Source organism: Thalassospira sp. CH_XMU1420-2 (genome assembly GCF_037029325.1).
Taxonomy (GTDB): Bacteria; Pseudomonadota; Alphaproteobacteria; order Rhodospirillales; family Thalassospiraceae; genus Thalassospira; species Thalassospira povalilytica.
The window spans coordinates 57,672-115,342 of sequence record NZ_JAYMEG010000007.1 but is presented as its reverse complement, the minus strand read 5'-3'; the positions used below and the strand labels follow the sequence as shown (position 1 = coordinate 115,342).

Below are 57,671 nucleotides of genomic sequence, written 5' to 3'. Positions count from 1 at the left end.
CGCGCAAGAACCTTGATGGTCTTCCGATCACCATTTACATGCAGGTGCCGATCAACAGTTTCATGGGCAACTATGACACCACCCGTCAGACCGCACTGATTGCATCGGGCGTGGTGATTGCCGTGACCCTGTTTCTGTTTTTGCAAATCCGCATTGACCGCAAAACCAAACGCCGCAATGAACGCAAGCGCCTTGAACTCGACAAGCGGCTGCAATTCGCCCTTGATAGCACCGGTCAGGGTCTTTGGGACTGGGATTTCGCCAAGCAGCAGGGATACTATTCCGATAACCTGTACCGGTTGATGGAAATCCATCACGGCGAAGTCTGCCTGACCTTTGACAGCTTCAAGGACCGCATTCACGCCGATGACCGCAAACAGTTCGATGCAGCCATCGCCGAACATATCAGCGGCAACAAACCGGCCTTTGAAATAGAAGTCCGCATGCATGTCGGATCGGAAGATCAGTGGAACTGGTTCCATCACAGCGGGTCGGTCATTGAATGGGACCGCAATCGCGAACCCAAACGGATGATCGGCCTGCTCAAGAACATCCACCATCAGAAACTCAAACGGATCGACCTTGAATTCAAGGCTCGCCATGATCCGCTAACCGGGCTTTTGAACCGCACCGCGTTCGAAGATTACGCCCGCCGTGTTCATGCCTTGTCCCTGCGCACGAACCGGCCTTATTGCATGGTGATGCTCGATATTGATCACTTCAAAAAGGTCAATGACACGTTCGGACATGATTGCGGGGATATTGTTCTGAAACGGATATGCGACATCACGTCACGCGCCCTGCGGTTTGAAGAGGAAAAGCTGTTCTTCCGGCTTGGCGGCGAAGAATTCGTGATCTTGCTGCCGCAAAATGATTGCGCTGCCGGGGCAGCTGTGGCCGAACGTATCCGGAAAAATGTCTGTGCAGAACCGATCCTGGCGGATGGCCATCACATTGACATCACCATCAGCGCCGGTGTTGCCGCCCATCGCGACAACGAACTTCCCGAAATCACGCTCAGACGTGCCGACTGGGCCCTTTATCAGGCCAAGAACACAGGCCGCAACCGGGTATATCGCGCGCCGGGTACCACCGATGTCAGCTTCCCGGATTCCGAGACCATGCGCAACACGGTGTTGTGACCTGTTGACCCGAGCAAACGGGATTTTTCCGCCTTTTCGCGAATGCCCCCTTGAACAGGTCCGTTACGCCCCACCCGACCAGATACTGCTTGCTAGCCCGGCATCACGCGCCGCGATTCATGTGCCTGTCTTGTCGCGAATATATGAAATTCCCCAACAGAAAAGGGCCCCGCAAATGCGGAGCCCTTCCTGTAGTGCAAGGTCGGTAGGTGTAAGGCTTAGAAGCCCATACCACCCATGCCGCCCATACCACCCATGCCACCCATGTCAGGTGCGCCGCCAGCCGACTTGTCTTCCGGCTTTTCAGCGATCATGCATTCGGTGGTGATCAGCAGACCCGCGACCGATGCTGCGTCCTGCAGGGCAGTACGAACAACTTTGGCCGGGTCGATGATGCCAGCTTTGATCAGGTTGGTGTATTCGCCTTTCTGGGCGTCATAACCGAACTCGACGTCGTCCTGCTCAAGCAGTTTGCCAGCAACAACCGCGCCGTCTACGCCAGCGTTGGTTGCGATCTGACGAACCGGTGCCTGCAGGGCACGGCGAACGATGTCAACACCGATGGTCTGGTCATGGTTTTCACCTTCGAGACCTTCGAGCGCCTTGACCGAGTACAGCAGAGCCGTACCACCACCAGCAACGATGCCTTCTTCGACAGCCGCGCGGGTTGCGTGCAGAGCATCGTCAACACGGTCTTTACGTTCTTTAACTTCGATTTCCGAAGCGCCGCCGATTTTGATCACTGCAACACCGCCAGCGAGTTTCGCGAGACGTTCCTGCAGTTTTTCACGATCGTAATCAGAGGTGGTTTCTTCGATCTGGGCGCGGATCTGACCAACACGTGCTTCGATCTGTGCTTTTTCACCGGCACCATCAACGATGGTGGTTTCTTCTTTGGTGATGGTGACAGATTTCGCGGTGCCGAGCATATCAAGCGAAACGTTTTCCAGCTTGATGCCAAGATCTTCGGAGACAACCTGACCACCGGTAAGGATGGCGATGTCTTCGAGCATTGCTTTACGACGGTCACCGAAGCCCGGAGCTTTGACAGCAGCGATTTTCAGGCCACCGCGCAGCTTGTTGACAACCAGGGTTGCCAGAGCTTCGCCTTCGATGTCTTCAGCAATGATCAGAAGCGGCTTGCCGGACTGAACGACCGACTCAAGCAGCGGAAGGATCGGCTGAAGCGAGGAGATTTTCTTGTCGAACAGCAGGATGTACGGAGCATCCATTTCTGCGACCATTTTCTCCGGGTTGGTCACGAAGTACGGCGACAGGTAACCACGGTCGAACTGCATGCCCTCGACAACGTCGAGTTCGGTGTGCAGGCCTTTGGCTTCCTCAACGGTGATAACACCTTCGTTGCCAACTTTTTCCATGGCTTCGGCGATCATTTCGCCAACTTCACGGTCACCGTTTGCAGAGATGTTACCAACCTGTGCGATTTCGTCGCGACCGGCAACTTTACGTGCACGGCTCTGGATGGATTCGATGACTTTTGCGGTTGCAAGGTCGATACCGCGTTTCAGGTCCATCGGGTTCATGCCGGCAGCAACGGACTTGTTGCCTTCACGAACGATTGCCTGTGCCAGAACGGTTGCGGTCGTGGTGCCGTCACCAGCCAGATCGGCGGTTTTCGACGCGACTTCGCGAACCATCTGTGCGCCCATGTTTTCGAACTTGTCGGTCAGTTCGATTTCTTTGGCGACCGAAACACCGTCCTTGGTTACGCGCGGCGCACCAAAGGATTTTTCGATAACAACGTTACGACCTTTCGGGCCGAGCGTCACTTTGACGGCATCAGCGAGAATGTCGACACCGCGCAGCATTTTGGAACGTGCGTCGGTGGAGAATTTTACTTCTTTAGCAGCCATAATATTCTTTCCTCTCTATGAGACGGATGAACGTGGACTTAAGTCACCCAAAGGGCTGACTTATTCCATGATGCCCATAATGTCGGACTCTTTCATGATCAGCAGCTCTTCGCCGTCGACCTTGACTTCGGTGCCCGACCATTTGCCAAACAGGACTTTGTCACCTGCTTTGACGTCGAGGGCTACGACCGAGCCATCATCTTTGCGAACGCCAGAACCAACAGCGACGATTTCGCCTTCCTGCGGTTTTTCTTTGGCGGTATCCGGAATAATGATGCCACCGGCAGTCTTGGTGTCGGACTCGACACGACGTACCAGTACTCGATCATGCAGCGGACGGAACTTCATTTTAGACAACTCCGTGTTAAAGCTAAGGCTCGTTTAAAACTACGACTAACCGGGATGAGCCCGTATTAGCACTCACCCCCGGCGAGTGCTAACAGCATTTATTGAAGTGCCTGTTCAAAGTCAATAGGAAGATGCAAAAAGACGCAGAACTGTCACGATTTTTGCGCAATTATGGCCGTTTGAGGCGCGCGAAAAACCGCCATGTGCGACGGGGTGGTGATCACAACATTTTCCGATCACCGACACAACCCCTCGCCGTAAAATAATGCGGGCCCATCCGATCACAATGGGCAACAGCAGAATCGCAGAAAAATATTTATGCCCCCCGGATCAGGGTTCCCGGCGGCCTGTCTATTCGGGTGTACCCGTCGCGCCGGGCACCGGGATCGGTCATTTCAGGTCGAAATAGCGTCCAAGCAATTCCGGCTCGTCAAAATGGCGGCGACCAACAAAGGCCGTTGCATGATGCCCCCACTGGCGCATGGCGCCGGGCTTATCAATCCCCAATGGCCACAAGATAAACCGTTCCAACCGTTCGGTGCCGGGCACAAAACCGTCTTCGTCATACAAGCTGGCAAAGCCTGTCCCATCGCCAAGTGCAAGACTGCCAAGCTGCTGCTCTGCCACAAGGGCGGAGGCAACAGTGTGATGTGCCTCATATTGATCACGGGCCGTAACCGCCATCAGATAGTGACTGACGGCATCGATCCACAGAATCGGCCGGGTGAGAACCGATGACGCCACTGCACCGGCCGGACTTTCCGCCGTTTCGCGGATGTCGCCATCTTCGGGGGCTTCAATCCGGTGCAAAGACGGGCTTGGGAAAAACAGGTGATAACAACCACAGCCATGAATGGTATCGGCAATTAATGGCGCCCCCTTCTCATCAAGGGTCACCCGCCAGATCAGGGCATCAAGATGCCCGGCAAGAATGTCAAACATGCCCTGTACCGGGCGCTCCTGGAACCAGACAGTATAGATGATTTGCGGATGCCATTGATCATTGAACCAGGTGTGACCAAGCCGATAGAAAATCGTTGGCCGATCAATATCGACATGCGCAACCGCCCCTTTGGCCGATAGTGAGGGATGGCCTATCCGGTCGCTGTCAGACTGTACCCGGACGCGAAATTCCGGCGCATAGGCCCGGGCGATATTTTCAAGCTCCACCGCGGTTGGAACCAGCCGGCCAAATGCGTCCTTTCTGATGTCCTCTATGGCAAGGGTCGCAGCCCCGCCATCGTTCTGGCCCGACAATTGATAGTTTTCCCATGCGCCAAGCCCAATCAACGCATCCGGCCCAAGGTCAAAACTGGCCAGATTGTCGCGCTTCCACCCCTCATAGCCAAAATGGGCTGCAAAAGCCGTCAACGGGTAAAACCCGGCGATCCGCTGAAAATCAAGATAGTCGTCCGGAACGAAAACCGACTTCGACAGAGCTTGATAATCAGTGGGAACCAGTTGTGCCGCCATCTGGTCTGCGCACTCTTCAGTACGCGCAAGTGATGACATTGACGCATCGCCAAGATTACGAAACTCCGATGCCCGCGCCGCACGATCAAGCCCACGCATTTGCGCCACCCAGTCGGCAAAAAGCACATCAGCCGCCTGCCCGCCTGCGATCGCAGCGCCAACCTGTTTGCCCATCAGCACCGAATTACGATTTGCGCGCAAGAACGGGAACGCTGCCACTTTGCTGGTGGACGCGTTTCTAATGCCGTGAGTGGCAACAGTGTGATCAAAATCGGAAAGTTGTTGTGCGCAAACCGGTACGGATGTTGCGACATCACCCTTTTGCTGGCTTGCACATGCGCAAAGCAAGCTCAGAAGCACAATGCTCATATAGTGCGAACGAAACTTCAATTGCTTCTCCGTCACTGTTGTTGCCCACCCTTTTTCGTGCATGACCATTGGTGCGCATGAACAGGCTTGCTTTAAGGATGTTACTTTTTCTCTTTTATACCTGATGGCAATATCAGCATGAAAACAGGCAATCCAAGAAACTTTATGTAGTAGCGCCACCAATTTCGCGATTTGGTGTATCTGGCCTTGGTCGATATGAAGCGAGGGTGCCACCAATAGGTTTTAAATGTCCTATAGCGGTATTCGTAGTGCTCTGGCACAGATGTCCCAAGATAACGGCTGACAAGATTATCAACCAGATAACGTGGATAAACCGGGTTCAAAACATCAAGCCAAGTGTTCAGCTTCGGCGCCATGGCCGGGTTGAGGCGGAACAATTTGACCTTGACCAAAGGGCATTTCTTTTTCTTCCACACGACAGGGAAGAAAGCACTGGAAATCATCACATCGTCATGGAACCAACCGCAATAGGTATCTGACCTGTACCCCTCTGCATGCAGAAGGTCAGAAATTCCGAACTCGTACTTATAGACAATGTCACTCTTGCATGTTTCTTGTTCAACCCGGTCCCAGAAATCTGCAAATTTCGGGTCTGATAGAACATTGCGCCGAAAGGCAACAAAGTAACTATTGAGGCTGTAATGTCGTTTTTTTCGAAGGTGGGTTCCTGTGAGTCCCCAAAAATCGACATCTCGTTGATCCATCGCCTCAAACACGTCTTTGAAATCGGCAATCGGCCCGAAACACGAGTCATTCATAATAATGACTTCGTCATAGTTCGGCAGATCATCTTTCACCGCGGCCAATGCAATTTTCCAACTGCCAAAATCGTACATGCCATGGCTTTTGGCATGCACGCATCCTGCCAAGTCGTTTATCTTTCTTACCTCGTTATCGGGCAGAGCACTGTCGGAGACAAAAATGATACGGTCCGCATATGGCGCAACCCCGTCGAGCAAGCGCAAAACATACTCGTCGATAACTGCATCTTTATCATAATGCGCAAATGCGATAAGCCGTTTCATCTATTACTCGTCACCCGATTTGTTGCTGAATTCTGTATAAGGCCCAATCCATGAAGTTTGAAGCCCTTGAAATTCCGGATGTAAAAGTTCTTTACCCAAAGCAGTTTGGCGACGAACGCGGGTTCTTTTCGGAAACTTATAGCCAAAATGCCTTCAGTGCTGCGGGAATCGAGGAAATTTTTGTCCAGGACAACCACTCTCTATCACGTGACACAGGAGTCCTGAGGGGCCTGCATTATCAGTGTCCGCCCTTCGCACAAGACAAACTGGTTCGTGTCGTGCGTGGTCGTATTCTTGATGTTGCCGTTGATATCCGCGCGCATTCAAAAACGTTCGGCAAATGGGTTGCGGCTGAAATCAGTGCGAAAAAGTGGAACCAGATTTTCGTGCCAAAAGGATTTGCCCATGGCTTCGTAACCTTGGAGCCAGATACGGAAGTTACCTATAAAGTATCCGCACCCTATGCACCCGAGACAGAACGTTCCATTAAATGGAACGATATCGACCTTGCGATCAAATGGCCATTTGATGCCAGCGAAGTGACACTCTCCGCCAAAGATGCAGAAGCAATGACATTTGCTGAATATCGAAATGATCCGGCCTTTTAGGGCCGGTCATATTTGATCGAGCGTCTTGAGAACCGTCTGCAAATAGGTTTTGTAAGAGCTGGCACCAAAAGATCCGATCAACTTCTCGAACTGATCGACCGATATCAGGCCGCTGCGTAGTGCTATTTCTTCCGGGCATGCAATCTTGAGGCTCTGACGGTTTTCTACCGTGCGGACAAAGTTTGCCGCATCAAGCATTGCACCATGCGTTCCCGTATCAAGCCAGGCATAGCCGCGCCCCATTTTCTCCACGCGAAGCTGACCACGTTCGAGATACGCCTTGTTCACATCTGTGATTTCAAGTTCACCGCGTGCAGAGGGCTTAACGGAACGTGCGATATCAACAACATCCTGGTCGTAGAAATATAGTCCGGTAACGGCATAGTTGGACTTTGGCTCCGCCGGTTTTTCCTCGATATCCAGGGCAACGCCATTCCGGTCAAACTCAACAACACCATAACGCTCGGGGTCCTGCACAAAATATGCAAAAACGGTTGCCCCTTCTTTCTGTGCCATCGCATTGGCGAGCAAATCCGTAAGCCCGTGACCAAAATAGATATTGTCGCCAAGAATAAGGCAACAATCATCATTTCCAATGAAGTCTGCGCCGACAATAAAGGCATCAGCCAAACCGCGCGGTTCAGTTTGTACCGCGTAATCCAGTTTCAATCCCCATTGGCTTCCGTCACCCAACAGTTCCTTAAATAGCGGCACATCACGAGGAGTACTGATGACAAGAATTTCTCTGATCCCGGCTAACATCAGGGTAGTCAGCGGATAATAAATCATCGGCTTGTCAAAAACCGGCTGCAGTTGCTTTGAAACCACAAGCGTTGAAGGATGCAACCGGGATCCCGTCCCACCAGCCAAAATTATTCCCTTACGCATGCGCATAGCCTTTCTTAAGCTCGGATATTACGGTCGCAAGACTTTCCGAAACCGGCGGCATTTGCATTCCGAAAGTCTTTTGGAATTTAGCGGTCGACAAGACGGAATAACCGGGGCGTTTTGCGGCAGTTGGATACATCTCGGATGTTATCGGCAATACTTCGCAACGACCACCAGACCAATCCGGACCAAACACCTCAAGCCCTGTTGACTGAACAAGTTTTGCAAATCCCCACCAGGTCATCGGATCATCGGAAACCAGGTGGTAAGTCCCGAACCCTTTGAAATCAGGGTCGACAATTTGCGGAACCATTCTCAGCAAAACTTTGGCGATATCATGTGCGCTTGTCGGGCATCCGGTTTGGTCATTCACCACCTTGATTTCTGCACGGCTGCCCATCAGGTTCAGCATCGTTTTGACGAAATTCTTGCCGTAGGCGCTATATACCCACGATGTTCTGAATATCACATGCAACGGGTTTGCCTGTTGCATATCAAGTTCCCCTGCCAACTTGGTTTCACCATAAACACCAAGCGGCGAAACGTCGTCATCCTCGCAATACGGTGCGGTCGCAGTGCCGTCAAAAACATAGTCGGTCGAAAAATGAACGATCGGGATCCCTTGCCTTGCCGTTTCCTCAGCCATAACCCGAACAGCCGTCTGATTGATTGTTCGGGCGGCTTCCTGATCACTTTCGGCTTGATCCACAGCTGTATAGGCGGCTGCGTTAATGACAAGGTTCGGGCGCACGGCCCTGATAACCTCCAGGAGGTTTGACGGGTTCTCGATATCGCATCTGCTACGCCCGAAAAAATCAAGACTGATGTCTGGATGTTCCTTGCCAATCTGCGCAAGGCAGGTCGCCAACTGTCCTTTTTGGCCAAACACTAACGCCTTAATCATTTGAAACGCTCACAGCTTCGCCCAACCGCTCGCCATTGTATTTATTGTTAAGGATTGGCTCCCACCAGGAACGATTGTCGACATACCATTGCACGGTCTGGCGCAAGCCGGTGTCGAAACTGTATTTGGGCGTCCAATCCAGTTCCTTTTGTATTTTCGATGGATCGATTGCGTATCGCCAGTCATGCCCCGGTCGGTCCGAAACATATGAGACAGCATCTTCGAATGAGCGCGCAACATGCTCCGGCACCAAGGTTTTTACGGTTTCAAAAATGGCGCGAACAACGTCGATGTTTTTTACTTCATTGCAGCCGCCCACGTTGTATTTCTGACCAATCTTCCCTTTGGTAAGGATTGTGAACAACGCCTCTGCATGGTCCTCCACATGGAGCCAATCTCGCGTATTGAGGCCTTTGCCATATACCGGCAGTTTTTTTCCATGAAGTGCGTTCAAAATCATCAATGGAATCAGCTTTTCAGGAAACTGATACGGCCCATAGTTGTTCGAGCAATTGCTGATGACGACCGGCAAACCATAAGTATGGTGCCATGCACTGACCAAATGATCCGAACTGGCTTTACTTGCCGAATAGGGTGAACTTGGTGCATACGCCGTTTCTTCGGTAAACAGCCCATCATCGCCAAGCGATCCGTAAACTTCATCGGTGGATATGTGATGAAACCTGAAGGCGCTTTTTTCCGCTTCAGGCAACGCATCAAAATATGCGCGGGCCACTTCAAGCAACGTGAACGTTCCGACAATGTTGGTTTCAATAAAGGCAGCCGGCCCATCAATCGACCGATCAACATGACTTTCAGCTGCAAGATGCATGACAGCAGTCGGCTGGAATTCTTCAAATATCTTTGTAACAGCCTGCTTGTCGCAAATATCTTCCTTGCAGAACCGGTAGTTTGGCAACCCGGCCACACTGTCCAGCGTCCGCAAATCCGCAGCATAGGTTAGTTTATCAAGGTTCAGGACTTCACACTTTTTGTCACGGACCAGAAGGCGACAAACGGCAGAACCAATAAACCCGGCACCACCAGTTACGATAACTCTCATCTTGAACTCTTTGCCTGCAAATCTGCGTTAAGACCGTTGCATGTTTTCGGAAACAACCGGAAAACCGATGGAAACTCCATTCAATTTGCCGTCGGTCAACTGATCATTTTGATAACAGCTTTGTTGGCGTACTTGAAAATGTTTTTGTGCGGAACAAAGCAACAGGCCAACCGGTTCATGATCGTGATGAACTGGCATTTTTGACGGCTTCCAACAAAAAAGCCGGGCACAAACGCACCCGGCTTGATCTTTTCTGTCTCGAAAATCGCCGATTACTCAACCGTCACCGATTTCGCAAGGTTGCGGGGCTGATCGACGTCCGTGCCCTTATGGACGGCAACGTGATAGGCCAGCATCTGAACCGGGATGGTATAAAGGATCGGGGCGACGAAATCGGCGACCTTTGGCAGCTCAACCGTTGCCGATGCCATATCGCCAAGCTTGGAAAGCCCCGGTCCGTCCGAGATAAAGATCACCCGTCCACCACGTGCCGCAGCTTCCTGCATGTTTGACGCGGTTTTTTCAAACAGCTCGTCAGACGGGGCAATAACAATGATCGGAACCGACTGGTCGATCAGGGCAATCGGTCCGTGCTTCATCTCTCCTGCGGCGTAGCCTTCGGCGTGGATATAGGAAATTTCCTTGAGCTTGAGCGCCCCTTCCATCGCAATCGGATAGCCAAGCCCGCGACCGAGATACAAAACGTCTCGGGCATCGGCGATATCAAGTGCGAGCTTCTTAAGCGCCTCGTCATGATGCAGGACTTCGGCTGCATGTTTCGGCACTTCGGTCAGTGCATTGACGATGGCGGCTTCTTCGTCCTTGGCAAGGGTGCCGTTTTCACGGCCAATGGTCACGGCCAGACATGCCAGAACCGTAAGCTGCGTAGTGAATGCCTTGGTCGAGGCAACGCCGATTTCCGGGCCGGCATAGGTCAGAAGAACCACGTCACTTTCGCGTGCAATTGTGCTTTCAGGCACATTGACGATGGAAACGATTTTCTGACCTTTGGATTTCGCATAGCGAAGGGCTGCCAGGGTATCAAGCGTCTCGCCAGACTGCGAAATAAACAGGGCAACACCACCCTTTGGCAGCGGCGGACAGCGATAGCGGAACTCGGATGCCACATCAACATCAACACCCAGACCGGCATACCGTTCGATCCAGTGTTTTGCCACCAGACCAGCATAGAATGACGTGCCGCAAGCAACAATCGTCAAACGGGTCGCATCGGCAAACGAAAACGGCATATCAGGCAGCTTGATCGTCTGGGTCGCCGGGTTGATGAAGGCATGCAGGGTATCGCCAATCACGGCTGGCTGTTCGAAGATTTCCTTCTGCATGAAGTGATTGTAATTGCCCTTGCCCATCATGGCGCCAGATACGGCCGACAGCTTGGTCTCGCGGGTGACATCAACATCATTTTCGTCGCGGACCTGAACGCTGTCACGGGTCATTTCGACCCAGTCGCCTTCTTCAAGGTAAATCAGCTTGTTGGTCAGATGCGACAGTGCCATGGCATCCGATCCCAGATACATCTCGCCTTCGCCCAGACCAACCGCAAGCGGCGTTCCACGACGTGCGCCGAAGATGACATCATGATGCCCGGCAATCATGATCACCAGCGCAAAGGCACCTTCGATCCGGTGCAGGGTGGCGGCAACCGCATCACGCGGTGATTTGCCCTGATCGAGGAAATCGGACACCAGATGGACAACCACCTCGGTATCGGTTTCGGTGGCAAAGACACGGCCCTTTGCCGACAGTTCCGCCTTGATATCCTGATAGTTTTCAATGATGCCGTTATGAACAACCGCAACCTTGCCGTCAGTGTGTGGATGGGCATTGTTTTCGGTCGGCACACCATGGGTTGCCCAACGGGTGTGACCGATCCCGACATCACCGGCAAGCGGGCTTTGTTCCAGGCGGTTGGCAAGATTGATCAGCTTGCCTTCCGCACGGCGGCGTTCGATATCGCCATTGACCAGCGTTGCAATCCCGGCACTGTCATAGCCGCGATATTCAAGGCGTTTGAGGCCTTCCAGAATGCGTTCGCTGACGCTGTCCTTGCCGATAATCCCGATAATGCCGCACATTTTTGTTACGTTCCTGCTTTAAATCGCTTGTCATATCATATGCACCGGCTGCACCGGCGCACGACACATTCAAATTCTTTCTGCCGGTCTATTTCTTGCCGGTCAGGGCGCGCATCTTTTCGCGAAACTTCGCAGCCCATCCAGCCTTTTCAATCCGCTCTGCCCGGGTCAGGGTCAGGGCATCCGCCGCGACCTTGCCGGTAATCGTGCTGCCCGCGCCGACAATCGCGCCATCGCCAATTTCAACCGGCGCCACCAGGGCCGAGTTTGACCCGATAAACGCACCCGCCCCGATATCGGTATGCTGTTTCCGATAACCGTCATAATTGCACGTGATTGTCCCGGCACCGATATTGGCCTTGGCCCCGACACGAGCATCACCGATATAGCTCAGGTGATTGACCTTGGCCCCGTCTTCGACAACCGCCTTCTTGATCTCGACAAAGTTGCCAACCTTGGCCCCCGACCCGATTTCCGCCCCCGGGCGCAACCGCGCATAAGGCCCGATATCAGCAGCATCGCCCACGACACAGCTTTCAAGATGACTGAACGCCTTGATCACGACGTTATCGCCAACCGTCACCCCCGGACCGAAAACCACATTCGGCTCGACAATCACATCACGGCCAAGCTTGGTATCTGCACACAGGAAAACCGACGCCGGATCAATCAGGGTCGCCCCATCATCCATCGCGGCCTTGCGCAGGCGATCCTGCATGATGGCCTCGGCGACCGAAAGCTGCGCACGAGAATTGACACCAAGTGTTTCTTCCTCGTCGACCTCAACCGCGACACAGCGATGTCCGTTTTCACGGGCCACCGCCACCGCATCGGTCAAGTAATATTCACCCTTGGCGTTGGCGTTATCAATCGCCTCAAGGGTCGCAAGCATGTCTTCGGCGCGGAAACACATCACACCGGAATTGCAGAAATTGATCGCACGCTGATCGGCGTCACATTCCTTGTCTTCGACAATCGCCAGAAGTTCACCCGATGTTGCGTCCGTCACCAAACGGCCATAGCCGGTCGGATCTTCGGGACGGAAACCAAGTACTGCAACCGCGTGATCACCTGCTTCGCGTGCGGCTACAAGCCGCTCAAGCGTTTCAGCCGTAAAAAGCGGACTGTCGGCATAAAGAACAAGAACATTGCCCGAAAGCCCAGCCAACGCTTCGCGCGCGGCCATCACGGCATGGGCCGTTCCCAGACGGTCTGTCTGCTCGAAAGTCGGATGCGGGGCGACCGTTTCGACCAGTTTGGGCATGTCCGGCCCGACCACAACCATGGTCTTACCGGCATTGAGCTTTGCCGCCGTATCAATCACGTGATTGACCATCGGTTTGCCGGCAACCTTGTGCATGACTTTGGGCAATGCGCTTTTCATGCGCGTTCCCATACCGGCGGCCAGAACGACAACACTTAACTCAAGTGACATTTATCAATCCGCTTGCTGCATTTTTGGTGCAGCATCCCCTTTTCGTGCTGCGCGCAGATCGCTTGTGACTGCACGGCTATCTGATTTGCAGCAAGTCTTAGAACATATTCCATCCGGGCAAAAGCCCATAAAGAATCACGTTTTGTTACCGCCTGTTAGCGGATGTTACCGTTTGTTAATGGCACCAACTCGGTTAAGGTCCTCTGAATCTGTCGCCACAAATTCATCCCCTCGTATCGGAGCCCCAATCCAATGGCAAAATTCATTATGTTTGATCTCGACGGAACCCTGATTGACGGGGTCGATGATCTTTTGGTTGCAATGAATGGACTGCTTGATGCCCACGGGCTTGATGCACTTGGCCGTCACGATCTTGAAGCGATGCTTGGTGATGGCACATGGATGCTGACCAAGCGCGCCTTTGCCGCACGTGGTCAAACGCCGGATGACGCGACACTTGATGAACTCAATATCGACTTCAACAACCGCTATGTTGAAACCGATTACGCCTATACCCGTCTTTACGAAAATGCCCAAACCGTGCTGCGCCAACTCAAAGCGGATGGCTGGACCATCGCGCTGGCATCCAACAAGCCCGAAGGCCCGTGCAAGGCGATCCTGGCCAAACTTGGCGTCGCCGATCTGTTTACGGTCATCGCCGGTGGCAATTCATTTGAAGTCAAAAAGCCCGACGGTCGCTTTCTTGAATTTGTGCTGGATCAGCTTGGCTTTGATAAATCAACCGACACCGCCATCATGGTCGGCGACCATGCCAACGACGTCAACGCCGCCCGCGCGGCTGATATCCATGCCATCGCCGTTGCCTTCGAAGTTGATGCCACCCGTGCGAATTCACTGGGTGCCGATGCGGTGGTTACGGCTTATGAAAATCTGCCCAGCGCCATCACGTCCATCACCGGGCTTCAAGTTGCCTGAAACACCCAAGCATCAAGCTTCTTGGAGCATCCCCCATGCATTCATCCCAGCGCGTCGGGCGTTTCTGTCTGCTGATCTGTGCGGTGTTGGCATTTTCCCCGGCCGCACTTGCCCAGAAGCCTGATCAGGGACATGCGGACGCGGACGGACTTCTGCTGGACGAGGCATCCAGTCGCCAGGGGAAAGTTCCGGATCAAACCCTCACGGTCGCCCACACCCCGTACCAATGGGAACTTCGCACCAGACACGGCACGCAAACCCTGTTCATTCGCGACCGGAATACTGGCGATGCAATTGCCGAGGAACTTGGTTGTTTCATGTGCGAAGGCGACGACGACAATTGCAATCAGGACGGCATCTTTGTCCTGACGCAAGCCGGTATAAAAGACACAACCGCCTTCCTGCTGGTGTGTCATCAAGGTGCACATTCACAACGCGCCCGACTGATTGCCCCGGCACAGCAATCCACCCCCGTCATTGATGTGACCGGTGCCTATTTCGTGGATTGGGAACTTGTCGACGGCACGCTCCTGATCACCCATGACGGTGAAGCGCCCAACAGCATCATCTGGCTACAGCCGTGAAAGAACCACCCTCAGGCCGTCACCACCCTGAGTGGAATAAAGAGTGAATTTGAGACGAAGAGCGAGAATACCGGTTGCTGCGTCCCAACAAAGCAAATTATAACTTGCAGCACCAAACCTTCTTGAACATGCCATCAAGTGAAGATTCATAATTTGATATGAGTGATATGCAAAATTTTGATTACACTGGCAAAGACAACCTCGACATCATGTCTTTTGCTAACAATTACAACAACTTTCTGACTGAACTCGTTGAGTCTCATGCTCCTAAGACCGGGACTCTTCTTGATTTTGGCGCAGGCACTGGCTTTTTTGCCAATCGTGTTGCAGGAACAGGCCGAAAGTTAGTTTGCGTGGAGCCAGATACTCTGCAAGCCGATGAAATCCGTACAAAGGGATTCGATGCATTTGCCAGCAGCGGAGACTTGGCAGATCAGAGCGTTGATTTTTCTTACAGTCTCAATGTGTTAGAACATATTGAAGATGATAGTGCGGCTATGCGTGAGATTTTCCGTGTACTCAAACCCGGGAGCTTTTGCGTAATCTATGTTCCTGCCATGCCTTGCCTATACTCGTCTATGGACGAAAAAGTTCAGCATTTTCGGCGTTACACACGTAAAGAACTTAGCGGAAAGCTCTCCAATGCGGGTTTCGACGTCATGAATTGCAGATATGCAGACATTCTTGGTGTACCTGCCACCCTGGCATACAAAGTAATCGGCAGCAAATCGGGTGACGTCTCACTCAAAGGTCTCATTGCATATGACCGTGTTGCTTTCCCAGTTAGCAAGGCCCTCGATACAATAACTCATCGCATTGCCGGTAAAAACGTTCTCGCCGTTGCCAGGAAGCCAATGTGATCAAACTTGGCGATTAAAAAATCGACAAGCCAGATACCAACCCAAACCAGCGCAAGGCTATATGGGACGATAATTGGAAGGTTATAGCGGTACAGACTTACCGATAGTGCCGCGTTAATCGATGCCATAAAGAACACCGGCAGAAAAATAAACATCCAGCGGCGCCAAAAGTCTCCTTTTGCGAACAACATAACCGCGGCAACACACGGTACCGCCAACATCGCAACGACATGACCAACAAATATACCACGCCACAACAGTAACAGCGTCACAGCAATGAATTTAATTGGCATTGCAAACACATATTCGGAAAGCAGATAAGCTCTTGCTTCCAGTATCGTCCGCCCCTCGTTGGCCATTCGATCAAGGACGTCACGGCCGTATTCATAGTAGCTACCCTCGTCCCATCCCAGCGGCACTAGAGCCTCAGCCCCAAACAGCCGCTGAGCGCCGGACAGGGGCAGATAATATATCCAACCGATTCCCCATTCCCTCCAACTCATCAAATTAAATGCAAGCCGGTGGGATAAGGATGACACCAGATAGCTTCCCTGGCTCATTGCAAATGTATCGAGCACAAAGACGCTTCGCAAAAACATCGGCAACAAAACGCTTGTGAATGCCAGTAGAAATACCGTAGTTGCTTTGGCAGCAACACGCCCGTTTTTCTTGTAAAGAAAGACAGAAACAACCGGAAAAACCGCCAAACCCATCGGTAACAAAAGCCATGCAGGCTTTACAAGCACGAGAAGCCCGCTGCAGACACCAGCCATTGCCCATCTGAAGATTTTTTCCGGGTTGTCATAGGCATAAGCCCATGCTGCCATAAACAAGCCTCCAAGCATTAAATACCCCGGCTCGCTCAATGGCGAAGAGGCATACAAATACGTGTCGTTAAATGCCAATGATGCGACAAGGCAGAGCCAAGCTGCAATAATATTCCGGCCAAAGAAAATCCAACCAACAAATAGTACACACAAATGAAAGATCACGGTTTCTGTGGAATAAATGGCCTTGAGAGACCAAAGCTTCTTTCCACAAACCTCATCAACAGCGCCAATTGCAATACAAACGAGGTCACGATAGGTCTCGTCATTCAAGAAAGCAGCAAGGGCTATCTCTAATGCTGTAAAGACACCGCCTGCATAAAAACCGGGTGTTGGCACATGATCTACCCGATATCGTTCTGGCGAAAGAACCCCGTGCTGATAAACGTTCAAACCAGCTGATGCATAACGCGGTGAATCCGGTTGAATATTCGCCCCTGAGCCTAAAATCCTGCCTCCGACGATCAACAGCAGACACCCGAGAAGCAACATATTTACTGCAAGCTTAAACATAGCACTGTGACTGTTTCGCTAATCTACAAACCTTTGAGTTACTTCTATAGCGTCAGGGACACCTGCTGTCTGCGAAAACCGTCCTGTCCTAAAAATAAACCGGTCAGCAAATAAACTGCTAACCGGTTCAGTGCGCGCCGGGTGTAATTCATCCAGACCCTCAACGAGAGCACTTCAACTAATCGGCACCAAGTTTCAATCAATGACTGTCTTTGGGGATTTCCTTGCCACGATGACCGACAAGGAAGTCGAAGTCGGCACCGCGGTCGGCACCGATGACCGACTTGTAATACAGTGATGCATAGCCGCTTTGGGGAACCGGAATGGTGTTTTTCCATTCCTTAAGGCGCTTGGCCAGTTCTTCGTCACTGATATCAAGATGCAGACGGCGGTTCGGCACATCCAGTTCGATCATGTCGCCATTCTGCACGACAGCAAGCGGCCCGCCTGCTGCGGCCTCGGGCGAGGTATGTAGGACCACAGTGCCATAGGCCGTACCGCTCATCCGCGCATCAGAGATACGCACCATATCGGTAATGCCCTTGCGCAGCACTTTGGGCGGAAGGCCCATATTGCCGACTTCGGCCATGCCCGGATAGCCTTTCGGGCCGCAATTTTTCAGAACCATGACGCAAGTTTCATCGATATCAAGGTTCTCGTCATAGATCTTGGCCTTGTAATCATCGATGTCTTCAAACACCACCGCACGCCCACGATGGGTCAGAAGCGCCGGCGTTGCCGCGGACGGTTTAAGCACAGCCCCATTTGGGGCAAGGTTGCCCTTGACCACGGCAATACCACCGCTTTCGGTCAGCGCCTTATCAAACGGGCGGATCACATCATCGTTCCAGTTACGGACATCCTTGACCTGATCCCACATGGTTTCGCCCGACACCGTCAGGGCATCATTGTGAAGCATCCCCGCCTCGCCCAAGGCCTTGATCACAACCGGCAAACCACCGGCATAGAAGAATTCCTCCATCAGGTATTTGCCCGATGGCTGAAGGTTCACAATGGTTGGGATATCACGGCCAAGGCGATCCCAGTCATCAAGGGTAAGGTCAATGCCGACACGTCCGGCAATGGCGAGCAAATGAATCACCGCATTGGTTGATCCGCCAATCGCGCCATTGACACGAATGGCGTTTTCAAACGCTTCCTTGGTCATGACGTCCGACGGTTTAAGATCATCCTTGACCATCTGAACGATGCGACGTCCTGTGATATGCGCCATCACGCGACGGCGGCTGTCGACTGCCGGAATGGCCGCATTCCCCGAAAGCGCCATGCCAAGGGCCTCGGCCATGCTGGCCATGGTCGATGCCGTTCCCATGGTGTTGCACGATCCCGGTGAACGCGACATGGCGATTTCGGCTTCAAGGAAGTCTTCGGTGCTAATCTTGCCGGCCTTGCGGTCCTCGGACAGTTGCCAAAGCGACGTCCCCGAACCGATATCCTGACCGCGCCATTTGCCATTCAGCATCGGCCCACCGGTCACAACAATCGCCGGGATATCAACACTGGCCGCCCCCATCAGAAGCGACGGCGTCGTCTTGTCACAGCCAACCATCAGAACCACACCGTCAAGCGGCGTGCCACGCAGGGCTTCCTCGACATCCATGGCCGCAAGGTTACGGAACATCATTGCCGTCGGACGCAGCGTGCTTTCACCGGCTGAAAATACCGGGAATTCAAGCGGCAAGCCGCCTGCTTCGTAAATGCCATGTTTGACCCTTTCGGCAAGATCGCGCAGATGGGCATTGCACGGGGTCAGTTGTGACCAGGTATTGCAAATCCCGATGACCGGGCGACCATCAAACAGGTCCGAGGGCAGACCCTGGTTCTTCATCCAGCTGCGGTGATAGATATTGTCCTTGCTGGTTCCGCCGAACCAACCTTCTTGTGACCGCAAAACGCGCGGCCATGGTGCCGGTTTGAACTTCGTCATGCCCGAATTCCTTTTTGACTTATTATCGAGACGGGTCCGAAAACATGCGGCCGGGAAAACCGCATCGGGGACAAAGAACGACACATTCTGGCAACCAGCCGGCCTTGCTGGCAGATATGATCCAGAAATATGCCGTTCCGCGTCATCGTATTGTTAGGCCTTGTTCTTGTTGTAGACATCAAAGATCACAGCGGCGAGAAGCACCAGCCCCTTGATCACCTGTTGCCAGTCAATACCGACACCGATGATCGACATGCCGTTATTCATGACACCCATGATCAGTGCACCAACCACAGCCCCGATCACCTTGCCAACACCGCCCGACATTGACGCGCCACCAATAAAGACCGCGGCAATAACATCAAGCTCGAATGCAAGACCGGCTTTCGGTGTTGCCGTATTCAGGCGCGCGGCAAAGACCAGCCCGGCAAGGGCGGCCAGCATGCCCATATTGGCAAAGGTAAAGAAGGTCAGGCGTTTGGTATTGATACCCGAAAGCTTTGCCGCCTTTTCATTGCCACCCAGCGCATAGATGCGACGCCCCAGGGTCGTTGAATTGGTGATAAAGGTGAAAATCGCGATCAGAAGCGCCATGATGATCAGAATGTTGGGCAAACCGCGATAGGTCGACAGCAGATAGGTAACAAACAGGATGGCCAAACCCGCAACCGCATGTTTGACAACAAAGAATGCCATCGGTTCATCCACCGCAGCAAACTTTGCCTGTTTGGCACGTGCACGCAGACCAAGGATCGGTAACAACGCCGCCAGCACCACACCGATGGTCATCGAAAACACGTTAAAGCGGCCTTCGATAAACCCGTCAAAAATATCAGGCAGGAAGCCCGAAGACATTGCCTGGAATTCGGACGGGAACGGACCGACCGAGGCCCCGCCCAGCAGGGCCAGTGTCAGGCCCTTGAATACCAGCATCCCGGCAAGCGTAACGATAAAGGACGGGATGCGCCAATAGGCCACCCAATAGCCTTGGGCGGCACCAATGATCGCCCCAACCACCAGACAGGCCGGAATGACAAAGGCCGTCGGCAGGTCCCAGTTCACAATCATCACTGCGGCAAGTGCGCCGACAAAGCCGACAACCGAGCCAACCGAAAGGTCAATATGCCCGCCGACAATCACCAGCAACATGCCAACAGCCATGATGATGATATAGCTGTTTTGCAGGAACAGGTTGGTCAGGTTGACCGGTTTGAGCATGATGCCGTCGGTCAGAACCTGGAAGAAGGCAAGAATGGCAACCAGCGCAACAACCATTCCATATTCGCGAATATGGGTGCGCAAATAGTAGCCGATTGATTTGTTATCCGTATCCGTCATTGTCCGTTCCTCACGCTTTCAGGATCATGCGCATGATTGCTTCCTGGCTTGCATCCTTTGCTGCAAGCTGCCCTTTGATCTCACCTTCGTTCATCACATAGATGCGATCGCACATGCCCAGAAGCTCCGGCATTTCCGACGAGATCATGATGACCCCCTTACCGTCGGCTGCCAGCTGGTTGATAATCGTATAAATTTCGTATTTCGCACCGACATCGATGCCGCGCGTCGGTTCGTCCAGAATCAGGACTTCGGGGGCGGCAAACAGCCATTTTGACAAAACGACCTTCTGCTGGTTCCCGCCAGAAAGATTGACGACCTTCTGCCCGACATTCGGCGTGCGAATATTGATTTTCTTGCGGTAATCCTCGGCAACGGATCGTTCGGCCCCGTCATTGAGCACCCCCCGTTCCGACACCCCGCCCAGATTGGCCAGCGTGATGTTGGTGGTGATGCTTTCATAAAGGATAAGACCCATTTCCTTGCGGTCTTCGGTCACATAAGCAAGCCCCGATGCAATCGCCTTTTCAACGGTCGATACATCAACTGGTTTGCCCTTGATCAGAACGTCGCCCGAAATGTCGGTACCATAGGATTTGCCAAAGATGCTCATGGCAAGTTCGGTACGCCCTGCCCCCATCAGCCCGGCAATCCCGACAACCTCGCCTGCGGCAACGTCAATGCTGACATTATCGACGACCTTGCGTTCGGGATGCAGCGGATGGGTTGCCGACCAGTTGCGGACCTCCATCAGTTTTTCCGTGCTGATATTTGGCGTCCGTTCGGGATAGCGGTGCGCCATATCACGGCCCACCATGTCCTTGACGATATCGTCTTCGGTAATGGTGCCGGCCCGCGCATCAAGGGTTGAAATCGATTTGCCATCGCGAATGATCGTGATGCGGTCGGCAACGCGATTGATCTCATTCAGCTTGTGCGAAATCAGGATCGATGTGATGCCCTGCGCCTTGAATTCCAGCAACAGGTCGAGAAGCTTCTGGCTGTCATTTTCCTGCAAGCTGGCGGTCGGCTCGTCAAGGATCAGAAGCTTGACCTTTTTGGACAGCGCCTTGGCAATTTCAACCAGCTGCTGTTTGCCAACACCGATATTGGTGACCAGCGTTGCCGGATTTTCCTTAAGCCCGACCTTGGCAAGAAGTTCGCCCGTGCGCGCAAAGGTCGCAGGCCAGTTGACCACGCCATTTTCGGCAATTTCATTGCCCAGAAAGATGTTTTCGGCAATCGACAGCAACGGCACAAGTGCCAGTTCCTGGTGAATGATGATGATGCCGCGCTCTTCGCTGTCGCGGATATCCTTGAATGCCTGCACGTCGCCATCATAAAGAATGTCGCCTTCATAAGTCCCATGCGGATAAACCCCGCTCAGAACCTTCATCAGGGTCGATTTACCCGCGCCGTTTTCGCCGCAAAGCGCGTGGATTTCACCACGTTCAACCTTGATGCTGACATCATCCAGCGCCTTCACACCCGGAAAGGTCTTGGTGATGTTCTTCATTTCCAGGATGGTATCCATCCGGTCCTCCCACTGCTGTCACGGGACTGACAGCACCTTTATCTACTTGGTCTTTGTTGTCCTGGATTTCAGGAAAAATCCCGGGCCCTTTCAAAGGCCAGCCTTATGGGCAATCGTTCATTGAAACCGGCCGCCTGGCCACCTTGCAAAGACAGTCTTTCAGACGATGGAACCCGGCGGGATGCCATCGGCACCACACCGGGTTCGACCGAGATTTGCAGACTTATTTTACTTCGTCTTCGGTGTAATAGCCCGAACCAACCAGGATTTCTTTCCAGTTGGACTTGTCGACCATCACCGGCTCAAGCAGATAGGAAGGAACAACCTTGACGCCGTTGTCATAGGTTTTGGTGTCATTGATGGTCGGCTCACGACCGGCAAGAACATCATCAACCATCGAAACGGTCACACGTGCAAGTTCGCGGGTATCCTTGAAAATGGTGGAATACTGTTCGCCTGCCAGGATCGATTTGACCGACGGCAGTTCGGCATCCTGACCGGAAACAACCGGCATTTTCATATCGCCCGAACCGTAACCGACACCTTTGAGCGACGACAGAATACCGATCGACAGACCATCATAGGGCGACAGAACGCCATCAATCTGTTCATCGGTGTAATAAGCCGACAAAAGGTTATCCATGCGGGCCTGTGCAACCGCACCGTCCCAGCGCAGGGTGCCGACCTTGTCCATGCCCATCTGGCCGGATTTGATCACGATATCGCCGCTGTCGATCAGCGGCTGAAGAACCGACATCGCACCGTTATAGAAGAAGTAGGCATTGTTATCATCGGGCGATCCGCCGAACAGTTCGACATTATAGGGCGGCTCACCCGCAGCGGCCAGACCATCGACCAGCGAGGTTGCCTGCTGAACGCCGACCTTGAAGTTGTCAAACGTGGAATAGTAATCGACATTCGCACTTTCGCGGATCAGACGGTCATAGGCAAAGACCTTGATCCCTGCTGCTTTGGCATTTTCCAGCGCATTCGAAAGAGTGGTACCGTCAATCGCCGCAATCACCAGAACATCAACGCCTTTGACGATCATGTTTTCGATCTGGGAAAGCTGGTTCGGAATATCGTCTTCGGCATATTGAAGGTCGGTTTTATAGCCAGCTGCTTCAAACTGTTCGACCATGGAATTGCCATCAGAAATCCAGCGTGCCGAAGATTTGGTCGGCATTGCGATCCCGACATAGCCTTTGTCAGCAGCATGTGCATAGCCGCCGGAAATCATCGGGCTCATCATTGCGGCCGCGCCAAAGGCGACCCCTGCCATTACGGCACTGAGACGTTTCATTGCTATCCTCCCTACAAGACACAGCATATCAGCCATTTTTTTGTGCCCGACTTTCCCAGGCAGATTTCGCCCGAATATGTCGTGTCTTTGTTTTCAATTGATAATGCATCCCATTTCCCAAAGGACACGGCGACATTATTCAGACCCTCAACATAACAATCAAATAAGTAATTTCGAAACTTGCATATCAAAATTGATATACTAAAATCCCGGCACAGAGGGGGCGCATCATGACCGAGTTTCGCAATAACCAGCCGCTAAGTTCTGCCAAATCCCTGCTTTTCAGGTCCGGGAACCTGTTTCAGCGTGGCCTGAAACTCAGCCACCTGCGCATGATCGTCGCGATGGAGGAAACCGGACAAATCAGTCTGGCCGCCGACATGCTCAAAACATCCCAGCCCGCGGCATCACGGTTGCTGTCGGAAATGGAAACCATCCTTGAAGCCCGGCTGTGCGTGCGCAGCCCGCGGGGCATTGAAATGACCAATGCGGGGCGTGCACTTGCGCGGCGTGCGCGCAGCATGCTGATTGAAATCCGCGAAGCCGAACGTGAAATCGAAGACATCAAACATGGCGGCGGCACGGTTTTTGTCGGGGCGGTGACAGCCGCGGCTGTCGATCTGGTTGTGCCCGCCATTCGCAGTGTCCAGTCGGTCAATTCCCTGTTGGAAGCCCATGTCAGCGTTGGTCCGTCAAATTTGCTGATCAAGGATCTTTTGGCGGGCGATCATGATTTTGTCATCGGGCGTGTCCCCGAAGATATGGACCCGCGCCAGTTCAATATCCGCGAAATCCGAAGCGAGAAAATCCGCCTGATGGTGCGGACCGGCCATCCGTTACTGGATGCAACAACCCCGATCACATTGGCCCGGCTTACCAAATTTGAATGGATATTGCCCCCGCCGGGCAACCTGATGCGTCGCACGATCGAGGATGTGTTTATTTCGCGCCATCTGCCACTGCCTCATTCAAGTCTGAACTCGGCATCATTGCTTGTGACGCTTGCGACCCTTGCCGATACGGATGCCATTGCACCGATGGCCGAAGAAGTCACAAGCCTGCTTTCAAGCGGCGGCCTGATTACCGAATTGCCATTTGACGGCATGATCGAAATCAAACCCTATAGCCTGATCACCGCGCGCGGGCACCGGTTATCCCCGTCGGCCCAGCTTGTTTCCGATCATGTGCTGGCCCGGATCGAAAAACCGAACAGTTAAACCAATATTGTCACCCGACCCAACCAGCGCGATATATCAACACGGCGATTGTGGTTAATGGCTGTGCGGATGTGTCAAAGTCGCGTAAACTCCTGTCACACAACAAGATAAGTTCTGATCGAGAAGCATAGATGCTGCGCATTACACGAAATCCCGGGTCCCTGATCGCAATCTGCGCTGCACTTGTTGCATCGCCGGTTCTGGCATCAGGCAATGAGGAGCCGCAATCAGACGGTCCGGCCTTTGCCCTGATGGATTTGCGCGGCACAACGGCGTGGGCGATCAGCACCTATCAGTGGCTTGAGCCGAGCGAGGATGCACTTGATGCCGTGATCAGTTCGGTGGGCAATGGCCCAATGCGGCTTGATCTTGTCATGGACAATATTGTCCCGTCCTATTGTGAAATGCGCCCCGATCCGCAAATCTGCGACGGGCCGGGAAATCCGGTTTCCTGGCTTGAATATGTTCCGCAAACCATCTGCATGGAAATTCCGTCACCGGTTCGCGCCCGTCACCGGGGGATACTGGCAAACGCCAGCCAGCTCTGTCTTGAACCGACCAGCAACCTTGCCTTTCCCAAGGACTGGCCGGAAGGCTCATCCTGGTCACAAATCCATCTGCATCAAACCGTGACCCCGACAAAAGTCACCGCCGATCAGGATACGGCAACAATCGAACTTGTGGTTTCTGATGCGATTGCCACCCGTCTGGCGACCCTGTCCGAACAGGGATACGGCCCGGTTCAGATCGGCTGGGATCAGGCAACATTGCGCAAGACCCTTGGTCCGCAACTTGATCAGTTCATTGCCGGTGACGATGAAAACTGCACCTTCCTTCAGCGCAATCTTGATCCGTCGGGGCTCGGCTATCTGGTGCTTGATGGCAAGCTCGCGCGTGTTTCGCTTTATGCGGATGAATATGATGTGGCCACCAGTCTGGTGCGCACGGCCCAGGGCATTTCACTGGGATCGACCCGCGAAGACGTTCATGCCGCCTTTGGCAATGCCGAACTGGTCGAGGAAGAACACGAATATCTGGGTGCGGATGCGCGCTATATCACCTGGTGGACCGATGCAGCAAAATCACGGGGCATCCGGTTTGAATTCAACGAAGACGGGGTTGTAACCGCAATCCATGCCGGGAACGAAGCCATCACCCTGGTCGAAGGCTGCTCCTGACTTTTTCAAAGGCGGCACTGGCCAACTGCCCGCAGACCCGTCATTGTTTCCCCACCCCTAATTCATTGAAAGATCGACGCTTTTCCTTTGGCGTTGACAAGCATCCCCAACGCCTTCAAAAGCGCATTCCGCACGGCTCCTGTGCGGATCAAAAACCAACAACAATATTGCCATCACCTCGCCGCAAAGCATGACCAAAAGGCCTGCTCGCGGAGACAAACAAGAATGCAAACGCCTATAACGTCCAACCTTGTTGTCATTACCGGCGGCCCCGGTTCTGGCAAGTCCACCCTGATCGAATATCTTCATGCACAGGGCTATGATATCTGCCCTGATGTGGCGCGCCCGCTGATTGCCGAACAGCGCGAACGCGGCGGCAATGCCGTGCCCGGCGAAGATGATGATGCCTTTGCCGGATTGATGACCCGGCGGGCCATTCGCGCCTGGCAGAACGGCATGGAATGCCACCCGCGCACCGTTTTCTGTGACGGCGCACTTCCCGATATTCTGGCCCATCGTCGGCTGGCAAAACTGCCCGATGATGCCGCCCTGATGCGGACGATCAAGATGTATCGCTATCGGCGCTGCGTCTTTGTCCTGCCGCCATGGTCGGAAATTTATCATACCGATGAAATCCGGACACAGGACTTCGCCAGAAGCGTCAAAACATATGTCCGCCTGTGCCAGGCCTATATCGAATGCGGTCATGAACTGATCGAAATTCGCAAAGGCCCGGTTCAACAGCGCGCCGCCCAAATTCTGTCCCGACTGAAACTCTAAGCGATATCTGATGACCAAATCCCGCCTTTGCCCTGCCCTGACCATCAACCACATCCCTGCTATCATCGGCATGACCGCAATGATCGCAACCACCCTGCTCGCCCCAATGGCACAGGCTGCATGCTATGACTGGCCTTTGCGGGAATATCGCGGTGAATTTGCCTATGACGGTGACACCATCTATGTCGCCATTCCGGGTCTTCCGGGCGAAATTGCCAATATGTCGGTGCGCGTGCGCGGGGTTGATACGCCCGAAATTCGCGGCAAATGCGAAAGTGAAAAACAATTGGCCCAGCAGGCCCGCGATTATGCGCGCAAGCGCCTGAAAACCGCCAAGGCCGTTGAATTCTGCGAACCGGAATGGGGACGCTATGGCGGGCGCGTGGTGGCATCGGTCCGCATTGATGGCAGCCCGCTTGATCTTGAACTGATCGATAACGGACTTGCCCGCCCCTATGACGGCAAAACCAAACGCCAGCCATGGTGTCAGAGTTAAGTTCAATTTGGCCTGTCAGACCGTCACATTGGTGTGAAGCCACTGGACAATCGCGATAATCCGACCATCTTTGGGGACAAGAAATCAAACTTCCCGACGACCAAAGATGTGAAGTGACCGAATATGAGCAAATATCACAAAGACTCGGATGCGATTGCCGATCTGTCCCCGGAACAATATCACGTGACACAGGAAAACGGCACCGAACCGCCGTTTCGCAATGATTTCTGGGATCACAAGGAAGACGGGCTTTATGTCGATATCGTATCGGGCGAACCGCTTTTCACATCGCGCGACAAGTTTGATAGCGGCTGTGGCTGGCCCAGTTTTGTGAAACCGGTCGAAAGCGACCATATCGTCGCGCGCGAAGACAACACCCACGGCATGCGCCGCATCGAAGTCCGGTCAAAACATGGCGACAGCCATCTTGGTCATGTCTTCCCCGATGGGCCACGTGATCGTGGTGGATTGCGATATTGTATCAATTCGGCGTCGCTTCGCTTTATCGCGATCGACGATCTTGAGGCCGAAGGATATGGCGATTACCGCCATCTGTTCGAATAATCATACAAAAAGACCGGCGCAAAGCCGGTCTTTTTTATTGGTATGACAAATAGTCCGCCCGGTTAGAAATCACCCGGCGCACATTGCAGGCATGTCAGGCCCATATCGCGCCATTTATCAACAACGCGCCTGCGATCATCAACCACCAGCCACGGATTGAACCCATCGGCAATGATTTGGGCCAGAAGGTCTTCCTTGACCTCCTCATCGGTGCGGTGATCGGCATCGATGGGGCGCAGATACATGCCGTCAAACGGGATATTATGGGCACGAAGCCAGGCTTCGGACCGGTGTTGCCAGCCCGCCGGGCGGCCAGAACAGATCACGATCGCATGCCCGGAAGCATGAAGAATACGCAACAGCCGTTCGATATTTTCAATCGGTTTGGCATGGTCCATCGCATCAAAAAACGCATCCCACTGTTTTTCCACACCATGAACCAGATGCCCCAATTCATCGGCATCGAAATGCGCCAGTGTTCCATCCATGTCAAACACCACCGCATCGCGCAAATCGGCTGAATTCGGGCGGGTTTGGTGCGCATCGGCCTGTGCCATATTCACGCGGAGATCTCCTTGATCAGGGTTTCGGTCAGATTTTCATATTCCCATCCGGACTTGACCGGACGGAACAGGATCGGGGTGGCATTGGGCACACGCGGCCCGTCGGCCTCAAACCCGGTCATGTAAAGAATGCAGCGCGCCACCCCGGAATGGGCAACAATCACCGTTAGGTCATCGCTGACTTCTGCCAGTGCCTGTTGCATGGCAAATGAAACGCGCTGACACATGGCATCAAATCCTTCGCCATTGGGCGGGGTGTCAAAGCGCGGGCACAGCTCGGCAATCGGACGACCTTCAAGATCGCCCCAATGACGTTCGCGCAAACCGTCAAGCACCCTGGCCTCGTAATCAGGCAGAACAAGGTTGGCGGTTGTGCGTGCGCGGTCTTGCGGGCTGACATAAACCGCGCGCCAGCTTGCCTGTGCCATCAATGGTGCAATGGCAAGAGCCTGTTCGCGGCCGGTGTCATTGAGCGGCGGTTCATTCGATCCGGCAATGATCCCTGCGCGGTTGGCATCGGTTTCTCCGTGCCGGATGAACACAAACGGCAATTTCGGAAAATCGAACTTTTCAGCAGCATAAATCATGATCAGGCATCACCCGTTTGAACGTCGAAATGGATCGCAACCCATTACAAATAGAACCGATCAGCAAGCTGTAGCCGCCCGTCGAACCCGTCGACAAGACCAAAATCCTCGGGACAGCTGGTAAAAAGCGGCACGACCTGCATGGCGTGGCACTGATTGGCAAGCTCGATCACGTGCCCCGCCAATGGATGCACGTTCCAGCGCCGGAAATGCGCATGGCCTTTTTCAACCATCTTGCGGGCCTCAATCGGCATGAACCCGGTAAAGATCACATGCGCACTTGATCCCAGCCGTCCGGCATCACGCCATTTGTCAATCAGTTCACGCGCCTTGCCAAATGTCGCGCACGGCGCGTGACATAACAGCAATCTGGCATCCGGATTGAAATGCTTTGTCTTGTCCTTAAGCGCGCGCAAACGGCGGATCGCATCGCCATTCACATAATCCGAACCATGGGTATCAAGCACCTGCTTGACCTGCCCGTAACACCGATCATCCATCGACCAGTCGGTCAGACCGTGGTTTTCAAACAGCAAGGCCATTTCGGCGGCCCGGCCGCTGGGCGGCACGGGAAACAGGATCTGCCCGTCAAGCTTGGTCATGGTGGTCAGAAGACTGTCGATACGGACCTGCTGGCTGAGTTGTTCCATGCCATAGGATGCATCAAGCATCACCGTCGCCGCATCGGGCGGCGTGTCATACAGGAAATAATCGGACTCATGGCAGAAATCACCGGAATACAGCACCCCGCCACCCAGTTCGAAATGCAGCCACACCCCGCCAAATGAATGGCCGGTGCGCCCGGTGGTGACGGTAACCCCATCAACCTGGATTTCCCCGCATGGCGGCAATGGAATGACTTTCGCGCCCTTTGGCAAGGAACGCGCAGTGACTTCGGTGCAATAGATCGGAAGACCCGCCGCCACAATTTCCTCGGCCGCACCGATATGATCGATATGGTCATGGGTAATGAAAACGGCGTTAACTTTATTAAGCCAGGCCGGGTCAAATCCCTGATCACTTTCGGGACCAACCCCGCAATCAAGCATCCAGCGCCGGTTAAAGAATTCCAGTCGCAAACAAGCCGGGCCCTTTTCACCAAGACCCGAAAGAACACGCATCCGGGCTGACATCAGGCGACCTCACCGGCAAGGCGGTCAAAGACCCAGCCATCGGCAACCTTGAGCCCGACCGGCTCCCCGACCCGTGCCCGACGATTGGCATAGACCGGCAGGGTATGCTCATCATCGATGCGCACCGAAAGCCGGAACCGCCCGCCCAGATAAACGCAATCCTCGACCTTGCCGCGCAAGGGGGCCTCATCTTCGACCCAGACATCTTCGGGACGCAGGCAAAGGCCCGCCTGCCCATTGATATGCCCGCTACTGGCCAGTTTCGGGCATACGCGTGCGGCAATGCGGGTATCGCCAAGCTTCACCGAACATGTGCCACCATTTTCGACCTCAACCCCGGTGATCGGCAAAACCGACCCCGCCCCGACGAAGCCCGCGACCATGCGATCGGCCGGTTCGCGATACAGGGTTTCGGGGGCCGCCATCTGGCGAATATGGCCCTTGTCCATCACCGCGATCCGGTCGGCCATTGCCATGGCTTCGGCCTGATCATGGGTGACGTAAATCATCGTTGCCCCGGTACGGCGATGGAAATCAAGAAACGCCTGCTGCATGGTTTCGCGCAAATGAACATCAAGGTTCGCCAGCGGCTCATCAAGCAACACCGCACGCGGTTCCATCACCAGACAACGTGCCAGTGCCACACGTTGGCGCTGACCGCCGGAAAGTTCGGCGGGGCTGCGATCCGCAAACGGGCCAAGGGCCACGATATCAAGTGCCTCAGAGATGCGGCGATCGCGATCTGCGCGGTTCATGCCACGCACTTCAAGCGGATATCCGACATTGCGCGCAACCGACATATGCGGCCACAGGGCATAGGATTGAAACACGATACCAAGATTGCGGTCCTCGGGACTGACCATCACGCCCTTGGCCGGATCGGCAACCACCTGCCCGCCGATTGATATTTGCCCCTCGCCCGGTTCTTCAAATCCGGCCAGCAGTCTAAGCAGCGTGGTCTTGCCGCAGCCCGACGGTCCCAGCAGGGCAACAAATTCCCCATCCGAAATATCAAGCGATACCTGATTAAGCGCACGGTAATCGCCAAAGCATTTGGTAATGCGCGAAAGATTTATGTCTGCCATGGCACAACTCCCTTGGGCAAACGACGCGATGCAAGCTGAAAACAGCTCATCAACGCGATCACAACCAGCACGACCAGTACCGCCACGGCGGATGCCAGAACGGTGTCGCCACTGTCATCAAGATTGAAAATCAAAACACCCAGCGTCTCGTTGCCCGCCGACCACAAAAGGGCCGAAACAGTCAGCTCGTTAAACGCGGTCAGGAAAACCAGCAAAGCCCCGGCTGCTGCGCTTGGTGCTGCCAAGGGCAACAACACATCGCGCAAGCGACGGCCAAGTCCGGCACCGCAGGCTTGCGCTGCTTCTTCAAGGGCCGGGTCAAGCTGGGTGAAACTGTTCATCACCGGGCGCAACGCAATCACAAGAAAGCGCGCCAGATAAGCGATGAAAATAATGCCAAGCGTGCCATACAGGCTGATTTCGATCACCGGGATCTTGATGAACAGCAGGATGCAAGCAATCGCCAGAACCACACCGGGCAACGCATAGGGCACTTCGATCAGAAGATTGATCAGCTTGGTCAGTTTCGACGGTTTGCGCACCATCACATAGGCCAGCGGCAAGCACACCAGAACAAGCATCACCGCCGCACCCACCGACAACAGGAAACTGTTATGGAATGCGCGGATGGTTGATGGCTGCACAAACAGCACCTGGTTAAAGGCATCAAAGCTGAAATTGGTGAAATCAAGCTTCACGCCAAAGGCCGGCACCAGTGAGGTTGCAATCAACGCCATCAACGGCACGACAAGAATGGCAATCAGAACCGCCCACAGGATGGTTTCAACCAACGAACGGCGCGCCCCCAGACGGATATCAAGCGGACGTCCGACCATCCCCATCAAACGGTAATCGCGGTTGGCAAGCAGCCGGTGGTGAATGGCCACACCGCAAATGGCAATCGCGCCAATCAGCATGGCAAGAACCGATACCTCGCCCAGAACCGACGGGCCGAACCCGGCCAGTTTCTGATAGATCAGGGTCGGCAATGTCGGATAATTGGCCGGAATGCCCAGCATCGCCGGAATGCCAAAATTGCCAAGTGCGGTGACAAAGGCCATCGCCGTTCCGGCAATCAGCCCGGGGCTGGTCAATGGCAGGATGATCTGCCACCACAAACGCCCGCCGCGCGCACCGGCAAGCCGGGCGGCTTCGATCTGTTCACGCGGGATCATGCGCAGATTGGCGCGAAGGGTCAGAAACACGATCGATGCGTGCTGGATACCCAGCAAAAGCGCGATCCCCTCGGCGGAATAAAGCGGCTGTGGCGATCCCATGGGGGGTGCCATGCCAAAGGCGTTTAAAAGCGCACTGCTCGGCCCGGTCAGTTGCACCCAGCTAAGGGCGGTGATCTGTGGCGGGATCATCATCGGGATCATGAAACAAAAGACCAGTGCGGCCTTCGCGCGCACATCGGTCAGCGCGACCAGAAAGGCAAATGCCCCCCCGATCAAAAGCGAAATGATCGTTCCAAGCCCTGCGGTATAAAGGCTATTGGCGGTTGCCTGCCATGTTGCGCCCGATCCCAGAACATCGCGGAAATAATCAAGCGACGGCACGCCACCGACAAACACGCCTTCAAACGCCAGGCGGACAATCGGCAGAATGGAAATCACGAATACCGGCAACAGCAACCAGTAAAGCAACCGGTCCGAAGACCGGTTGCCTGTGGATCTGGTCATGATGCCAGGCAGAGCGCCGCGAAGGCGACCTGTTGCCTGCATTACTCAGCCCCGAAGATATCAGCGAATTTCTTTTTATTCGCTTCGGCCTGTTCAAGGGCGATGGCCGGGTTGAAGTCCATCAGTTTGATGTCCTTACGCGCCGGGAAACCTTCCGGCAGGGCCATGTCGTTACGGGCCGGGATATAACCCATATCAAGAACAAGTTTCTGACCGGCATCGGACAGAACGAAATCAACGAACTTGTGCGCGGCATCAACGTTTTTGGCGTCTTTCATGATCGCGACCGGCTCAGTCACATAGGTGACACCTTCTTTCGGGAAGACGAAATCAACCGGCGACCCTTTGGCTTTGCCACGGATGGCAAGGAAATCAACAACCACGCCGTACGGTTTTTCACCTGATGCAACCGCCTTGAAGACGCCACCGTTACCGCCCTGTGCGCGGGCTTCGTTGGCGGCCAGTGCCTGATAGTAATCCCAGCCCAGATCCTTGTTCTCGGTCAGGGTCGAAAGATGGATCAGGGCCGCACCGGAATAAAGCGGGCTTGGCATGACGATCTGGTTTTTCGCCGATGCATCCGAAAGATCCTTCCACGAGCTCGGTGCCTTGGCTGCGGTATTGTAAACGATACCGGTGGTGATCAGCTTGGTGGAATAGTAATAACCTTCGGCATCATAAAGCGCGTCTTCATAGGATTTGGCTTCGGCCGATTTATATGCCTGAAGCAGACCTTCCTGTTTCATGCCTTCCAGCGTTACCGTATCGGCAATCAGAAGAACGTCCGGGCGCGGGTCGCCAGCAGCGATCTCGGCGCGCAGTTTCGCCATCAGTTTGGTGGTGCCGTCACGGACCCACTCAACTTCGATATCCGGGTTGGCAGCCATAAAGGCATCAACAGTGGTCTGGGCATCCTGGTTGGGCTGGCTGGTATAGACAACAAGCTTTTCAGCAGCCTGGCCAACAACCGGCAGCATCATCGCCGCAGTCGCGACAGCAGCAAGAAGAACGTTACGCATGATCGGCATCCCTTGATCGAAAATAAGGTTTCGTTCGAAAACATTTCGATCCGGAAGCTATATGGATTTCGATAACAGTTGTGTGACAACACCAAGAATTAAATGTTTCAACAGGCAAACCGGGCTTTCCAGTTACAATCAGGCCTGTCTATACTCCGCACACAAACGAAACCATGACTTTCGAACGAAAGAATAAGCCGTGTCTGAAACGCCCGATCCCGTCCCGCTTGACCGCCGCCGTGACCGCATTGTCGCCCTTGTGAAATCCTGTGGTTTTATGGCGGTCGAAGAATTGGCGCGCCGCTTTAATGTGTCTGTCCAGACCATCCGCACCGATCTGCGCGATCTTCAGGAACAGGGACGTGTGTTTCGCCGTCACGGATTGGCGGGCCCCGCCCCCGACCCGGATAATGCGGCCTATGAAAAACGCGAAGTCTGGAACAGGTCGGGCAAAATGGCGATTGCCGCCAAGGTCGCCGAACTGATCCCGGAGGGCTGTACGATTGCGATTGGCACCGGCACCACCGCCGAACTCGCCGCCCAGCATTTGTCATCGCATCGCAATTTGACCGTGCTGACCAATAACCTGCATGTGGTCATGACCCTGCAAAACGCCCCCAATGTCACGTTGCGGCTTGCCGGCGGCACGGTCCGCACCCGTGATCTTGATATTATCGGGGCGGATAGCGCGGATTTCTTTGGCGGGCTTCGCGCCGATTACGGAATTGTCAGTGTCGGCGGCATGACCGACGAAGGCGATCTGCTTGATTTCAACATGGATGAAGTCCGCGCAAGACGCGCACTTGTCGGCTGCTGCGATCACGCGATCCTGATGATCGACGAGAAAAAGGTTGGCCGCAAAGCCCTTTGCCGTGACGGCCACGCCAGCGATTTTCAGACGGTACTGCTAAACAGCGCTCCCGGCGATGCCCTGCAACGCGCGTTGGTCAAGGCCCGGTGTCAGATTGTGGTAGTTGCCTGAAAACCTAGCAACAACTCATCGTCGCATCTTCCGTCACAACCAGATCCCCCTCGACATGAAGGGTGTGGTTGGGGGCAACAGCCGTCCAGCTTTCGGTTTCTGTATCAAGCGGTTCGGACACAACAATCACTTGATCGTCGCGTTTGCGCCAGTAAAGGGATGGCGGTTTGTCGTCGCTGGCATGGCGGATGGCGCAGACACTTTTGCCGTTTGACAAGCAGGCGGTGAAACGGAACGGGGCGCTTGCGCCGCGTGCCTTCATTTCATTTTCGACGACTTCGATGGTGCGGCGGATCGCACGGTGCGGGTCTTGTTTCAGACCAAGCGTCAACATCAGGCAAAAGATCAGCTCGCTATCGGTGGATCCCTGACGACCTTCGTAAAACTCGTCCTCGATCATGCTTTCAAGGGATCGGCGCACCAGCGGGTAATCGCCGATCTGGCCGTTATGCATGAAAAGATAATTGCTGTGTGCGAAGGGATGGCAATTGGTGCGGCTGGTGTGTGTGCCGGTCGAGGCGCGGACATGGGCAAAGAACAAGCCCGAACGAATATGGTGTGCCAATGCGCGCAGGTTCGGGTCATTCCAGGCCGGAAGGATTTCGCGATAAAGGCCCGGTGTCGGACGTTCATCATACCAGCCAATGCCAAAACCATCGCCGTTGGTCGGCGTTTTGGCCTGTTCGGCATGAAGGCTTTGTTCAACCAGCGAATGGCGCGGCTCAAACACCAGCTTTTCAAGATAAACCGGATCACCAACGTAACTGAGCCAACGACACATAACCTGCCCCCAAAGCATGAATTCCAACAGCACGCATCTAAGCCGCATAATTACAGTACGGTCAATGTGATATTATCTATTGCCGGTTTGATTTTAAGGCATGGCTGCGCCCGAAAGGCTTGTTGGGAAAAAGAACAATAAAGCACTTGCCAAGGCCGGTGATTGTCCGTATTTTCCGCGCCACAAAATGAATCGTGCTGGTGTAGCTCAGCTGGTAGAGCGGCGCATTCGTAATGCGTAGGTCGTAGGTTCAAATCCTATCACCAGCACCATTTTGTAAAACCCAAGACCCGCCAAGGTACAGCTTGCTGCACTTTCGGCGGGTTTTGTGTTTTCCGGGCTGTGAAAAGCTTGCGACATTCGTGAATTTTCGCGGTCTTTTACAGACGGGATTTGCGCCTCAAAGCCCCGTATCGCCCCATTGTACAGAGGCAATATTTTCACATTCCCGCCCTTTGAACGTCTGAATGCACGGAACCGTTTAAATCCTTGTGGTCAATTCGGCCGCCATTTCGGCCGCAAAATCCACCACAAGGGCAACACTGGGGAATGCATGCATGACAGACAGTGACGCGCCCAAACCAGATCCGGCCAAATCCGCATCAAGCCCGTCTGATGGCAGCAGCAACCTGCACGAAGCAGGCCCCGCCACGGCAGAAAAAGGCTTAAAAGAGCCCACTGAGGCCTCTTTTGCGGCCCAGCCCGGCCCATTGAACGAGCCGCAGGCCGCACTCGATATCATGACCGCCCTTTGTCAGGAATTCGGCCTGATCGCCAGCCCCCCGGTCAACAGTCCCGGCGGATCATCGCGGCCAGCCAACCCGAAAAGTGGCCAAATCAGCGAACCCGGTGAAACCGCCTTTGAAATCATCCAGCGTTTTCTGTTCGACGGCCCGGGCACGCCCCGTTCAGGCGCGCCAAAACCGAATTTCAACAGCGCCATACCCGATCCGACCCACGTCATCGCCCAAGCCGCACAAAGCCCCCGGACGACCGGCAGAACAGGAAACAGCGAGGCCTCCGCAATGAGCAGCTCCTTCTTTGACAACACAACTTCTTCTGAAAGCACCTCGCAAGCGCAGTGGGGGGTCACCATCATCAATAAGGATGGGAGCAAAACCGATCTTCAGGGGGCCGTAATCGCCGATGACATGTTCAGAACCGCCATGCCCAGTCTGCACGGGAATGCCAGCAGCGATGCCGACACCCCGGACTGGACCATCACAATGGCACAGGGATACCCGATGTCATCGGGCCGCACGACCGCCCAGACCGCGATCGGTGCACGGTTGATTGCCGATGAAAGCCCCGAAAGCCTCAAAAGCTGGAAATTGCATGTCGGCCCGTCTGCCGATGCGCAATCCGAACTGTCGGTCTCGGTACCGACATCGGTGCCTTCACAATTGCGCGCGCTTTTGTTTGACAGCTCCGCACAGGATGACACCCTGCCACAAACATCTGAAGTCCCGGTCTATAGCGGCGGCCCCTATGCCCTGCATCTCGAACAGGCCGTCGGTTCAATTCCCGGTGATGCCGCCCCCAACCTTGCGCTGATCCGGTTGATCTTTGCCGACCGTGCGCCGATCCCGGTGCAGTTTGAATATACCGGAACCTTGCCAAGCCCGATTGTCGGGGGAAACATCCTGGCCGGGCCGAACTATACCATTCCGTTCTGGGTCCAGATCACCCCGCCCAGCGAAGGCGACAAGGGCGCAAGCCTTGTCACCCTTTTGCGTTATGACCAGGAAACAAGTTTCAATGTCACCGCACAGCTTCTGACCGATACGCGCAGCTGCACGCCGACCGCCATCCTGACATGCGCGGCACAAAGCGACAATGCCGCCTGCAAGGCTGCAAGCATGGTGTCTAACAGCAATGGACGCCTTGAAACCAGCCTGACCGGTGTTGCCACAAGCCCGACCGAGGATGATCTGGCGACGTATGGCTTTGTTCTGCCGTCAAGCACCGATGACACCGCACCGGCAAAACCGGCCTCCGCCAAAACCGGCGGGACCAAAGCCGGCGGCGCAAGCCCCGATGGATCTACCGATCAGGATGCCCCGGCATCCGGTGAGGATACCGGATCGGACGGTTCGGCATCGACCAAGGGGTCGTCGCGCACCACCAAAGGCAGCACCCCGAACAATTCCACCAAGGGAGGCACCTGATGTCTGGTCAGGCGCATAAGGATGTTACCACCGCCAGCGATCGCAAGGATGCTGTGCGCAAGGCATTCAATCAGGAATATCTGGCCACCCAGAAAGCCATGACCCAGGCCGCCGAGCGCGCCCGCGAGCAGGTCCTTGATCAGCGATACACGATTTCCAATCACGCCGAACAGGTCAAATCGGGCGTGACCGCCCCGCTGCCCCCGCGTCCGGGCAGTGGGCACCCAACAGGTTATCCAGCACAAGGTGCTCCGCAAATGACATCATCGGCAAACCACCATGGCGATCAGCAAATCATGTTCGATATCGCCACGGAAATTCGCAACATCATCACACGCGAAATCGATCTCAGGATGCAGTTGCTTTCCGACAAGGTCGAAACGGCACTTGCCAATGCTTTTCCCGCACAGGATTCAAACGAGCCGGCGCCACCGGCCGGGGACAAGGAAAGCCCCAGGAATTCACAGCCTGCAAAAACAGGTTGATCCGGCACAGGTCGGGAACCGCCATGGGCATCTGCCCATCGCATCCTGACCGAACCGGCACGCGTACGGATCAAAGCAAAGATCCCGAAAAACAACAGCACAGTCAGAAAAACTACGTGCACAACTACTCTCTTGGCCCGAATGAAGCAGGCTGTGAAGATACGCGCCGTGATACAACTTAAAATTGTGTAATAACTTTTATTCACAATCACTTAGAAATCACGTCATAATAAACGTCGCACAACTTAATCAGCCTATGGTTGCAATCTATCAACTGGAGGGGTCCATAGTGCAGAACGAAAAAAACAACCAACAGGAAGAGGCTGGCCTGACAGAGGCCGAGCTGCATTTCGTTCAAAGCCTTGATCAAACTCTTAGCCAGGCGATGGAAGATGGCGATAACGTCACTTCCATCTGGTCGCGATTGAAACCCGACCAGCGTGCCCGCATTGCCGAAGATTATCTTAGCAGGCTTGCGGTTACCGACGCGTTGCTTGGCACAACCAGCGAAGCCGGAATCCGAAATCCGGCCCCGCCCGACCGCAACCTTTCAGACAGTTCAGGCACCCCTTCCCTGGCACTGGATGCGGCGTCAATCATTCAGCACGCAGCCCACATTTCCTCTGATCTTGCGGCCCCGTCCGAACGGCCGGGGGAAAACCGGTCCGACCTTTCAAACGGCCAAACCCCGCCCCGACAATCGCACAATGCCCAGTCCGATGCGCCCCAACCAGCAGCATCCGCCCCGGCCACCAATCGATACACCCCGCCACCGGGCTATCCGGCGGACTTCAATCCGCTTGCCGGTTTCCCGGGGCTCGAACCATCCCGCAACGGCCCGCGCCCGGAAGATATTATCGCAGGCGCCCTGCCGGGTTTTGGCAACACTTCCGGCCTGTCCCCGATGGATGTCTTGCACGGCATTTTACCGACATCCCCGGAAAGCACGGATCTGCGCCAGCCGGTTCCGGGCATGCGCGATATGCCGCAAGCCCCGGACACCCCGACCTATCCCCCTGCCCAAGACATCCCGTCAGAAGATACCGGCAACGCCGCCTGGCCCAATCCGACCCGTGCGCATGAAACCGCACTTGATCCGCAAACAGGCCCCGCGGCACCAAATTTCTGGCCGCTGTGGATCGATCAGCAAGACAGTCTTTTGAAGCAATGTCTGAAACTGATGTCCGGCAATATGGATGACGCCCAGGACGCCCTGTCCGAGGCAATGGTCAAGGCATCGACAAAATTCGAAGATTCCATGGACGAAATCCGCAACCATCGCGCATGGCTGTCGCGTATTGTCCATAACGCCTGCATCGATCTGCATCGTCAGAACCGGCGCAAGGCGGAATATCGCGAAGAAACCCACGGCAGTGCCGATACCCCGGCATCCCCGATGACCGCCCCGGTCATTCCAAGCCCCGAAGAATCATTCCTTGCTGGCGAACAGCTTGACCAGCTTGAAACAGCCTTGATGGCAATGCAGGAAAAACTGCGCAAACCGCTTTTGATGCGGTGCGTCCAGGATCGCAGTTACGACGAAATTGCCGAGGCATTGGGACTAAGCAATTGCGCCGTGCGCAAACGTGTCCAGTTGGCGCGCGAACATCTCAGAGGGGCAGGCATCCAGTAATCGGCCTGCCCGTCCTGGCCCGGACTGCGCCAACAAGGCACAGCCGGGCATCCCCTGGCATCCCCCGGGCATCCCCCGACATCCCCGGGCATCATCGAATGCAAAAAACAACAGATAAAATGAAAAGACGCGTCACAACCCAATATGGCCAACGTCTTTAGACTGAATACGGGACGGCGAAACCCCGTCAGATCACAACAGCAAGCAGCACACAGCACAAGCACACGAAGGAGACTTTACAATGGCGATTCCGACCCCGGTCAATGGTCAGATCACTGATGCAGTCACCCAGGCTAACGTGAAAGTTCTGGGCGACGCCCCGGCAATGGCAATGGGCTCGATCTTCCAGTCCCTCGCACATTCCACCGGCATTCTTTATGAAAACGCCGTCAGCGCACAGCAGCAGATCGGCATCACCTCGCAGGCCGCCACCAACCAGGGCGTCATCCAGATCTATTCGGTCGATACGATGGCAGATTCGGTTGCGACCTCCAAGATTGCCAAAAGCGATGTTCCCGACAACATGCTTTCGCTTCTGACCGCGCTTCAGGCCGTCAAAAGCTGATATCTAATCCCTGTATCCCCAAGCAGGTCTTCATTAAATCGGGCGGTTGCAACCATTAGCGACCGCCCGATTTACGTTGGGGATCCAGACAGGCCCGGCCCGTCAAGTTTTTCTGCGCTTTGCGTCACAACACCCCGCGGCCCCCGTCAAAAGTCTGACCGCAAGACATGCGGAAAGGGCCGGTTGCGAGGGTCAATTTCCTTCCGGCACTTCTTTAGGCAACCAGGAGATACACAATGGCTGATAACACTCCGGTCAATGGCATGATTACCGACTCAGTCACCCAGGCCAACGTAAAGGTTCTGGGCGATGCGCCGGCAATGGCCATGGGCTCGCTTTACCAGTCGCTGGCGCATTCTCATGGCATTCTCTACGAGAACGCCGTCAGTACCCAGCAACAGGTCGGCATCTCTTCCCAGGCAGCCACCAATCAGGGCGTCATTCAGGTTTATTCTGTCGACACCATGGCTGGTGCGGTTGCAACTTCGAAACTGGCCGCAAGCGACGTGCCCGACAACATGCTGTCGCTTTTGACGGCACTCAAAGCAACGACCGGAACATCCGTGTCGTAATTCCATATTGGTTTCGCCGCCGACCCCGCCCGGCATGCGCAAGCTTGCCGGGCTTTTTCTGTCACAAAGGCGGCGTTCGCACGTCATACCGGTAAGTACAAATTACGCCAGCCAAGGAGACGGACATGCCAGCGACACCATCTGCGCAAGACGGCGACAATTCACAGCAGACCCAAACGGCTGCTGCGGATGAACAGCATCTCTGCGCTGTTTCTGATCAGATCACGGACTGTGTCGCGCTGACCAATGTTGCAACATTGGGGGCCGGGCCGGGTTATGCCGCCCTGCAATCGATGCTTGGTCAGACCCAGTCACAGAACATTTTGATGGCGAACATGGTTTCCGCCCAAAAGCAAAACGCAATGATCGGCATGACCACCATGACCCAAAGCGTGATGCAGATGATGAATCGTCGTAACCAGTAAGGATCACCGTGATGAGCACTCCCAACGAAGTCGACGAACAGATTACCGACAGCGTCACCCAGACCAATACCTCGGTCATTGCCAATGGTCCGGCAATGGGGGCAATGCAATCCTATCTATCGCAGGCCCAGGCACAGGGCATCCTGTTTGCCAATATGGTCAATGAACAGCAACAGCTTGCCGTTGCCAGCCTTGCAACCACGATGGAGTGCGCCAAGGCCACCCTGTCCGTACAGGATAGCAAACCAAATTTTTTTACACAGGCGCTTCAGGGCAAGGGCCCGAACCCCAACAACAAAAGCTGAGTGGGGAAAGCCCGCTGCCGCCGCCTGAGCAACAGGGCGTCGCGTCCAAGAAAAGCGCGTTCTGGGATGACGAAACCGACTGGGGCGATCTTGACCGGATGTTTCTTGGCAACGGCACCCAGGACGGGGAAGACGGTTCGGACGATACAAACGAACAGTCCCAGGAGTCCGGTGAATAAAAAGAGGACGTACCATGAGTGATATCGTCAATCCGCAAATCACCGATGCCATTACCCAGACCAACGTCAAGGTTCTGGGCGAAAGCCCGGCACAGGCGGTTTCCATTGCCCTGCAATCGCATTCGCATGCAACCGGTCTTGCGATGGAAAACGCCACCCTGACCCAGGGAAACATGCAACAGGTCGTCAATACCGCCACATCGAAACTGGTGGCGCTGATTACCGCCCAGGCCGGCTAACCGACATTTCGCAAGGCTCTCTTTTAAAAAGGCTTTCGAACCCGGTCACAAAACTTCGCATTACGCGTCTAAAGATGTGCGGTCACCCGGACCGCCTTTTCGGAGGATATCATGGCTATTCCAACCCCGGTGAACGGTCAGATTACCGACGCAGTTACCCAAAGCTCGGTCAGTGTTCTTGGATCTGCACCCGCCAATGCGATGGGCTCGATCTATCAAAGTGCCGCACATTCGACTTCGATCCTGTTCCAGAATGCGGTGCAGGCCCAGCAGCAGGCATCGATCTGTTCGCAGGCCGCCACCAATCAGGGCGTGATGCAGCTTTATTCGGTCAATACCATGGCCGGCGCCCAGGCCACCGCCAAACTTGGCCGGTCTGACAACGCCGACGCCTTGTTGACTCTTCTGGTTATTTTGGCAGCAACCCGCCGCTAGGCACCTGACCAGCCCGGTCTTTCTGCGGCCAGGCAACGGTCCAAACATGAGGGCGTGAAATGGCAGACAACACCCCTGTAAATGCACAAATCACGGACGCCGTGACACAGACCAACGTCAAGGTCCTTGGCGAGGCGCCCGCACAGGCCATGGGCCTTGTGTATCAGACGATGGCCCATTCCATCAGTCTGTCGATGCAAAACGCCATGCAAACCCAGGGCGGGCTGCAACAGATTGGCAATGCCGTCACATCAAGCGCGTGTCGCATGATCCTTGACAGTACCGGCGGCGGCATGGGCGGCAAAGGTGGCGGCGGCACCTGATCGGTGCCCGCAGGATCTGATGCCCACGGTTAGTGACAACAACGGCGCATTCATTCGCCCCGCAAGAGGTTCATGATGGCAGACGACGACAACACCAATCCCGACGCATCCAAAACCACAGATGCCGACAAAAATGCCGATACCGGTCAGGACAGCCAAAAGGACGGAAATCCGCCCGCCGGCGAAAATGGCGGCGCAAAAGCCGCCGGTGATAAATCCTCAGGCGACAAATCCGCAGACGGCGGATCGGGCGATGATGGTGACAGTTCTGACAAGGGCGGCTCAGGGGGCACAAACAACACCCCACCGCTCAGCACCGCACTCAATCCCCAGATCGTTCAGGCAGTGGGCACCACAAACCATGCGGTTCTGAACGGGGCATTTCCCGGTGCAAACGGCGTTGCCTATCAGAAAGTCGCCCAAGCCGCGGCCTATGCGGTTCAGGATTCCACCGATTATTTGCGCAATATCATGTCAATGGCATCCGCCACGACCGGTGTCGCCATGCAACAGATGCTGGTCAAAAAGGAAGTGTCGCCCTATGCCGATATCATCAAGGCTGCGACACAGGCGGTAACTGATGCCCAAAAGACATTTTCCAATGTCGGTGAATCAGCAAGCAGCGTTGTGAAGGATTTCGACAGTCTTGCCTGACAACGTTCCATCCGGGGAAAAAGACAAAGGCCAGTTCATCACATTGATGTACCGGCCTTTTTCATGTTCGCATTCAGGCGGGTTTAGCCCGCGCGCATCAATTCGATCCGGTGGCAGGCTTCGGCGAAATCCGGGGCGAACAGTTTGACGCTGACACCGGTTCCTTGCAGTTCATAAGCCCCCATTTCCTGTGTCGGACAGGAAATGAACCGCGCGACGGTCTGACTGACCAGAACACGTTTGCCAAGCTGCTTGGTCAGCTGTTCGATCCGGGCGGCTTCGTTGGCGGCCTGCCCGACCACGGTGAAATCAACGCGTTCGGACACACCGACATTGCCGTAAATCACATCACCGACATGCATGCCCAGTCCGTAATCAAAGGGCGGCTTGCCTTCTTCTTCGCGCTTGGCATTCAGGCTATCGATATTGATCTGGGCTTCGGCCGCGGCATAAAGGGCCGCAAGACAGGCTGTTTCAAGATTGTTTTCATCATCGCCGATCGGGAAAATCGCCAAAGTCGCATCCCCGATATAGCGCAACACCTGCCCGCCATGTTTAAGCACCGCCCCCGCGGTTGCGGAAAAGAAATCATTCATTTCACCCAGAAAGGCATCATCGCCAACATGGGTGGCAATCGAGGTCGAATTGCGCATGTCCGAAAACCAGATCACCGCCCGGGTTTTGGTGCTGTCACCAAGTTTGATCTGACCGTTGCGCACCCGCGCACCGGCATCAGATCCCAGATAGGTTTCAAGAATGGTACTGGTTTCTTCGTGGTTGATCCGCATTTTACACGACACGGCAAAGCGGCGCTGGATACCCGACAGAATTGCCAGATCCTCGTCCGAGAAACCGCTGGGTCGACGCGTAAGGTAGGTCATGAAGATGCGGTTGCTATCAAGCGTGCTGTCGCGGTCTGTGACAAACGGGGTCATCAGTGCGTAATAGTCCGTGCCACGATTGCGGCGGAAACTTTCAAGAACCGGGAAATCGATCACCGAACTTGGCCCGATCAGATGACGGCGCATGAAGCTGACATCGTTATCCAGCATCCATTTCATCGGGCTTTCGGCCCAGTCCTGATCCTGATCGCCCACCCCCATATGGGTTGAGCGTTCGACCTGACCGCTTTCCTTGTTCCAGATATAGGAAACCCCTTCGTAAAGGGGATGAAGCGTTTTGAAAGCAACCATGACACGGTCAATCGGAATGCCCGATGCGACAAGGCGACTGACCATCCCAGCAAGAAGTTCGCTGATGTCGGTATCATCAAGCGCGCATTCCATCAGCCAGTCATTGACCGAACGCACAAAACCGCGCGCGGCCTGGGCCGAATTGGTCCCTGGCAGCGACGTCACGACCGCTGAATCCTGCTGGTTATTGTTCATTGTTCGCTCCGTCCGTTTACACGCTTATTTTTGCATCGCCAGGGTTGCACTTCATCCAAAGGCCAGATTGATCGCCAAACTGTTTGATCCGACCTGCTTGAAACCTGTCGGCCGTCAAAGCCGTGTTTTGCCCGGATGCACCGGTTTTATCGCGGGCACGAACAGCATCCTATCATCTTTTGACGGCTCTGACGTCATCTTTGCCATTGGATCAAGTGCAAACCCTACATAGAACAGCAATGCCAATTCGCAATTATTGATTTGGAAACAATCTATTTCCCGGCACACAAATGACTATTGGTCATTAAAAACGCAAGGGCAAATTGTCAAAAATTCTTAACCCTCTGAAACCGCTTGGATTACCGGCTGCCCGATCGTGATTTACACCCCGGTTTCGGTTCGGGCCGGTGGCAGATAGATACGGGCCAGAAGCCCGCCTTTTGGCGCATCTTCAAGATATATCTCCCCGCCATGGGCCCGGATCGCTGTTCGCGCGATTGCCAGACCAAGCCCGATACCGCCAGTGTCACGATTGCGTGATTCTTCAAGCCGGAAGAACGGCTCAAACACCTGTTCGCGTTTTTCGACCGGAATACCCGGCCCGTCATCGGCAATTTCAATCCATAAGCCGCCATCATCGGCATCACACACGGTCACTTCGACATGCTTGCCAAATCGCAGGGCATTGGACACCAGATTGCCAAAGGCCCGTTTGACCGATAGCGGTCGACAGGGATAAACCCGTGGTGCCCCATCCCCGACAAATGAAATCGCCCGCCCGGTTTCGGCCAGATCTTCAACCGCGGATTCCACAAGTGCGGTCATATCGATCTTGCGGGTGTCCTCGTTTGCCGTTTCCTCACGGGCAAAGGCCATCGCGGCTTCGACCATTTGCTCCATCTCATCAAGCGTTTCGATGATCCGCGCCCGGTTTTCAGGATCGTCGACGAATTCGGCCCGCAATCGAAGCGACGTGATCGGTGTACGCAAATCATGCGAAATCGCCGCAAGCATGCGTGTGCGATCCTCGACAAATCGTTTGAGACGCGCTGTCATGCGGTTGAAGGCCTTGGCCGCCCGCCGGATTTCAATCGGCCCGGTTTCAGGCACCGGTTCGGGATAATCGCCGCGCCCCACCCGATCGGCCGCACGCGCCAGAAGCGCCCAGGACCGGGAAATCCGCCGGGTGATAAAGAATGTGATCACGGCAATGACAAGGGCCGACAAGGCAACCCGCAACACATTGTCAAAAACAAACCAGGGCGGGGGCATGACCCCGCCAATCATCGCTTCAAGCCAGACTTGCGGCCGGGCGTTATCCGCACGGTTTTGTAGGGGCTCAGTTGTGGTCGGGGCATCATCAATCATACCGTCTTCCGACGTTGATCCGACCGCGGTGAAAATCGGCACGGCGATCTGCATCACCGGTGCGACATGGCAGTCAAACCGTTCCATATAGCGCAATTCCCAAGGGGCTGCGCGGTCGTCATGGAAATGATAATCGCCATTCTTGCCCGATGGGCGTGCCGGGTTCTGATCGCGTTTCTGATCAAGAAAGGCTTCCTTGGCGTTGCGCAATGTTTTGCGTTCGCGCCAGCATTCGTCTTCGGTCAGGATTTCCACCCGTGCGGGCACAGGTGCCTGCGTTCCCGAACCGGTGGCAAGGAATTCATTCAACCGGCTGGTCAGGCTGTCGGGAATGTGCCCGTCCGAGGCCACAACCCCGGTTTCCTCAACCAGCCGCAAACGGGTTTGCGGTGACTGGGCAACCCGCAGCACATCGCGCCAGTTTTCATGCGGTGTGGTGGTCAGAATGCGCGAAATTGCCGCCACACGCGACAGCGCATTGCCCCGGCGTTCCGATGCCAGCGCATCACGACGTTCATCGGCCAGCATCACGCCCAGCACGATATGGGTCAGAATGATCGCGCCCAGCAACAGACAGACAAGCTGTGCCGTCAGGCTTTGCGGCCAAAGACGTTTAAGCAGGCGGCGCTTGGTCATTTTTCGACCACCTCGCAGGTGAACATATAACCGCCACCCCAGACCGTTTTGATCAGGGTCGGATTTTTTGCATCTGCCTCGATTTTCTTGCGCAGGCGACTGACCTGATTATCGATGCTGCGATCAAACGGTACGGCTTCGCGCCCGCGCGTCAGATCCAGCAACTGATCCCGGTTAAGCACCATGTTGGGATGTTCGACAAAGGCGCACAGCAACCCGTATTCCCCGGCACTCAGCGGCAGCACCACGTCATTGGCATCGCGCAATTCGTGCCGTGTACGATCCAGAACCCAGCGGTCAAACCGTACTTCACCGCCCGGAAGCGGCCCCTTGCGCCCGACAGGAAGACTTTGCGCCCGGCGCATCACCGCCTTGATCCGGGCCAGCAATTCACGCGGATTGAACGGCTTTGCCAGATAATCATCCGCCCCCATTTCAAGCCCGATGATCCGGTCGGTTTCTTCGCCAAGGGCCGTCAACATCACCACCGGCACATCATAATTTTCACGCAGCCAGCGGCACAGGCTAAGCCCGTCTTCGCCCGGCATCATCAGATCAAGAACAATCAGATCAGGCGAAACATCATCAGCCATCATCTTGCGCAACTCGCGCCCGTCCGATGCCAGCGACACCCGGTATTCGTGCTGACGCAAATAACGCCCCAGCAAATCGCGAATATCGCGGTGGTCATCGACAACAAGAATGTGGGGCTGGTCGCTCATATACGGTCCTGTCATTGCAACGGTGTTCTCAGCTTACCTTAGCGCGTTGGCAATTGGGGCAAAAACGCCAATTTGTATCAAATTGTCGCATTTCCCGGTTTTGGCAAATCTTGCGACCAATTTGATGTTTACCGGGGATCATTTCGCGACAATCATCGGTGATAACGGACCTCAGCAAACGATCCCCCAACGACACGAGGTTTACGATGAAACGTAACAACAAACTCAAACTTGCAGCTGTCCTGATCGCATCTGGCGTGATCGCAACCCCGATTGCCGCCGCCCAGGCTGGTCAGGCTGGCCATGGTGGCCCGGGTGAATGGTCCATGTTTGGTGGTGATCATCATGGTGGCAAATTTGATGGCGACCGCGGTGATCATCGCAAAGGCGGAAAATTCGACCGCGAAAATCGCGAACGCGCAGTTCCCCTAACCCCGGCCGAGGCACGTATTCTGATTGATGCCATGCTGCTTAAAACCGGCACGATCGACCTTAAGACCGGTGATGCCCTGATGGCAGAAGAACCGGGCAAGATCGACGTCCTTGTGGTCAATGCACAAGGCGGCGTGGTCGAAGTGGTCAAGTTTGATGCCAAAACCGGGCGCATGGACCGTGATGAACGTCATGATTTGCGCAAATTGTTGCCGCGCCCGGACAAGGCCGAACGTTACAACCGCAAATTCACCGCCGATCAGATGAACCTTCTGGCCAGTGCGATGGTGATCCGGTTTGGCAATGGTGAACTGAAACTGGGCGGCCTGGCTGAAACGCCGCGCGGCACCTATACCGCGACCGTAACCAATCAGGCCGGCGACATCGTTCGTGAAATGGAACTCAGCAGCGTGACCGGCCGCCCGATCAGCTAAGCCGTACGCAGATAACGACCCCACCCCGGTCCGGGGCCTTCATTCCCAACCGATGCTCCGGACTTCCCCAGCGCCCCCAAGGTTTCCCCCTTGGGGGCGTTTCCTTTTTTACATTGATCTGTAACGGTTTTGCATTTGACCGCCATTGATAACGCCCCCATTGTTGCCAATTAGAAACTGCGCCCCGAAAGAACCACCATGACAACCACGACCCAAACAACCCAAACACCCGCCCCCGCAGCCAACCCCAAAGCCGCCCCGAGAACCGCAACACTGGAAGACATTCCCGCCCTTACGCAGCTTTGGCAGGATACCGGGCTTTATCGCCCCTATAACCCGCCGGCATGGGATGTGCGATTTGCGATCGAGGCAACGGACGCGACACTTTTCGTCTGGGAAGATAACAGCAATAACATCATCGGTTCGGTAATGGCCGGTCATGATGGTCATCGTGGCTGGGTATATTATCTGGCGGTTGCCCCGTCCGTTCAGAAATCGGGACTTGGCCGCAAATTGATGGATATCGGCGAAGGCTGGTTGCGCGATCAGGACGTCTGGCGCATGCAATTGATGGTGCGTTCGGAAAACAGCAGGACACAGGATTTCTATCGCCATCTTGGCTATCGCGCGCTTGATGTCACGGTGATGCAAAAGGACATCGACACCCCGCCGATCGAACGCCCGGAACTGTAACCGGGCGGTTTGACCCGACCAAACCGTGATCAGAATGTTTCAGGCAATGTGACTGTTGGCGGTGATTGCCCATCATCGCCAGCAACCTTGTGCCCGTCGAGCCCCGAAATCGTGACATGGGCGATGCGGCATGCCCGCTGAAACAGCCGGTTGATCCGTTCAACCAGTGCGACATTGATGCGATAACACCGGATATCGACATCGCGCGGCCCGATCGCGTCACTGATCCGGTGCAATGTCACTTCCATCTTTGCGCCAAATTCCTGATCACGGGCCAAAACCGCCCTTGCGGTTTCCATATCATCCCCCGAATAGGCAGTCAGCGCCTGTTTCAGACAGTTTTCGGCAATTTCAAACAGTTCCGTGATCTGGGCGCGGCGTTCTTCGGACGGGATCTGGCGCAAATCCATCAGTTCGGACACCAGTTCGACCATTTCCTCGGCGACAAGATCGCCAACCGCTTCAAGATGGTTACTGACTTCAAGCTCGTTCTGAAGCCGATCAAGTTCACCGGGCAAAAGTTCGGATCGGCGCATTTTGCTGGCAAACAGGGCAATCGCGTCCTGCAGGCTGTCCACCCCGTCATCAAGTTCGGCAATTCTTTGCAATTTCCTGCTGGTCGGCTTGCGCATGTTTTCGCGCCCGCGGCGCACCACATCGGTCACGATGTCGCCCATATGGATGACCTCGTTGCGCAATAGTGCAATCGCGGCGGCCGGTGTATTGGTGACTTCTGCCATCAGATATTTCGGGCTGGGATCAAGAGGCGGATCAATCACCGTTTCCGGTGGCACGATCTTTTCGATCAGACGGGCGATCCATGGCACAAAGGCGATCATAAGGATCACATTGGCGATATTGAAAATGCTGTGCGCATTGGCGATTTCGCGTGCGATATCGGTTTGCCCGCCATTGGTCGCAAATGAAATATCCGTCACAAATTCGGACAATTGCCCAATAAACGGCAGCCACAAGAAAACACCGCCGACATTGAACAGAACATGGCCGATGGCGGTACGCAGGGCATCGCGCCCCTTGCCGATTGTCACCAGAAGTGCCGTGACACAGGTGCCGATATTCGCCCCGAAAATAAGGGCAATGCCGCCATCAAGTGTCACAAGCCCCTGCCCGGCAAGAACGATGATAATGCCGGTCGTCGCCGCACTGGATTGAACAAGGGCGGTAAAGAACGCCGCGACAATGATTGCCAGAACCGGGTTTTGCATCTCGGCCATCAGATCGATGAAGGGCGGATAGGTGCGAAGCGGTTCCATCGCATCGCTCATCATGCCCATGCCGAAAAACAGCATCCCGGTGCCAAGGATCGCCTTGCCCGCCATCGCAACGCGTTTGCGGGTTGCCATCATGGTCAGTCCAAACCCGATGGCCATCACCAGCGGCGCAATCGCATCAACCCGAAAGGCAATGATCTGCGCGGTCAGGGTACTGCCGACATTGGCCCCCATGATCACGGCAATCGACTGGGCAAAGGGCATCAGGCCCGCGGACACAAAGCCCACCACCAGAACCGTGGTCACACTTGACGACTGAACAAGACCGGTAACCAGTGCGCCCGAAAGCACCGCCATAAAGCGGTTGCGCGTCATTTTCGACAGGATAAATCGCAACCGCGCCCCGGCAAGGGTCTTGAGCGCGCTTGCCAGATGGTCCATCCCGTACAGAAAAAGTGCCAGACCGCCAACCAGCCCGACCATCATCGCCCCGGTTTCAAGCGGCACAAAATCGTCTGCGGCCTTTGCAACCGGAATGGTCAAAAGAAGCAGGATCGCACTTGCGATAACGGGTTTGAACAATGCTGTCATCAGGGGACCGGTCAGGGTAATCGGTTGAAAACAAACCGACCATACAGCAGATTATTCACACTGTCAGGTGCCAGCACGACCAGTGAAGACATGCCCAACGCCATGTGCACGCACCGCCCCGAACAAAGGAAAACCATGCGCAATATCGGTCCGACATCGTCACGTGAATTGCGCGAAATCGGGATTGAAAACCGCGATCAGCTTATGGCGACCGGTATCGTCGAAGTCACGCGCCGCCTGTTGTTTCGCTTTGGCGGTGAAAGGAAAATCAGCCTGAACTACCTTTATGCGCTTGAAGGTGCGATCCATGACCGGGACTGGCGCGATATCACGCCTGCCCGCAAACAGGAACTGCGCGCATTGCTCGACACATTGCGTGAAGAACTGTCAAACGCGCAGTCCTGATATCCGCCTTCGAACCCGGCCTATTCGGCTGCGACCGACCTGGGATCGGCGTCGATCTGTGCCAGGCGATTTTCAAGCGCGGCAATCTGTTCGGAGGACAGACGCAAACCAAGCTTTGACCGCCGCCAGATCAGGTCATCGATCTTGCGCACCCATTCATGATCAATCAGATAGCGCAATTCGGCTTCATACAGGTCATGGCCGTAACAGACACCAAGATCATCGATCTTTGTCGCAGTTCCGATGATCATGTCGATGCGCGTGCCATATGCGCGCAGCAGGCGCTTTAACAGGCGGTGATCGATCCAGTCATATCGATTGGCATAATGGGCAAATGCATCATCAAAGGAAGCATTGGGGAAATCCCCGCCCGGAAGCGGTTCTTTGGCCGTCCAGGGCGCATCGCGGGTGCCAAGCTGACGGGTAATGATCTGAAGCGCATGTTCGGCAAGCTTGCGATAGGTGGTAATTTTACCGCCAAAAACATGCAAGGCCGGGGCCGCACCACTATCGGCTTCGAGTTTCAGGGTATAGTCACGCGACACCTTGGACGCGTTTTCACTTTCGCCATTGCCGGCATAAAGCGGCCTTACCCCGGAATAGGTCCAGACAACATCGTCGGATGCCACCTGCTTTTTGAAATAACCGCTGGCCAGTTTGCACAGATAATCGATTTCGTTCTGATCAATTTTGACCTTGGCCGGATCGCCGGTGAAATCAACATCGGTGGTGCCAATCAGGGTAAAGTCATCCTGATAGGGAATGGCAAAGACAATGCGCCCGTCGCCATTCTGGAAAATATAGCAATAATCATGATCAAACAGCTTGGGCACCACAATGTGACTGCCCTTGACCAAGCGGATATTGGCGCTGGTTTTTGATTGCACCACACCATTGTCCGGATTGATCAGATCGGCACACCACGGGCCCGCCGCATTGACCAGCATCCGCCCGGAAACCTGGCGTTCCTGACCGCTTTGCTGATCACGCAGGGAAACCTGCCAGTGCCCGTCGATCTGTTTTGCGCCGACACATTCGGTCCGCGTCAGGATATCAGCCCCGCAATTTTTGGCATCAATGGCATTGAGAACCACCAGACGCGCATCATCAACCCAGCAATCGGAATAGACAAAGCCCTTGGTCATCCCGTCCCGCAGCGGCGCACCGGAAACGTGATTGGCAAATGAAATGCCTTCGGATGCCGGAAGCTTTTTACGGCCGCCAAGATGGTCATACAGGAACAAGCCAAGGCGGATCATCCAGGCCGGACGCAAATCATCGCGATGAGGCAGAACAAAGCGCAACGGCCAGATGATATGCGGTGCATTACCAAGCAGCACTTCACGTTCGGTCAACGCCTCGCGCACCAGACGGAATTCATAATGTTCGAGATAGCGCAACCCGCCATGGATCAGCTTGGTGCTGGCCGATGATGTTGCACTGGCAAGATCATCCTTTTCACACAGCAAAACCTTAAGCCCGCGCCCCGCCGCATCGCGCGCAATACCGGCACCATTGATGCCGCCACCAACAATGATCAGATCGTAATGTGCAGTCTCAGCCATGCGGGGCCTCTTTCAGCAAAAAGGAATCTCTTTCCCGCTAAAATATTTCATTTTCGAAAATTTTCAAGTTTCGAATTGTGACATTTATTCGACGCAGCCATGTCCGAGAAACATGCCACCGCCACATTGGGCCGGATAGCCAGCGCAAAATGATCAAAAGTTCATTTTTGAAACAAATTGAAAAACCCCGCCTGAAATTCAGGCGGGGCGCTCATCAAAGATTGGATACGGGATGCGGAAATTGATCGTTCGATCAGGCCAACCAGCGTTTCTGCCAGTCAGACAGCATGGAAATCGTCCAAAGCTGATGGCCCCAGTTGCGCTTGCCGCTCATATGTTCCTGCTGCAATTTTTCGATCTGGCGACGATCAAGGCCGAAATCGTTATAAAGTGCGTCATTGGCCAAAAGATCGCCCATCCATTCGCGCAACGGCCCGCGAAGCCACTGTGCCAGCGGCACACCAAAACCGGTTTTCGGCCGGTCGATCATTTCGCGCGGCACATATTTATACAGGATCTGACGCAAGGCATGCTTGCCCACCGATCCGTTCATTTTAAGCCGTGCGGGCAAACGCCAGCCAAATTCGATCACGCGATGATCGATAAACGGTACGCGGACCTCAAGCGAATTGGCCATTGATGCCCGGTCTACCTTGGTCAGGACATCATCGACCATATACATCATCGTATCCATGACCTGCATGGACGAGACATAATCAAGATTGCGGTTGCGACAGAACTTTTCGCCCGGCACGCGGAATTTCTTGCGGGTGGAACGGCTGCCCAGAAGTTTGTCGGTATCAAACAATGACAACAGCGCATGATAGCGATCAATATCATCACGGATCGCCAGAAGCGGTGCCGCCTTGTGGATTTTATCGCCAATCGCGCTGGTCGAAAGCTTGCCGGGCACCAACCCGACCAGATTGTCCCACTGTTCGGGCGACAGCATGGTCAGCCCGCGCGACACCAGCGACGCCCCGAACGGAATACTGCCCGCCGCCGCACTAAGCTGCTTGGCCCAAAGATAGCGCGTATAACCGCCAAATGTTTCATCGCCGCCATCACCCGACAGGGCAACCGTGACTTCCTTGCGCGTCAGGGCCGAAATCAGATAGGTCGGGATCGCCGAACTGTCAAAGAACGGCTCGTCATAGGTTTCCGAAAGTTTCGGCACCAGATCCAGCGCATCCTGGGGCGTGACGTAAAGTTCCGTGTGATCGGTCTTGAGATGGCGCGCCACTTCCCCGGCAAAGGCCGCCTCGTTAAAGGCTTCGTCCTCGAACCCGACCGAAAATGTTTTGACCGGCCGATCCGAGACCGACTGCATCAGGGCAACGATGGTCGATGAGTCAATCCCGCCAGACAAAAACGCGCCAAGCGGCACATCGGCCACCATGCGACGCTGAACCGCATCGCGCAGCAAATCTTCAAGTGCATCGATCGCACTTTGATCATCGCCGCTCCAGGCGTGCTTTTGTCCGTTCAGAACGGCGTCTTCGACCGACCAATAGGCAAATTCGGTTGCCTGATCATGCGATGACACTTCCAGAATGTGACCGGGTTTGAGCATCTTGGCATGCGAATAGATCGAAAGCCCCGATGGCACATAGCCAAACCGCAAATAGGCTTCCAACCCCGAACGATTGACTTCGCGTGAAATCGCATTGCCCGCCAGAAGCGCCTTTACCTCGGACGCAAAACCGATATTGCCTTCATAGCGCGACCAGTAAAGCGGCTTGATGCCAAGCCGGTCGCGCACAAGGGTCAGCTTTTTGGTCTGCTTGTCCCAAAGTGCGATGGCAAACATGCCAATCAGGCGTTTGACCGTATCGCGCACCCCCCAATGGGCAATGCATTCAAGGATGACTTCGGTATCGGAATGCCCGCGCCAGGCGACTTGGATATTGGCAGCGGCAAGTTTTTCACGCAGTTCGGGCGCGTTATAAATTTCGCCGTTATAGACCATGACATAACGGCCATTGGCCGAATGCATCGGCTGTTTGCCGGCATCGGAAAGATCAATGATTGCAAGACGGCGCTGCCCCAGGGCCAGCCCGTTTTCCTGATCAACCCAGACATCGCCGCCATCGGGACCACGATGATGCAACGCAGTGTTCATGCGCGATACAGCATCGCCCAATCCGCTTGCGTCACTCTGTCCAGACAGCCATAAACCGGCAATTCCACACATAAAACAATCCTGTAAAACCCTGCCGATACTTAAAACAATAACGGCCCATTCTACAATCAAAACATTTGGATATTGACCGGAAATGATCGGTCAAAACCGTTTTTGCCATTGCCTCCTATTCCACAGGGTGAAAACGGCAAAACAGACTGTGCAATGACGACGCAGAGTTATGATATCGTCACCGGACCTACAACCAATAATATACTGCCATCCAAACGCACGCGGTCACGTCGACATAGAATTGAAGCCTGAAAAACAAGATGACCCGGCAGAGATAGCAGATCATGGAGTAACGTCCGGATGAACGCTTCGAAGAAACAGGTGTCGCTTTCACTTGGCCAACGACAGATCATCAGTTATGTCGCGATCCTTGCACTTATGAGTATCCTGACAACGATTTCCGTCGTTCTTGTAAATCAGATCAACACATCCTTCACCCAGATCACCGACATCAACGGGGTCAAGCAACGCTACGCCATCAATCTGGGCGGCAGTGTGCAGGACCGCGCCATTGCCGTGCGCGACATGGCACTGGTCGCAAGCCAGGATGAGGTTGACGCCACAGTCGCCATCATCAATGAACAGGCCGCCATTTACGCCGAGGCCGCCCAGGGCATGGCCGAAATCCTTTCTGCCGAACAAACATCATCGGATGAGGAACAGCAGCTTTTTGCTGAAATTCAGGCGATTGAAGAACGCGCAGCCCCCATCATCGAAAAGGTCGTCGGCCTTCGCAAGGCAGGTGAATTTTCATCGACAATCAACCTGATCAACGCAGAAGCCGCACCGGCCTTTGCCGACTGGCGCGCCAGCATCGATGCACTGATCGAACATGAAGAAGCCAAAAGCCAGTTGATTTCCGTATCGGCCAGAACCGTCGCCAGCAACTTTTCGATTGTCATGATCGGCATGCTGGTGGCCTCGCTTGCGATCAGTATCGTTTTGATCATCTGGAACATCCGGGCCATTGCCCCGCTTCGCGGACTGACCACCGGGATGCTTGAAATTGCCGAGGGCAAGCTTGACACCGCCATCCCGGAAATCACCCGGCGCGATGAAGTCGGCGATATCGTCACAGCCGTCAAGGTATTCCAGAAAAACGCGATCGAACGTCGCGAAATGCGCGCCAAGGAGGCCGAACTTCAACGCGCCCAGGCACAACGTTCCGAACTTATGGAAAAGCTGACCAAGAACTTTGAAAACACGACCGGCGATCTGTTGGCTGATGTTGGAATGGCCCTTGAAAAGCTGCGCAATTCTGCTTCCACACTTGGCCGCACCGCGGAAACAAGCAAGGCACGCGCAAGTGATGCTGCATCTGTCGTATCGGAAGTCGCCCATAATGCGGAATCTGTTGCGTCTGCTGCCGAGGAACTTACCGCATCGGTATATGAGGTCAGCCAGCGCATCGCCCAGTCGCGTGAAACCATGTCGCGGGCTCAAAACGAAGCCAACAGCACCAATGAAAAAATGTCTGTCCTGGAAACATCGGCTGACAAGATTGGCGAAGTCGTCAAACTGATCACTGATATTGCCGGACAGACCAATTTGCTTGCACTGAACGCCACCATCGAAGCCGCACGTGCCGGTGATGCCGGCAAGGGCTTTGCCGTTGTCGCCAACGAGGTCAAAAACCTTGCGTCACAGACCGCACGCGCAACCGATGAAATCTCCGAACAGATCGCCACGGTCCAATCGGAAACCCGTGATGCGGTTGCCGCCATCCGCGAAATTGTCGAAACCATTGGCGTGATCAATGACGACACGGCCGGCATTGCCGATTCAATCAATCAGCAAAGCAACACAACGACTGAAATTTCGTCGAAAATCTCAAACGTTGCGCAAAACACCCGCGATGTTGCCAGCAACATTCAACAGGCAATGGACGCCGCCGATGAAACCGATGCGGCTTCCGGTGATGTCAGGGCCGCCACCGCAAGCATGGAAGAACGCGCGCAAAAGCTCGATCACTCCGTGAAGCAGTTCTTGCGTGATATTGCCTGACATCATTGGGGACACTGAAAGCGAACGGTCAGGACATCAGGGCATCACGCCCTATCCTGACCGTTCTATTCCCAGTCGCGCCATGCGGCGATAAAGCGTGTTGCGCCCGATGCCAAGGGCCTTGGCCGTGTTGCTGATATGCCAGTGATGACTTTCCAGAAGCTGGCGCAAGGCCCCCTGTTCGGCCTGCTCGATACTGTCGCGGGCCGACAATACGGGTTTTACGACCTCAACCCGGAAATCATCGGGCAAATGATCACGTTCAATAACGCCATGGTCGGCAAAGACGCTGGCATATTGCAATACATTGATCAGTTCGCGCACATTGCCCGGCCATCGATGACGGGTCAGAAGATCAATCACCGCGTCAGAACACTGCACATAATCGTTCGACAACCCGGCCAGCAACCGCCCGATCAAATCAACAAGATCACTGCGTTCACGTAACGGCGGCACGGCCAGACGCGCCCCCTTGATCCGATAGAGCAAATCTTCGCGGAATTTCCCGTCCGCCACCGCTTGGTTCAAATCGACATTGCTGGCACAGATCAGACGGAAATCAACTGCTACCGACTTGGTACTGCCAAGCGGTTCGACCGTGCGGCTTTCAAGAACCCGCAATAACCGCCCCTGTGCAGAAAGCGGCATATCACCGATTTCATCAAGGAACAAAGTCCCGCCATTGGCTTCGCGGATGCGCCCGCCAAACCCGTCGCGCGCCGCCCCGGTAAAGGCCCCGCCCGCATGACCAAACAGTTCGTTTTCAATCAATCCTTCGGGCAGTGCGGCACAATTGATGGCGACAAAATTTCTGGATTTTCCAAGGGTTGCTTCATGGATATGGCGCGCCAGATATTCCTTGCCGCTG

The 57,671-nt window shown here is 54.7% G+C and carries 54 protein-coding genes and 1 tRNA gene (2 of these 55 cut by a window edge); 27 read left to right on the top strand and 28 right to left on the bottom strand.

The genetic code is table 11. The features are described 5' to 3' along the window. A protein-coding gene (locus tag WA429_RS18830) for a GGDEF domain-containing protein (protein ID WP_287466508.1) crosses the window boundary here: on the top strand, positions 1–1,142 show its 3' portion. The gene continues 778 nt to the left of window position 1, outside the view; only the last 1,142 of its 1,920 coding nucleotides appear in the window; the start codon falls outside the window, past its left edge; its stop codon occupies positions 1,140–1,142. Positions 1,143–1,360: 218 nt separating this feature from the next. Here the strand turns inward: WA429_RS18830 and groL are convergent, their stop codons facing one another. The 4 genes from groL to WA429_RS18810 all read right to left on the bottom strand — a co-directional run bounded on the left by groL (position 1,361) and on the right by WA429_RS18810 (position 6,252). Next, positions 1,361–3,016 (bottom strand): chaperonin GroEL, encoded by a 1,656-nt coding sequence (gene groL, locus WA429_RS18825; protein ID WP_068518635.1) that lies wholly within the window; start codon positions 3,014–3,016, stop codon positions 1,361–1,363. A gap of 60 nt (positions 3,017–3,076) precedes the next feature. After that, on the bottom strand, positions 3,077–3,364 hold the full coding sequence (gene groES / locus WA429_RS18820) for a co-chaperone GroES (protein ID WP_068518636.1): 288 nt from the start codon (positions 3,362–3,364) through the stop codon (positions 3,077–3,079). A 390-nt stretch (positions 3,365–3,754) separates the two neighbouring features. After that, entirely contained in the window at positions 3,755–5,227 is a 1,473-nt protein-coding gene (locus WA429_RS18815) for a hypothetical protein (RefSeq protein ID WP_287466507.1), read from the bottom strand. An 80-nt stretch (positions 5,228–5,307) separates the two neighbouring features. After that, positions 5,308–6,252 carry a rhamnan synthesis F family protein gene (locus WA429_RS18810; RefSeq protein WP_287466506.1) on the bottom strand — a complete coding sequence of 315 codons (945 nt, stop codon included), beginning with the start codon at positions 6,250–6,252 and terminating at the stop codon, positions 5,308–5,310. A 50-nt stretch (positions 6,253–6,302) separates the two neighbouring features. On the opposite strand from WA429_RS18810, the gene rfbC reads away from it, so the two are divergent. Further along, positions 6,303–6,860 (top strand): dTDP-4-dehydrorhamnose 3,5-epimerase, encoded by a 558-nt coding sequence (gene rfbC, locus WA429_RS18805; RefSeq protein ID WP_287466505.1) that lies wholly within the window; start codon positions 6,303–6,305, stop codon positions 6,858–6,860. 6 nt (positions 6,861–6,866) lie between these two features. Here the strand turns inward: rfbC and rfbA are convergent, their stop codons facing one another. The 5 genes from rfbA to glmU form a co-directional block, all read right to left on the bottom strand. Further along, complete coding sequence (rfbA, locus tag WA429_RS18800) at positions 6,867–7,748, bottom strand: glucose-1-phosphate thymidylyltransferase RfbA (RefSeq protein ID WP_353799169.1); 882 nt, start codon at positions 7,746–7,748, stop codon at positions 6,867–6,869. Continuing rightward, the gene (rfbD, locus tag WA429_RS18795) at positions 7,741–8,652 is read right to left on the bottom strand and encodes a dTDP-4-dehydrorhamnose reductase (protein ID WP_336107742.1); all 912 of its coding nucleotides are present in this window, start codon (positions 8,650–8,652) and stop codon (positions 7,741–7,743) included. The genes rfbA and rfbD overlap by 8 nt, the downstream gene beginning before the upstream one ends. Continuing rightward, positions 8,645–9,715, bottom strand: a complete 1,071-nt coding sequence (gene rfbB, locus WA429_RS18790; RefSeq protein ID WP_287466673.1) for a dTDP-glucose 4,6-dehydratase — start codon at positions 9,713–9,715, stop codon at positions 8,645–8,647. Before rfbB ends, rfbD begins: the two co-directional genes overlap by 8 nt. 272 nt (positions 9,716–9,987) lie before the next feature. Then, positions 9,988–11,811, bottom strand: coding sequence for a glutamine--fructose-6-phosphate transaminase (isomerizing) (gene glmS, locus WA429_RS18785; protein ID WP_101247724.1), 1,824 nt, complete (start codon positions 11,809–11,811; stop codon positions 9,988–9,990). A gap of 88 nt (positions 11,812–11,899) precedes the next feature. Continuing rightward, positions 11,900–13,246 carry a bifunctional UDP-N-acetylglucosamine diphosphorylase/glucosamine-1-phosphate N-acetyltransferase GlmU gene (gene glmU, locus WA429_RS18780; RefSeq protein ID WP_287466672.1) on the bottom strand — a complete coding sequence of 449 codons (1,347 nt, stop codon included), beginning with the start codon at positions 13,244–13,246 and terminating at the stop codon, positions 11,900–11,902. Between the two features lie 252 nt (positions 13,247–13,498). Here glmU and WA429_RS18775 point away from each other — a divergent pair, with 252 nt between their 5' ends. The 3 genes from WA429_RS18775 to WA429_RS18765 all read left to right on the top strand — a co-directional run bounded on the left by WA429_RS18775 (position 13,499) and on the right by WA429_RS18765 (position 15,626). Then, the gene (locus tag WA429_RS18775; protein ID WP_287466671.1) at positions 13,499–14,182 is read left to right on the top strand and encodes an HAD-IA family hydrolase; all 684 of its coding nucleotides are present in this window, start codon (positions 13,499–13,501) and stop codon (positions 14,180–14,182) included. 35 nt (positions 14,183–14,217) lie between these two features. After that, positions 14,218–14,766, top strand: a complete 549-nt coding sequence (locus WA429_RS18770) for a hypothetical protein (protein ID WP_287466670.1) — start codon at positions 14,218–14,220, stop codon at positions 14,764–14,766. A gap of 158 nt (positions 14,767–14,924) precedes the next feature. Then, positions 14,925–15,626 carry a class I SAM-dependent methyltransferase gene (locus tag WA429_RS18765; RefSeq protein WP_287466669.1) on the top strand — a complete coding sequence of 234 codons (702 nt, stop codon included), beginning with the start codon at positions 14,925–14,927 and terminating at the stop codon, positions 15,624–15,626. On the opposite strand, the gene WA429_RS18760 is transcribed toward WA429_RS18765, so the two are convergent. The 5 genes from WA429_RS18760 to chvE all read right to left on the bottom strand — a co-directional run bounded on the left by WA429_RS18760 (position 15,575) and on the right by chvE (position 23,089). Further along, a complete protein-coding gene (locus WA429_RS18760; protein WP_287466668.1) occupies positions 15,575–16,966 on the bottom strand; it encodes a hypothetical protein in 1,392 nt (463 codons plus the stop codon). The genes WA429_RS18765 and WA429_RS18760 overlap by 52 nt on opposite strands. A gap of 199 nt (positions 16,967–17,165) precedes the next feature. Continuing rightward, positions 17,166–18,914 carry an L-arabinonate dehydratase gene (gene araD / locus WA429_RS18755; protein ID WP_068518650.1) on the bottom strand — a complete coding sequence of 583 codons (1,749 nt, stop codon included), beginning with the start codon at positions 18,912–18,914 and terminating at the stop codon, positions 17,166–17,168. A gap of 153 nt (positions 18,915–19,067) precedes the next feature. Further along, the gene (mmsB, locus tag WA429_RS18750; RefSeq protein WP_068518651.1) at positions 19,068–20,252 is read right to left on the bottom strand and encodes a multiple monosaccharide ABC transporter permease; all 1,185 of its coding nucleotides are present in this window, start codon (positions 20,250–20,252) and stop codon (positions 19,068–19,070) included. A 10-nt stretch (positions 20,253–20,262) separates the two neighbouring features. Continuing rightward, positions 20,263–21,786, bottom strand: coding sequence for a multiple monosaccharide ABC transporter ATP-binding protein (gene mmsA / locus WA429_RS18745; protein ID WP_287466667.1), 1,524 nt, complete (start codon positions 21,784–21,786; stop codon positions 20,263–20,265). A gap of 223 nt (positions 21,787–22,009) precedes the next feature. Continuing rightward, positions 22,010–23,089 (bottom strand): multiple monosaccharide ABC transporter substrate-binding protein, encoded by a 1,080-nt coding sequence (chvE, locus tag WA429_RS18740; protein ID WP_068518653.1) that lies wholly within the window; start codon positions 23,087–23,089, stop codon positions 22,010–22,012. Positions 23,090–23,319: 230 nt separating this feature from the next. Between chvE and WA429_RS18735 the strand changes: the two genes are divergently transcribed. The 5 genes from WA429_RS18735 (at position 23,320) to msrB (ending at position 27,324) form a co-directional block, all read left to right on the top strand. Beyond that, positions 23,320–24,306 carry a LysR family transcriptional regulator gene (locus WA429_RS18735; protein ID WP_287466666.1) on the top strand — a complete coding sequence of 329 codons (987 nt, stop codon included), beginning with the start codon at positions 23,320–23,322 and terminating at the stop codon, positions 24,304–24,306. Between the two features lie 131 nt (positions 24,307–24,437). Beyond that, the gene (locus tag WA429_RS18730; protein WP_287466665.1) at positions 24,438–25,484 is read left to right on the top strand and encodes a hypothetical protein; all 1,047 of its coding nucleotides are present in this window, start codon (positions 24,438–24,440) and stop codon (positions 25,482–25,484) included. A gap of 225 nt (positions 25,485–25,709) precedes the next feature. After that, positions 25,710–26,264 carry an AAA family ATPase gene (locus tag WA429_RS18725; RefSeq protein WP_068518656.1) on the top strand — a complete coding sequence of 185 codons (555 nt, stop codon included), beginning with the start codon at positions 25,710–25,712 and terminating at the stop codon, positions 26,262–26,264. Positions 26,265–26,274: 10 nt separating this feature from the next. Continuing rightward, the gene (locus tag WA429_RS18720) at positions 26,275–26,760 is read left to right on the top strand and encodes a thermonuclease family protein (RefSeq protein WP_287466664.1); all 486 of its coding nucleotides are present in this window, start codon (positions 26,275–26,277) and stop codon (positions 26,758–26,760) included. Between the two features lie 123 nt (positions 26,761–26,883). Further along, positions 26,884–27,324, top strand: a complete 441-nt coding sequence (gene msrB, locus WA429_RS18715) for a peptide-methionine (R)-S-oxide reductase MsrB (protein WP_287466663.1) — start codon at positions 26,884–26,886, stop codon at positions 27,322–27,324. A gap of 62 nt (positions 27,325–27,386) precedes the next feature. Here msrB and WA429_RS18710 read toward each other — a convergent pair whose 3' ends face one another. From WA429_RS18710 to WA429_RS18685, 6 genes are read right to left on the bottom strand one after another with little or no spacing between them, the layout of a single operon-like run. Further along, the gene (locus WA429_RS18710; RefSeq protein ID WP_287466676.1) at positions 27,387–27,881 is read right to left on the bottom strand and encodes a phosphatase domain-containing protein; all 495 of its coding nucleotides are present in this window, start codon (positions 27,879–27,881) and stop codon (positions 27,387–27,389) included. 2 nt (positions 27,882–27,883) lie between these two features. After that, positions 27,884–28,474, bottom strand: coding sequence for a histidine phosphatase family protein (locus WA429_RS18705; protein WP_287466662.1), 591 nt, complete (start codon positions 28,472–28,474; stop codon positions 27,884–27,886). A 44-nt stretch (positions 28,475–28,518) separates the two neighbouring features. Beyond that, positions 28,519–29,607: an MBL fold metallo-hydrolase gene (locus tag WA429_RS18700; protein WP_287466661.1), complete on the bottom strand. Its 1,089-nt coding sequence runs from the start codon at positions 29,605–29,607 to the stop codon at positions 28,519–28,521. Continuing rightward, positions 29,607–30,692 (bottom strand): ABC transporter ATP-binding protein, encoded by a 1,086-nt coding sequence (locus WA429_RS18695; protein WP_206928410.1) that lies wholly within the window; start codon positions 30,690–30,692, stop codon positions 29,607–29,609. The genes WA429_RS18700 and WA429_RS18695 overlap by 1 nt, the downstream gene beginning before the upstream one ends. Continuing rightward, positions 30,680–32,374 carry an ABC transporter permease gene (locus WA429_RS18690; protein WP_287466660.1) on the bottom strand — a complete coding sequence of 565 codons (1,695 nt, stop codon included), beginning with the start codon at positions 32,372–32,374 and terminating at the stop codon, positions 30,680–30,682. Before WA429_RS18690 ends, WA429_RS18695 begins: the two co-directional genes overlap by 13 nt. A 41-nt stretch (positions 32,375–32,415) precedes the next feature. Then, entirely contained in the window at positions 32,416–33,393 is a 978-nt protein-coding gene (locus tag WA429_RS18685) for an ABC transporter substrate-binding protein (protein WP_287466659.1), read from the bottom strand. A 199-nt stretch (positions 33,394–33,592) separates the two neighbouring features. Between WA429_RS18685 and WA429_RS18680 the strand changes: the two genes are divergently transcribed. Next, entirely contained in the window at positions 33,593–34,375 is a 783-nt protein-coding gene (locus tag WA429_RS18680) for a DeoR/GlpR family DNA-binding transcription regulator (protein ID WP_287466658.1), read from the top strand. Positions 34,376–34,379: 4 nt separating this feature from the next. Here the strand turns inward: WA429_RS18680 and WA429_RS18675 are convergent, their stop codons facing one another. Continuing rightward, complete coding sequence (locus WA429_RS18675; RefSeq protein ID WP_287466657.1) at positions 34,380–35,156, bottom strand: class II glutamine amidotransferase; 777 nt, start codon at positions 35,154–35,156, stop codon at positions 34,380–34,382. A 196-nt stretch (positions 35,157–35,352) separates the two neighbouring features. Here WA429_RS18675 and WA429_RS18670 point away from each other — a divergent pair. The 12 genes from WA429_RS18670 to WA429_RS18615 all read left to right on the top strand — a co-directional run bounded on the left by WA429_RS18670 (position 35,353) and on the right by WA429_RS18615 (position 43,139). After that, positions 35,353–35,428: transfer RNA gene (locus WA429_RS18670), tRNA-Thr, on the top strand. A gap of 285 nt (positions 35,429–35,713) precedes the next feature. Beyond that, the gene (locus WA429_RS18665) at positions 35,714–37,324 is read left to right on the top strand and encodes a hypothetical protein (RefSeq protein WP_287466656.1); all 1,611 of its coding nucleotides are present in this window, start codon (positions 35,714–35,716) and stop codon (positions 37,322–37,324) included. Then, positions 37,324–37,809, top strand: a complete 486-nt coding sequence (locus WA429_RS18660) for a hypothetical protein (RefSeq protein WP_068518665.1) — start codon at positions 37,324–37,326, stop codon at positions 37,807–37,809. Before WA429_RS18665 ends, WA429_RS18660 begins: the two co-directional genes overlap by 1 nt. Before the next feature lie 289 nt (positions 37,810–38,098). Beyond that, positions 38,099–39,442: an RNA polymerase sigma factor gene (locus tag WA429_RS18655; RefSeq protein ID WP_287466655.1), complete on the top strand. Its 1,344-nt coding sequence runs from the start codon at positions 38,099–38,101 to the stop codon at positions 39,440–39,442. A 241-nt stretch (positions 39,443–39,683) separates the two neighbouring features. Beyond that, positions 39,684–40,007 carry a RebB family R body protein gene (locus WA429_RS18650; RefSeq protein WP_068518667.1) on the top strand — a complete coding sequence of 108 codons (324 nt, stop codon included), beginning with the start codon at positions 39,684–39,686 and terminating at the stop codon, positions 40,005–40,007. A 236-nt stretch (positions 40,008–40,243) separates the two neighbouring features. Continuing rightward, positions 40,244–40,579 (top strand): RebB family R body protein, encoded by a 336-nt coding sequence (locus WA429_RS18645; RefSeq protein ID WP_068518668.1) that lies wholly within the window; start codon positions 40,244–40,246, stop codon positions 40,577–40,579. A 125-nt stretch (positions 40,580–40,704) separates the two neighbouring features. Next, positions 40,705–41,004, top strand: a complete 300-nt coding sequence (locus tag WA429_RS18640) for a RebB family R body protein (protein WP_287466654.1) — start codon at positions 40,705–40,707, stop codon at positions 41,002–41,004. An 11-nt stretch (positions 41,005–41,015) separates the two neighbouring features. Beyond that, complete coding sequence (locus WA429_RS18635) at positions 41,016–41,309, top strand: RebB family R body protein (protein WP_068518670.1); 294 nt, start codon at positions 41,016–41,018, stop codon at positions 41,307–41,309. Positions 41,310–41,502: 193 nt separating this feature from the next. Then, on the top strand, positions 41,503–41,727 hold the full coding sequence (locus tag WA429_RS18630; protein ID WP_068518671.1) for a RebB family R body protein: 225 nt from the start codon (positions 41,503–41,505) through the stop codon (positions 41,725–41,727). Between the two features lie 111 nt (positions 41,728–41,838). Then, entirely contained in the window at positions 41,839–42,162 is a 324-nt protein-coding gene (locus tag WA429_RS18625; protein ID WP_068518672.1) for a RebB family R body protein, read from the top strand. Positions 42,163–42,221: 59 nt separating this feature from the next. After that, positions 42,222–42,485 carry a RebB family R body protein gene (locus WA429_RS18620; RefSeq protein WP_068518673.1) on the top strand — a complete coding sequence of 88 codons (264 nt, stop codon included), beginning with the start codon at positions 42,222–42,224 and terminating at the stop codon, positions 42,483–42,485. A 75-nt stretch (positions 42,486–42,560) separates the two neighbouring features. Beyond that, positions 42,561–43,139: a hypothetical protein gene (locus tag WA429_RS18615; RefSeq protein WP_287466653.1), complete on the top strand. Its 579-nt coding sequence runs from the start codon at positions 42,561–42,563 to the stop codon at positions 43,137–43,139. An 83-nt stretch (positions 43,140–43,222) separates the two neighbouring features. Here WA429_RS18615 and WA429_RS18610 read toward each other — a convergent pair whose 3' ends face one another. From WA429_RS18610 to WA429_RS18600, 3 genes are all read right to left on the bottom strand, one after another. After that, positions 43,223–44,527, bottom strand: coding sequence for an adenylate/guanylate cyclase domain-containing protein (locus WA429_RS18610; RefSeq protein WP_101247744.1), 1,305 nt, complete (start codon positions 44,525–44,527; stop codon positions 43,223–43,225). Positions 44,528–44,908: 381 nt separating this feature from the next. Continuing rightward, positions 44,909–46,531 carry an ATP-binding protein gene (locus WA429_RS18605; protein ID WP_287466652.1) on the bottom strand — a complete coding sequence of 541 codons (1,623 nt, stop codon included), beginning with the start codon at positions 46,529–46,531 and terminating at the stop codon, positions 44,909–44,911. Continuing rightward, positions 46,528–47,253: a response regulator gene (locus WA429_RS18600; protein WP_068518677.1), complete on the bottom strand. Its 726-nt coding sequence runs from the start codon at positions 47,251–47,253 to the stop codon at positions 46,528–46,530. Before WA429_RS18600 ends, WA429_RS18605 begins: the two co-directional genes overlap by 4 nt. A gap of 206 nt (positions 47,254–47,459) precedes the next feature. Here WA429_RS18600 and WA429_RS18595 point away from each other — a divergent pair, with 206 nt between their 5' ends. Both WA429_RS18595 and WA429_RS18590 read left to right on the top strand, forming a co-directional pair. Next, complete coding sequence (locus WA429_RS18595; protein WP_228196657.1) at positions 47,460–48,119, top strand: hypothetical protein; 660 nt, start codon at positions 47,460–47,462, stop codon at positions 48,117–48,119. A 198-nt stretch (positions 48,120–48,317) separates the two neighbouring features. Further along, on the top strand, positions 48,318–48,812 hold the full coding sequence (locus tag WA429_RS18590) for a GNAT family acetyltransferase (protein ID WP_287466651.1): 495 nt from the start codon (positions 48,318–48,320) through the stop codon (positions 48,810–48,812). Between the two features lie 29 nt (positions 48,813–48,841). On the opposite strand, the gene WA429_RS18585 is transcribed toward WA429_RS18590, so the two are convergent. Continuing rightward, the gene (locus tag WA429_RS18585; protein ID WP_287466650.1) at positions 48,842–50,635 is read right to left on the bottom strand and encodes a Na/Pi cotransporter family protein; all 1,794 of its coding nucleotides are present in this window, start codon (positions 50,633–50,635) and stop codon (positions 48,842–48,844) included. A gap of 135 nt (positions 50,636–50,770) precedes the next feature. On the opposite strand from WA429_RS18585, the gene WA429_RS18580 reads away from it, so the two are divergent. Then, positions 50,771–51,040, top strand: coding sequence for a TfoX/Sxy family DNA transformation protein (locus WA429_RS18580; RefSeq protein WP_181848960.1), 270 nt, complete (start codon positions 50,771–50,773; stop codon positions 51,038–51,040). Positions 51,041–51,060: 20 nt separating this feature from the next. Here WA429_RS18580 and glpD read toward each other — a convergent pair whose 3' ends face one another. Both glpD and asnB read right to left on the bottom strand, forming a co-directional pair. Next, positions 51,061–52,605 carry a glycerol-3-phosphate dehydrogenase gene (gene glpD / locus WA429_RS18575; protein ID WP_287466649.1) on the bottom strand — a complete coding sequence of 515 codons (1,545 nt, stop codon included), beginning with the start codon at positions 52,603–52,605 and terminating at the stop codon, positions 51,061–51,063. A 253-nt stretch (positions 52,606–52,858) separates the two neighbouring features. After that, the gene (asnB, locus tag WA429_RS18570) at positions 52,859–54,799 is read right to left on the bottom strand and encodes an asparagine synthase (glutamine-hydrolyzing) (protein ID WP_114113544.1); all 1,941 of its coding nucleotides are present in this window, start codon (positions 54,797–54,799) and stop codon (positions 52,859–52,861) included. 300 nt (positions 54,800–55,099) lie between these two features. Between asnB and WA429_RS18565 the strand changes: the two genes are divergently transcribed. Next, the gene (locus WA429_RS18565) at positions 55,100–56,803 is read left to right on the top strand and encodes a methyl-accepting chemotaxis protein (RefSeq protein WP_068518683.1); all 1,704 of its coding nucleotides are present in this window, start codon (positions 55,100–55,102) and stop codon (positions 56,801–56,803) included. Between the two features lie 51 nt (positions 56,804–56,854). On the opposite strand, the gene WA429_RS18560 is transcribed toward WA429_RS18565, so the two are convergent. After that, positions 56,855–57,671: the 3' end of a sigma-54-dependent Fis family transcriptional regulator gene (locus WA429_RS18560; protein ID WP_287466648.1), read on the bottom strand. 1,085 nt of this gene lie beyond the right edge of the window; the window shows 817 of its 1,902 coding nt (coding positions 1,086–1,902); its start codon lies off the right edge, out of view — the gene reads right to left on this strand; its stop codon occupies positions 56,855–56,857.

Excerpts from the sequence above, each read along its gene's own strand:
- WA429_RS18705 (WP_287466662.1), bottom strand. The coding sequence starts at position 28,474 with ATGATTTATGCTGCTGAAAAGTTCGATTTTCCGAAATTGCCGTTTGTG.
- WA429_RS18710 (WP_287466676.1), bottom strand. The coding sequence starts at position 27,881 with ATGGCACAGGCCGATGCGCACCAAACCCGCCCGAATTCAGCCGATTTG.
- WA429_RS18615 (WP_287466653.1), top strand. The coding sequence starts at position 42,561 with ATGGCAGACGACGACAACACCAATCCCGACGCATCCAAAACCACAGAT.
- WA429_RS18630 (WP_068518671.1), top strand. The coding sequence starts at position 41,503 with ATGAGTGATATCGTCAATCCGCAAATCACCGATGCCATTACCCAGACC.
- glmS (WP_101247724.1), bottom strand. The coding sequence starts at position 11,811 with ATGTGCGGCATTATCGGGATTATCGGCAAGGACAGCGTCAGCGAACGC.
- groES (WP_068518636.1), bottom strand. The coding sequence starts at position 3,364 with ATGAAGTTCCGTCCGCTGCATGATCGAGTACTGGTACGTCGTGTCGAG.
- WA429_RS18725 (WP_068518656.1), top strand. The coding sequence starts at position 25,710 with ATGCAAACGCCTATAACGTCCAACCTTGTTGTCATTACCGGCGGCCCC.
- WA429_RS18590 (WP_287466651.1), top strand. The coding sequence starts at position 48,318 with ATGACAACCACGACCCAAACAACCCAAACACCCGCCCCCGCAGCCAAC.
- WA429_RS18690 (WP_287466660.1), bottom strand. The coding sequence starts at position 32,374 with ATGACCAGATCCACAGGCAACCGGTCTTCGGACCGGTTGCTTTACTGG.
- WA429_RS18660 (WP_068518665.1), top strand. The coding sequence starts at position 37,324 with ATGTCTGGTCAGGCGCATAAGGATGTTACCACCGCCAGCGATCGCAAG.
- rfbA (WP_353799169.1), bottom strand. The coding sequence starts at position 7,748 with ATGCGTAAGGGAATAATTTTGGCTGGTGGGACGGGATCCCGGTTGCAT.
- WA429_RS18765 (WP_287466669.1), top strand. The coding sequence starts at position 14,925 with ATGAGTGATATGCAAAATTTTGATTACACTGGCAAAGACAACCTCGAC.
- chvE (WP_068518653.1), bottom strand. The coding sequence starts at position 23,089 with ATGAAACGTCTCAGTGCCGTAATGGCAGGGGTCGCCTTTGGCGCGGCC.
- WA429_RS18565 (WP_068518683.1), top strand. The coding sequence starts at position 55,100 with ATGAACGCTTCGAAGAAACAGGTGTCGCTTTCACTTGGCCAACGACAG.
- glpD (WP_287466649.1), bottom strand. The coding sequence starts at position 52,605 with ATGGCTGAGACTGCACATTACGATCTGATCATTGTTGGTGGCGGCATC.
- glmU (WP_287466672.1), bottom strand. The coding sequence starts at position 13,246 with ATGTCACTTGAGTTAAGTGTTGTCGTTCTGGCCGCCGGTATGGGAACG.
- groL (WP_068518635.1), bottom strand. The coding sequence starts at position 3,016 with ATGGCTGCTAAAGAAGTAAAATTCTCCACCGACGCACGTTCCAAAATG.
- WA429_RS18600 (WP_068518677.1), bottom strand. The coding sequence starts at position 47,253 with ATGAGCGACCAGCCCCACATTCTTGTTGTCGATGACCACCGCGATATT.
- rfbC (WP_287466505.1), top strand. The coding sequence starts at position 6,303 with ATGAAGTTTGAAGCCCTTGAAATTCCGGATGTAAAAGTTCTTTACCCA.
- WA429_RS18685 (WP_287466659.1), bottom strand. The coding sequence starts at position 33,393 with ATGCGTAACGTTCTTCTTGCTGCTGTCGCGACTGCGGCGATGATGCTG.
- WA429_RS18760 (WP_287466668.1), bottom strand. The coding sequence starts at position 16,966 with ATGTTTAAGCTTGCAGTAAATATGTTGCTTCTCGGGTGTCTGCTGTTG.
- WA429_RS18605 (WP_287466652.1), bottom strand. The coding sequence starts at position 46,531 with ATGACCAAGCGCCGCCTGCTTAAACGTCTTTGGCCGCAAAGCCTGACG.
- WA429_RS18810 (WP_287466506.1), bottom strand. The coding sequence starts at position 6,252 with ATGAAACGGCTTATCGCATTTGCGCATTATGATAAAGATGCAGTTATC.
- WA429_RS18580 (WP_181848960.1), top strand. The coding sequence starts at position 50,771 with ATGCGCAATATCGGTCCGACATCGTCACGTGAATTGCGCGAAATCGGG.
- WA429_RS18695 (WP_206928410.1), bottom strand. The coding sequence starts at position 30,692 with ATGGCAGACATAAATCTTTCGCGCATTACCAAATGCTTTGGCGATTAC.
- WA429_RS18650 (WP_068518667.1), top strand. The coding sequence starts at position 39,684 with ATGGCGATTCCGACCCCGGTCAATGGTCAGATCACTGATGCAGTCACC.
- mmsB (WP_068518651.1), bottom strand. The coding sequence starts at position 20,252 with ATGACGGATACGGATAACAAATCAATCGGCTACTATTTGCGCACCCAT.
- WA429_RS18645 (WP_068518668.1), top strand. The coding sequence starts at position 40,244 with ATGGCTGATAACACTCCGGTCAATGGCATGATTACCGACTCAGTCACC.
- WA429_RS18770 (WP_287466670.1), top strand. The coding sequence starts at position 14,218 with ATGCATTCATCCCAGCGCGTCGGGCGTTTCTGTCTGCTGATCTGTGCG.
- WA429_RS18620 (WP_068518673.1), top strand. The coding sequence starts at position 42,222 with ATGGCAGACAACACCCCTGTAAATGCACAAATCACGGACGCCGTGACA.
- WA429_RS18585 (WP_287466650.1), bottom strand. The coding sequence starts at position 50,635 with ATGACAGCATTGTTCAAACCCGTTATCGCAAGTGCGATCCTGCTTCTT.
- rfbD (WP_336107742.1), bottom strand. The coding sequence starts at position 8,652 with ATGATTAAGGCGTTAGTGTTTGGCCAAAAAGGACAGTTGGCGACCTGC.
- WA429_RS18625 (WP_068518672.1), top strand. The coding sequence starts at position 41,839 with ATGGCTATTCCAACCCCGGTGAACGGTCAGATTACCGACGCAGTTACC.
- WA429_RS18595 (WP_228196657.1), top strand. The coding sequence starts at position 47,460 with ATGAAACGTAACAACAAACTCAAACTTGCAGCTGTCCTGATCGCATCT.
- WA429_RS18640 (WP_287466654.1), top strand. The coding sequence starts at position 40,705 with ATGCCAGCGACACCATCTGCGCAAGACGGCGACAATTCACAGCAGACC.
- WA429_RS18610 (WP_101247744.1), bottom strand. The coding sequence starts at position 44,527 with ATGAACAATAACCAGCAGGATTCAGCGGTCGTGACGTCGCTGCCAGGG.
- mmsA (WP_287466667.1), bottom strand. The coding sequence starts at position 21,786 with ATGGATACCATCCTGGAAATGAAGAACATCACCAAGACCTTTCCGGGT.
- WA429_RS18665 (WP_287466656.1), top strand. The coding sequence starts at position 35,714 with ATGACAGACAGTGACGCGCCCAAACCAGATCCGGCCAAATCCGCATCA.
- WA429_RS18675 (WP_287466657.1), bottom strand. The coding sequence starts at position 35,156 with ATGTGTCGTTGGCTCAGTTACGTTGGTGATCCGGTTTATCTTGAAAAG.
- WA429_RS18700 (WP_287466661.1), bottom strand. The coding sequence starts at position 29,607 with ATGTCAGCCCGGATGCGTGTTCTTTCGGGTCTTGGTGAAAAGGGCCCG.
- asnB (WP_114113544.1), bottom strand. The coding sequence starts at position 54,799 with ATGTGTGGAATTGCCGGTTTATGGCTGTCTGGACAGAGTGACGCAAGC.
- WA429_RS18730 (WP_287466665.1), top strand. The coding sequence starts at position 24,438 with ATGCTGCGCATTACACGAAATCCCGGGTCCCTGATCGCAATCTGCGCT.
- WA429_RS18635 (WP_068518670.1), top strand. The coding sequence starts at position 41,016 with ATGAGCACTCCCAACGAAGTCGACGAACAGATTACCGACAGCGTCACC.
- WA429_RS18775 (WP_287466671.1), top strand. The coding sequence starts at position 13,499 with ATGGCAAAATTCATTATGTTTGATCTCGACGGAACCCTGATTGACGGG.
- WA429_RS18720 (WP_287466664.1), top strand. The coding sequence starts at position 26,275 with ATGACCAAATCCCGCCTTTGCCCTGCCCTGACCATCAACCACATCCCT.
- WA429_RS18735 (WP_287466666.1), top strand. The coding sequence starts at position 23,320 with ATGACCGAGTTTCGCAATAACCAGCCGCTAAGTTCTGCCAAATCCCTG.
- rfbB (WP_287466673.1), bottom strand. The coding sequence starts at position 9,715 with ATGAGAGTTATCGTAACTGGTGGTGCCGGGTTTATTGGTTCTGCCGTT.
- msrB (WP_287466663.1), top strand. The coding sequence starts at position 26,884 with ATGAGCAAATATCACAAAGACTCGGATGCGATTGCCGATCTGTCCCCG.
- araD (WP_068518650.1), bottom strand. The coding sequence starts at position 18,914 with ATGACGAAGTTCAAACCGGCACCATGGCCGCGCGTTTTGCGGTCACAA.